The organism is Mastigocoleus testarum BC008, from assembly GCF_001456025.1.
GTDB lineage: Bacteria > Cyanobacteriota > Cyanobacteriia > Cyanobacteriales > Nostocaceae > Mastigocoleus > Mastigocoleus testarum.
Map to the genome: position 1 here is coordinate 1 of NZ_LMTZ01000098.1, position 57671 is coordinate 57671.

A 57671-nucleotide genomic window follows, 5' to 3' on the forward strand; every position below is an offset into this window, starting at 1 on the left:
TCATAAATCGGAAATTAGAGATTTGAAAAAAGATTTAGAAATTATTGTTCCAAAGGCAGCTTGAGCATTTCATTCACGGGTATTGGGTTTAAGTAAGTAGGTACAAATAAATCCAACTATGTAACAAAACGTAAATAAGTTTAAAACTCTTGCGTTAGCGGAGTATGTCCGACAGGATATATGCGTAGTTTCACTATGTTCCACATGTGCTTTGCGCACACTGCGTTAACGCAATGACGTACCTTAGTTTTTTTACGCCAACCTACTTAACTGTAAATCAATAGCGTTGGATGAGAATCACATGTAGTAATTTCAAATGTAGTAATTTCAAATAAAAATCTAAATTACAAACCTTTTGATTTACGAAATTTCCTAACAACTTCTTTCACATCTTGTAATTCTCCACCAACTAAATAATTAAGCCTACGCATTTCCTCAGCATTTATTTTTCCACTTAACTTAGCAATAGAATCTTTCAACTGGGGATATTTTTCCAAGGTATCTTTACGAAAAACTGGAGTAGCTTCGTAGGGTGGAAAATATTCCTGATCGTCTTCTAGCACCACTAAACCTAAACGAGAAATTTGTCCGTCGGTAGAAGTTCCTGCAATGATATCTACCAAACCTTGATGAATTGCCCGATATAGTAAACCATTATCCATTTGCTGTGGCGATTGGGTAAAATCTAAATTATATTTTTTTACTAAACCGGACAAACCATCTTGGCGCTCTGTAAATTCATATCCTGCCCCAAGACGCCATCGTGATGTATGTTTTGACACTTCAGATATGTTTTGCAGATTATATTTTTCTGCATCTTCTTTGCGAATAATTATGGCATAGGTATTTTCAAAACCTAAAGGTTCCATGACTTTCAAATTAAATTTTTGGTCATAATTTTCTTTAACTTGCTGATAAACTTCTTCAGGATTACTAATAACTTTTTGCTTTAAAATCGCATTATATGAAGTGCCTGTATATTCAACATAGCCATCAATATTACCAGTCACAATTGCTTGATGACAAATAAAAGTTCCACCCAAGCGCGAACGTAGGTCAACTTTTAGATTTGTTGTTGCTTCAATCTGCTGTGCTAAGAGTTCTCCTAAAATATCTTGTTCTGTAAAAGATTTCGAACCAATAACAATATCGCCACTATTTGTAGGATTATCTATGGAACAGCTAGCCATTCCTATCATTAGACAAAAACTAATAATAAAAAAACTAATGATTTTTTTCATAAATTTCTTTTATTCAATATAAATATTTAGTAAATAGGAATTTTCCCAGTGGAATTTTCCCGAATATTTTTCCCAATCTATTATAGTCAAGTTTAATAATTAATATTTGTACAGGTATGGAGGGAAGAGACTTTTACCCCAGATGCGATCAAGCTTAACAACAATCTTATACCTAAAGAAAAACAGAGTCAGTGGCTTAAACACAATACATGTAGTATTATTTATTATTTTTTTTTCTAAGTAGTATTTTTTATCTTTGCGAAGGTGATGCTGAAGGTACAATGTTGATTTCTAATTTAGAAGAACCACGCAATACTGTTAAACGTGATCGCACACCGATTTGGTCTGCTGTTAATAGTTTGTGTAATTCGTCCATGTTACTCAACGCTTGATTGTTGAATCCCACTATTACATCCCGCACTTGTAAACCTGCTTTGTGCGCGGGACTTTTAGATTCAACAAACATGACAAAAATTCCTGTATCCGTTGCTAATCCATGATAAAGAGTAATACGACGGGAAATTTTCACGTTTTGTCCACCAATACCAATATAAGCACGTTGGACTTTACCATATCTCATTAACGCCGGAATTACTTGATCTGCTGTATTAATCGGAATCGCAAAACAAATACCTTGTGCAGATATTACGATCGCAGTATTAATACCAATAACTTCTCCACGAGAAGAAACCAGAGGTCCACCAGAATTTCCAGGATTAAGCGCAGCATCAGTTTGGATAACATTTTCTAGGGATTTTCCAGAATCAATTCTAAAGGAACGCCCCAAAGCACTAATCACCCCAGTTGTTACCGTAGTTTGAAAACCGTAAGGATGACCAATTGCAATCGCTAGTTGACCAACTTGAAGAGATTGAGAATTACCCAAGCGCGCAGCAACCAAGTTGGGTGCGTGGATTCTAATCACCGCAATATCTGTATCTGGATCGTCCCCAATCATCTCACCATCATAGCTACGACCATCACACAGAGTTACCTGAATTTTACTAGCATCATGTACTACGTGACTGTTGGTGAGAATGTAACCATCTTGGGTAAAAATAAACCCAGAACCATTACTGCTTATTTCTTGAGCAAACGGTTGATAAATATGATTACGTCTATTTACAGATCTTTGAACATCGATATTTACAACTGCAGGACTAACTTTCTTTACTACACTAGTAACAACCTGGGAATACGCGTCTAATAAATGCTCATCAGTATGAAACTTTTTTTGATATTTTTCTGTTTTCTTAGAATCAAAATTATTATTGGAGAAGCGTCCCAGATTTCCGAACATATAAGAATTTCCTTGTATTTCACTGCTAATTGCTGTGGTTTACAAGCAGAGGTCCCTAAAATTCTAAAATTTATCGCGAACTAGTTCCAGTCTAAATGAGTTATGAAATTTTTTAAATAATTTCTCATATAGCACTACGGAGGTATGTTAGGACATTGGCAAAGGCTCAAACCTATAACCAGTAAACTTATGTCCTACGCACACGCAATACCTACGGTACGCTCCGCTAGGCGCTAATGACTTTTTACTTTTTACTTTTTACTTGCGCGTAGCGCTATATCACTGTTTATATTTTTCTTCTCCGGGGTAATTTTATAGTTTTTTTCAATTACATATTGTTCATTTTCTGTGATATAGGATGTAAGGAAAACTGATTTAACTTAAAACTTTGGTAATAATCTACCTGTGTTTTGCATATATCTTTGATAGTCATCACCAAATTGTTCGAGCATCATTCTTTCTTCATTATCAACTCGAAGAAGGTAAAGTAGAGCAAAAGAGATAATTCCAGAAAAACCTGCAATATAATTTGGTAATAATAAAGCTTGAGCAATACACCACAGCCAAATTGATGTATACATTGGATGGCGAATTTTTTTGTAAATTCCGTCAATAATTAATGTGTGTTGCTCGCGAATTTCCAGAGTAGGTGACCAATTTTTACCTAGGTCATGATGAGATTTCCAAAATAAGTAGAGAGATAAAAGATAAACAATAATACCAGTAATGTTTAACCAACTTATTAACGGATAATCTGCAAAACTAAGCAAAGGTGTCAAAACATAAATGAATGGTAAAATCAGCATCCCCACCGATACACAAAAAAGCAGAATGTTTTCCTGAAGCGTTTTGCGATCCCGTACTATTTGATTTTCCTTCTTTTGTTGGTGATGTGGATAGCGAATCAGAAAGAAGCCAAACTGACCTGCAACAAAAATAATCTTTAAAGTGAGTAAGCTTATATTTACCATTCTTCTTAACCTCGAGTAAAAAAGAAACAAGCTACTAATGAATGTAATTGCTGGATTATTATCACTGGACCTATAATTCCATCATAATAATATTTAATTTTTGAATATTAAGATTTTCCAAGCTACATAACATGCAAGATTTTTTTGGAAAATGCCTACAAAATTACTTATCAATTTAGGAACACAATGTTACTCACTAAGAATTATACTCAGCGAGCAAAAATTAAGACTCTGCCTCAAGTACTAGATAGAAGGAGCAGAGCCTAGAAAAATTTAACAACGAATGATGTGAGCTACATTGTAATCAAAGATTGATAGACTATTACAAAACACTTTTTCATTTATCGTCGTTAATATTCAATTGTTTTTTACTGTGTTTTAGTTGTTTCCAGAGTGCTTGTATTTGCTTGTAAGCTTTTTGGGGAGAAATTTTTCCAGAAGTTTGTAGATTGCTGATGTACCCCACTCTTTGAGAAAACTCTTGCAAATTAGCATTAAAAGCTAAATTATTGGCTGTAAATATTCCATAGTATTTACTACGTGCATAAAGAAAGTTTTCTCTATCTTGTGAATTTTTATTTGTCAATTTTTTATCCCCCTAAAAATAATTTTTATTGAAAAATTTTTTTACTAAAAATCGGTATATAGTTGATAATAAATCAAAAAAAATTGTATCAACTGAATAAAATCCAATGGGTTAAAGTAATAATGTAGAAAACTAAGATTTCCTATTGTGGGTAAATGGTAAATACACTACCTACGATGAACTCAGACTTTCACATTAAAGCAAAAATAGAACCTGTAAAGTGTATATTCCAAAATTTATCCTTCATTACTTTATAGTGTAATAAAAGAAAACTTATGCAGTAACTATTTAGATATAAAACTGATTTGCCGAGAACATCAAAAGATTAAAAAATTTTAGGGGAAGTTTGAAATCTAGACTATGACTAGACTTTTAACTTTATTTGATAATACTACAATAATGACTTATTCATTAATTAAGAATTAGAGAAAAGTTTATTTTTATTTATATCCGAGCAAAAAATATAGGGAATTTCAATGTGATAACTTGCAGGTTGTTGATAAATCAAAGTTATGTGTCCTTAAATTGAAAATTATTAAAAAAAATAAGGTCAAAACATTGACAGATAAAAATTTGTCATTTTAAAAGTTTGATATGCAATATCTTATCCTCGATATTTTTAACTGAAGATTACTTAATTTTTCAGATTGTATCAGGTAATTAACTTAGGTGTTTTGGATTTTAAAGTATTCATTTAGATTCGAACTCAACTTATATCTTTAAAATTATTACCATAGTCTCACCCCAGATAAGAGGAGTTTAGGGGGTAAATCAGTCCGAAATAAAAGTATCAGGTAATTCCCACCAAAGGTAATAAAATTTCAAACTGATTACCAGAACCAGGGGTGGAAGTTATATTAAATTTACCTCCGTGTCTTGCAGTTATAATTCGGTAACTTACCGCAATACTTGTTTCTTTATTAACGCGTTCATCCAGAGAAAATGACTCCATAATTTGCTGTTGCATTTCTTGTGACATTCCTTGACTATTATCAGTAATACGAATTGCAATCCAACGAGATTCAAGAAGCTCATCTATTGTTGCTGCTTGTGAAATGACTTCTGTAGTTACTTCAATCTGTGGTTTATCTGCTATTTTGATTTTTTCTTTGTTGTAGTCTTGTCTTATAGCCTCATCGAGCAAACTATCTACTGCTTGGCTAAAAATATTCATAAATACCTGATTCAATTCCCCGAGGAAACAGTAAACAGGAGGTAAATGACCATAATTTTTTACGATGGCAATTTCTCCATTAATTCGACTATTTATAAGTAAAATAATGCTATCCAAACAAACATGTAAATCAGTTGGTTTGGGGTAAATTTCGTCTATATGGCAGAAATTTTGTAAACTAATTACTAATTTTTTTAGCCTTTCGGCACCTGTACGAATACTACTGAGTGCTTTCGTTAAATCTTGCTCTAAAAATTCAAATTCAATCTCTTCTTTGAATTGTTTGACTTCCTCACAGACATTAACGCACTCTCGCTCGTAAGCCAATAATAATTTAATTAAATCTTGACTGTAGTTAGATACATGGGACAAATTACCCCAAATAAAGTTAACAGGATCTAGGATTTCATGAGCAACCCCATCAACTAACCGTCCGAGATGAGCCATCTTATCATTTTGGATAATTTGGGCTTGGGTACGTTCGTAACGAACCTGTGTTTCAATACCTCTAATTTGCCAAGAAGCAAGATTTAAATCTTGAACTCTGAGCATCCGATATATGTTTGGTGCACTATGTACTACCAATGGTTCTGCTAATAACTCTGGATCGCGCCTCAAAGTGAGTTGCATTGCTGATAGTATGGGTGTTTCTTCCGACAGAACTAAAATCGGCGTGCGAGCGTAGCTATAAATTACGCTTAATACCGATTGATAAAGTAAATCTTTTCCATGGGGACGGATCAGAAATTCCAGTAGTCGTTGTCGGGAAATCATCCCAAAATATTCTCCCCGCTCTACTAATATCACTCCTGGTAAAAGTGGATACTTATTAAATAATTCTGCTACTTCCAAGGTAGGACAGCTCATTTCTACAGCAAAGTTATACAGGGATAACTCTTGGAGGGTTGAATCTAAACCAAGATCGCGATCGCTACCCTCTGAAATGAATGACGATAAGATTTCTTGTTCAAACTTTTGTGCCACTGGTAACCTTAATTTGCAGACAGACAGCTATGGGTATAAAATTTACTTCCACTAAGCTAGCATCTTGAACTACCAATAGTCTCGCCTATGATAGATGTAATTATTAATACTTTAAATCATTTTGAATTTTTTCGTGCTTTCTCTTTGTTTGTCTTTATATTCCATCATTTGTTGTTATGAAGTGTTTAGTTTACAGTTTTTTAGAGGAGATGATTGCTAGAACGGGATAATCTTTCAGATTTAATATAATTATTTTTATACGGTAGTACTTATGTATGTATATATAAATAAATAGATGGCAGGAATGATTGAGTCTAAACGGGGAAATCTATTAGAGGAGGAAGTAGAAGCCTTAGTAAACACCGTTAATTGTGTTGGTGTTATGGGTAAAGGTATTGCTTTGCAATTTAAACGAGCGTATCCTGAAAATTTTCATCAATATGAGAAAGCTTGTAAGACTGGGGAAGTAAAACCAGGTAGCGTGTTTACGGTCGCTACAGATAGTATACTTAAACCCAAGTACATAATTAACTTTCCCACAAAGCGCCATTGGAAAGGTAAATCTAAAATAGAAGATATTAAAAGTGGACTTGTAGCTTTAGTTGCAGAAGTAGAGCGACTAAAAATAAAATCTATTGCAATTCCACCTCTAGGATGTGGGAATGGTGGTTTAAATTGGGCAGATGTTAAGCCCTTAATAGAATCGGCTTTTGCCTCACAAACAAATGTAAAGGTAATTCTTTTTGAACCATCTGCTTTTTGAAGCATCTGCGCATCAGGAACAGAAACGCAATATATTTGCAAGACTTGGGAGCATTTAGAAGAATAATACTAATTCTGGGCTAATTACCCCTTTTTAGAATGAGAGAGGGAAGTGTGGGAGGTGTGGGAAGTGTGGGGGGAAATCCCAAAAAATATCAAGGGGTTTTAAAAATTGGATTTGGTATAAAACTGCTTGGAGCATTAATAATAGAGGCGTTAAATAGTAAATCTCTCCCAAAATAACGCCTCTATATAATTTTGAAGTTATTCAGATTAGGTTATAGAGATATGAAATGTCGCATCCATGACAATTCAAATCAACCCTAACCTTAAGCAACTTTTGCCTCGTCTAGACTTGATAATTTTTCTGCTAATAGCTGCTCCAAGCTTTCTAGTGCTTTAGTAAAGCCTTTGATACCTTCGTCTAATTTTTCTGACGCCATGCGGTCTTCAGCGTGCATCTTATCAAAAGTAGCTTTATCCATTTCTACCTTGCTGATGTCCATCGCTGCTGCTGTTTTGGGATCGAGTTTACGAGGTAATTCAGCAATATTAGCCTGTAATTCGCCTAAGAGTTTAGGAGAAATAGTTAGTAGGTCACAACCTGCGATTTCTGTGATTTCACCAATATTGCGGAAGCTAGCTCCCATGACTTCAGTTTTGTAACCAAACTTTTTATAGTAATTGTAGATTTTTGTAACTGATAGTACTCCTGGGTCTTCTGCTGCTGGATAACTTTCTTTTCCAGTTTCTTTCTTGTACCAATCCAGAATTCGTCCAACGAAGGGAGAAATTAAAGTAGCACCTGCTTCAGCACAGGCTATAGCCTGATGGATGCCAAATAATAAGGTGAGATTACAGTGAATTCCTTCTTTTTCCAAAATTTCGGCGGCTTTAATACCTTCCCAAGTAGAGGCAATTTTGATCAGAATTCGTTCCCGAGAAATACCTTTAGATTCGTACTGAGCAATGATTTTCCGTGCAGTGTTTACGGTACCTTCAGTATCGTAAGAAAGGCGTGCATCTACTTCTGTAGACACTCTGCCAGGGATAATTTCTAGAATCTTCAAGCCAAAGGATACAGCTAGTCTTTCGAATGCTAGGTTAGCAATTTGTTTTTGGCTCGCACCTGCACCTGCGTCTTTTTTCGCTTGGATTAATGTCTGGTCAACAATCTCTTGATACTCTGGCATTTGTGCTGCAGCTGTAATCAAGGAAGGATTGGTAGTTGCATCCTGAGGTTTAAATTTCTCAATTGCTTGAATGTCTCCGGTGTCAGCAACCACAACGGTCATTTCCCGCAATTGTTCTAGTAAATTCTTAGACATATATACTCCTTAAAAATGATTTGTCTGGATTAATATCAGTTCAGTTAATGCGCGTCGCGCACCCTAGAGCTATAGCTGCGCTACCTACGGATCCGGAGCCGCTACCTGCGCATCCGCTAACAGTTAACAGTTAACAGTTTATGGGTGATGCCACGTCCTCCGTTATACAACTGGGTTTTTTCTGTTCACTACTCCCTCGTGGTAGGCATTTGCCAGATGGCTATTTACCTCTTTTGGAGGAGTGTTACTAGCACACCACTGTTTTCTGTTCCCCATTCCCTGTTGGCTAATCTCATGCTGCTACTACTGGCTCACATCTCGTGATTAGTAATTGATACATTTTCTAGATAGCAAATTACTAACCACAAATTTATTTTTGCTTAACTGGTGGAGTTAAGTTATTTTGAGCTAGCTAAAGATGTTGCTCTTCCTTAGTGCTTTAGGGCTCAACAACATATATTTATCGAAATTGATCATTCAGACGAGAACAAAAAACTTAATTCTATAAGCTTTCTGAAATGAATGCCTTTTCTTTTCCGATAAATTTTATGAGTGAATGAACCCTGTAGATAAGTAAGCCAAATTGCGTATCGCAATCTGAATAATTTGTGATGGTGGAAGCCAGACTAAATCAAGCTAACCAAGAGTAGACTATCAATCCAGGACTAGGAAGGTGGAATACCTGACCATAAGCAGTTGGCATGGAATAAAGCCAAATCTAAATGCGGGACTCCTTCTGGTTTGAGCTTGTCCAACTCCATGATAATAGACCAATTAAACTACTATGAGCTGTAACTAAAACCGCGATCCCTGGTTTTTATAGAATTCAAAACTTGAGCATTAAATAACGATATCCTTATTCCCATAGTATCTTCCAAGCATCCCTCCTATGGACAAGTACTAAGAAAAAAGGTGATCGCCGCTTAGTAGAGTCTACAGATTGTTTTTCAGTAATTTCAGCTTTATTTAATGCTTGCAAATGTCCGTTACGCACGAACTCTATTTACAAGAATTTAGAAATTATTTTCCTGCTAAAAATTTAATTTTTATTTTATATTCTGCCTTGATAACAAATATGCATTATTTGAATAAAATAATTAAATAAAATATATTTACAAAAGTTCACTCATCTTTAAATCAGAGTAACAAAAACAAACTACAATTATCGATACTAAAAAAATTGCGATCGTGTTTACAAATCTATTTAAGTTGGAACCTGTTACTGAATTTGCTCATTATCAAGGGCTTACGGGAAATAATGTTTGTAAACTAGGATTCTTTATCCTCTATTTTCACTCTCGTGCTTTAAAGGTGCAAAATTAATTTCTCATGTAATAAAAAATTTATAATAATACTATTTTGTCTACATCATTTATAACTTTCCCTAGATTCTTAAATTAATACTTATAAACCATACTGCACAGTATTCTACTTGCTGTTTTAGAGTATAAATACCTGTTTTTCACTATACAAGTATTTTTGTTCAATAGATTATGTTTTTCTTTATTAGCAACACAAAATATATTTTTATAACTTAATCATTTTTATAATTTAATGATATTTACGAATAAGTCGGTACATAAAATATTAGGAATACTTCTAAAATACAAATCCTATTGTGATACTAGTCAGTTAAAATAATATATTAACTTAATATTAAATCCGTATTTAAAACCCTTTTTTTACATTAAGGTTATGAGCCACAAGTTTCCTGAGGCTCTAACTTTTAGTAATCAATAAATAAAGGGTTTTAAAAGCCGGATAGAGTAGGATGAATAGCAGATTGGAAGTAAGTACAGCAATTTTACCAATTACCAATTACCAATTACCAATTACCAATTACCAATTACCAATTACCCAAGCAATCAATTTGTTATGGGCTGTCCGATAGTATGGACTTTAATTAAGCTTGTAGTACCTGATTTTCCAATGGGTACTCCAGAAGTTATGACTATTTTTTCCCCATCATTTGCTAAGTTCATTTCTACTATACTGCTAACAACCTTGATTAGCATTTCTTCAGCAGTGTGTACTGGTTGAATCGTTATAGCTTTTACACCCCAAGACATTGAAAGTTGATGGTAAGTAATTTTATTAGGAGTGATAGCAACAATGGGAGTTTGGGGACGATATTTAGAAATCATTCTTGCTGTATTTCCCGACGAAGTATTACAAACTATAGCTTTTGCTCCAACTTCATACGCAATTCGACATGCAGCTTCAGCAACTGATTCCGTAGCGCTCAGACTACCTGCAGGATACATTAAGTGTTGCTTGGTACCATCAGGTAAAGACTGTTCGGTACGGACGGCTATTTTATGCATCATTTCAACAGTAGCAGTAGGAAACTTACCTACAGCAGTTTCTCCGGAAAGCATAATTGCATCTGTACCGTCCAAGATAGAGTTAGCAACATCTGTAACCTCTGCTCTCGTAGGGTCGGGAGCGCTAATCATAGACTCCAGCATTTGAGTTGCAGTGATGACAGGTTTTCCAGCAAGATTACAACGGCGAATAATGTCTTTCTGAATTAGGGGTACTTGGTCGATAGGCATTTCTACGCCCAAGTCTCCACGAGCTACCATAATTCCATCGGCAACTTCCAGAATACTGTCAAAGTTCTCAACAGCCTCACGTCGTTCGATTTTAGCTACGATACGGGTTTCGACTCCTGCTGCTTCAATCATTCTTTTCGCTGGTTCCAAGTCAACAGCAGAACGAACAAAGGAAACTGCGATCCAATCGACGTTATGTTGAATCCCAAAGCGTAAATCTTGTAAGTCTTTTTCAGTGATTGAACTAATTGGTAGACGGGTTTCGGGTAAGTTCACCCCTTTGCGTGAGGATATTTGTCCGCCAATTTTTACTATTGCTCGAATTTTATCCGCATCGCGATCGCTAACTATCAGTTTTATCCGACCATCGTTAATCATAATCGGTTCGTCGCGTCGTACCATTGCGAATAAAGTTGGCATTGGTAAAGGTAAGTCGTCAATAGTTTTACCTTCTTCTTGCAAAACAAAAGTAACTTCCTGTCCGGGTTCTACTGTCAGTCCTTCCTCAGGTAAAATTCCCAAGCGAATTTTGGGTCCGCATAGGTCTTGCATTAATGCAAGAGGACTTTGGGGAGGAGTAGTTAGTTTTCTCAAATCGTGAATAGTTTGACTGTGGAACTCATAAGTACCATGGGAAAAATTGAGTCTAGCAATATTCATACCAGCGTCTACCAGTAACTGTAAACGTTCGGGTGTGGATGTTGCAGGTCCAACAGTACAAATTATTTTGGTTCTACGCATGAGATTTAATAATCAATTTAGGAGTTTTCAGAACAGTTATACTTTCTCTTGCAATAATCCAACCATCAGGAAATTGAATCTCCAAAATCTATTTTTCTATTCAACTTGAAAAACTGAAAATGGAACATTCACTCAGAGTCAAGGCTACAGGAGATGTAACCTTAAACATGACTTAATCGAATGTTAGTATTGGCAAGAGCAAGGCTATTTCATTCTAAAAACAAAAAAATAAAACTTTATCCTTGACTTACTTGCAAGGAAGTGTAGTCTAAGCGCAGAGTGCTTTTCAAGTACTTCTTATAAATTTAAATGATTATCATTATTGAAGCTTAAGATAATCATTCATATTTGGATTTTATATATTTTAGTTTTATAGATTTGGATTTTAACCTAGAATCTAAAGTCTGTGACTTTTTCAAGAATTTTCTTGTAAATCCTTTATATAAGTTTTTATTATCCAATAATAGCCTCAAACTTTTGGAAATAAAGCTAAAAATATGGGTTTTATATGCGTCTAAAACCCATATTTTGATGTTTTTTTATGTAAACTTCTAAAAAAATTTGTTTTACTAATAATTGAAATCGCAAAAATAATGAACTGCAGCGACATTTTGAGTGGATTTTTAATAAAGTTTACCCTGTTTTAACTTGTGAAGAATGAGACAAGCAAAATTCAAATTATTCTGTGAAGATGCACAATGCAATTGATGTTCGAGTTGATTAATTTCTTCCCATTCTTCAACCCAACCTATATCAATCCATTTCATAACTAGTTTTGGATTTTCATTCCCAGTTGTGACCCATTTACAAACTTGCATTGTCGAATAATCCTTGTCAAATAGTAAAGACAAAAATAAGTTTTTCATGGAAATCTTAATTTTGTCATTTAATTTTCTATTATTTTCTTAGACACTACATGAGCGTTAATACTGAATTTTTAAAAAGTATTTTCAAATTAATAATCATATTTGATTGAGTCTAAATACAGCTTCTTTTTCAGTGTAATTACTTAATTTTAAATCATTATTTTAAAATTGGTATAACAGGTCAAGCACAATACTATTCATATAATTTACCTCAAATCTTTTTCAACGAGACTTAGACAAAAAGCCTTAAAGCTAGTCATGACAAGGGATTAACTTCAAAGCCCTAAAAATCGCTCAAACCTAGATATATTAAGAAAACAACCAATTCGACGTAAAACTATTGATTTATAAAGCTTTGAGGCTATTTTTTGAGCAAAAAAATGTCTAAGTCCCGTTAATAAACTTAAAATTAATTTGAGGTACTTATCGAAAATAATTTTTATCATTCTTATTGTTCACTTAAATTAACCTGAATTAACCTGAATTACCTCAAAGAAACGAAAGTATAAAATTAACAAATTAAACTAAAATTTTAAGCAAGAAAATAAAATATAATTTTGATTTAAGGTTGCCAGTAATTTCTGTCATAATAAAGAATAATGAAATTGAAAAAAAATATATTTATCTTTGCAATAGCATTTTTGGTCATATTATTCCTGAATTTACTTCCTAATATTAGCTATAGTTCTGATTTAAAAAGTATTAATCGGTCTCAAGGCTATAAATCACCAATAAAAACATCACCTGACACTCAATACATCGGAAATAATACCCAGTCTAATTTGCAATTAGATCGCGATGTTATTGAAAATGTAAGAATAGATAATTATGAAAATAAATATCTAATCAATTCTGACTATACATATACCCGACTAGTAACTCAAAGAGTAACTTTTCTGACAAAGCAGGGTATTGAAAATTGGCGAAGAGATTTTGTTGATTATTCCCCTGATACTCAGTCTGCAGAATTAATCGAGGCTTATGTAGTTCAACCAAATGGAGAAAAAATTCGAGTCACTGACGAAAATATTTTCAATCGTTCCAGTGCAACACATGTACCTGGCTTTAATAATAATTTAAGAATTTCAGTAGTATTTCCCAGATTAGTAATAGGTTCTCAGGCTTTAGTAAAATGGAAAATGATACAGAAAAAGCCTTCAACTGTTGGGTTAAGTTATATCGAAAGTCCCACATTCTCACAACCAACTGTAAAACAATCAATAGAAATTAAATTACCAAAATCTCTAAAACTAAACTGGAAAAAAAGAGGAAAATATACTGTCACAGATACTTATGATGGAGACAATAGAATAATCAAAGCTGTAATTACTAACCAACAGGGTCGTAAAGTAGAAAATCTAATGGTTAGTGTTTGGGATTTTGATTCTATATTTATGTTTTCTAACTTAGATAGTTGGGAAGAGATTGGTAGAAATATTTGGGATAAATGGCGTGTTCGAGTCGTGATAACGCCAGAAATTAAAAAACTTGCATTTCAAATTACTAAAGATAAAGAAGGTATTGAAGCTGCAAAATCTATTTATAACTGGGTAGCACAAAATATCAAATATTTGGGTGTCTATCTTAATGAATCATCGGGTTATGTACCCCATACTGCTACAGCTATTCTCCATAACGGTTATGGAGACTGTAAAGATTATGTACTTTTAATGCACACTTTACTTAAAGCTGTAAATATCAAGTCTTCCCCTGCGATGATTAACTCAGACAATATATATAAAGCTTTACCATTACCGACACCTTGGCAGTTCAATCATGTAATTATTTATCTACCCGATTATAATATTTTTGCAGATCCAACAAATATTTATTCGTCTTTTAGGGATTTAGATAATTATCTTAGTAATAAATTTGTTGTTTTACTTACAGAAAAAGGTTTAACTAAATATACACCAAAGTCTTCACCTCAAAAAAATCGTTATGAGATGAAGGCTTTAATTAAAATTAACAAAGATGCGACAATTGATGGTCAAAGCGAATTAAAATTTTTTGGTAATTTAAGTAGCGAACCTAGACAATATTTTGCATCTGATACACCAAAACAGTTAGCCGAAAAAATCCTAGCAAATACCCGCGAAGCTGGTACTGGAATTATAGAAACAAGCAATTTAAATAATTTAGATTTACCCGTAACAGTTAAAGGAAAATGGATTAGTCCTCATGCTGTTGAAATAGAAGATAAAATATATTTCAGTACACCTGTTGGTATTAGTAAAATTAGTCCTGCATGGTTGAGAACGTACATAACATTTGGTAAGCGTCACTACCCATTCGTAGCATGGGTTGGAAATTACAACTGGGAATATAAAATTAATATTCCTAGTGGGTATAAAATTGTCCGCAAACCAAAAGATAGAAATTTCTCAAATACAACTGGTTCTTATAAAAGTATTTATGAACAAGGGGATGGATATATTTTGGTTAAGCGTAATTTAGTTATTAACAAAAATGTTTATCGTGCTGAAGAATATCCTGATTTTCAAGAATTAATTTATAAACCTATTCATGATACACGTAGCGTGATAGTTCTAGAAAAGTTACCAGTTTAAAAAAAAAGAAGCAGTGATTCAGACTCAGTGATCGGCTAGTTTGAATCAATCAATACCTACTTGAGTATTAATACTTATAGTATAAAACCTCTGGGCATACAGGTTTAGACTATGTGTATTCGGCTTTCTTATAGCGTTTCGTTTATCATACTTCTCCTTTCCTTACTGTAAATTACGCTTCAGTTCTCGGATATCTATATCCCAAAGTAGAAATAATCGTTTATATATTCCTGATACCTCAATTTTACTTAGTTAGTAGTATATATAGATACAATATTTTTTAGCTAATTCAGTAGTTAGCTGATTGCAGCTTCCTGTAACTTCAGTAATAAAAAAAGGAATAGTATGATATCCAAAACTCTTCAAAAAGCAAGAACATCATTATTAAAGTTCGTCAGTATTACCAGCATTATTCTACTTTTTCTAGTAACAACAATATTATTACCAACTGAATCGGTATTTGCTCAAGAAACTAATAAAACTGTAATTATTGAGCTACCGAATTTTAACTGGAAACCTATAGATGGAGTACCCAAAGGACCAGAAGTCACCGTACTAAACGGTAACCCAAGTGAAGGAGCTTCCGAAATGATGATTAAATTACCTGCGGGATATGCTTTTCCTCGCCATTACCATAGTAATCGTGAAGTTCTCCTACTGAGCAAGGGCGATTTAACATATATCTTTGATAACGGTAATAAGCTAAATTTAAGGACAAACTCGTATATTAATGTTCCAAGACACACTACACATTCACTTACATGTCATCAAGAAGCTTGTTTGATTTATGTAAAATTTGACCAACCATTCGATATGATTTTAAATCCTTTACCAAGCAGCGATCGCTAATAGTGACAGTTACGGATAAATATTTTTCATTTTTGTTATATTTTTCCGTAAGGAATCTAACTCTATATCAATAATTTTGCATCTTTATATTTTTGTGGTTTGATCAACCTTAAAATTCTGAATTTTTAATTCCGAATATGAGTCAAACCACATTTTCTCGACTAGCACCTTTCATCCAAGAATATATCTACAACCACAACTGGACAGAGTTACGACCAGTTCAAATTGCAGCATGCGAAGTAATTTTTAATACAAATTCCCATTTATTAATTTCTGCTGGTACAGCTGCGGGAAAAACCGAAGCAGCTTTTTTACCCATTATCACTAAATTATACGAACAACCAACCAAAAGTATTGGAGCAATTTACATCGGTCCGATTAAAGCATTAATTAACGATCAATTTGAACGCCTCAATGATTTACTAAGGGAAGCAGATATTCCAGTTTATCACTGGCATGGGGATGTTTCCCAAAGTCGAAAAAAACAAGTTTTCAAACATCCTCAAGGTATTCTACAAATTACTCCAGAATCTTTAGAGAGTTTATTAATTAACAAGCATCGCGATATTATGCGTCTGTTTGGCGATTTACAGTTTGTAGTTATTGATGAAATTCACGCTTTTATGGGAACAGAACGCGGTTGTCAGATTCTTTGTCAGCTATCACGTTTAGCAAATTTAACTAAAACTCAACCTCGTCGCATTGGTTTGTCAGCAACTTTGGGTGACTATTCCATGGCTGAAAATTGGTTGGGTTCTGGAACAGAAAGACCCACAATTACTCCTGAAATTATCGCTGCTAAACGTCACATTAAATTGGCTTTAGAACATTTTGATCTATCTCAGGATATTGATGATTCAGGTATTACAGCTTACAGCAAATATATTTATCAGACTAGTTATCAAAACAGTAAATCACCAAAATGTTTAATATTTGCAAATAATAAGTCTCAAGCAGAATCTACGATCGCATCTCTGAGAAAGATTGCTGCAGATCGAGGAGAACTAGATATTTTCCACGTCCATCACGGTAGTATCTCTGCTAACTTACGCCAAGCTGCGGAAGATGCAATGCGCAAACGTGATCGACCTGCTGTTACTGCTGCAACATTAACTTTAGAGGTTGGTGTGGATATCGGTCATTTACAAAGAGTTATCCAACTCGAATCACCAATGTCCGTAGCCAGCTTTTTACAGCGCTTGGGTCGTACCGGGAGACGTGGAGAACCTGCAGACATGCGGTTTATATGTGCAGAAGATGAAGTTTCTCCAGATGCACCTTTACCCACTCAGATTCCTTGGCAATTATTACAGGCAATCGCTATTATCCAACTTTATATCGAAGAAAAATGGATCGAACCAATTCAACCGCTTAAATATCCCTTAAGTCTGCTTTATCATCAAACAATGAGTACTTTAGCAGCAATGGGAGAAATTTCACCAGGGGTATTAGCCAAACGAGTTTTAAGTTTGTCGCCTTTTAGGAATATTTCTCCAGAAGATTTGAAATTATTGCTGCGTTACTTAATTGATATTGACCATATTCACCGAACTGAAGCAGGTACATTAATTATTGGTTTAGCAGGGGAAAAAATTGTTCGTAAATATCAGTTTTACGCGGTGTTCCCTGAGACTAAAGAATATATTGTTAAACACGAATCGCAATCAATTGGCAGTATTGTTATGATACCAACAGTCGGAAGTCAATTTGGTTTAGCTGGAAGAAGTTGGCAAGTTTTAGATGTAGACTTTCGGAAAAAAACTATTGCTGTCAAGCCAGCAGAAGGAGAGGCTAGTATTTATTGGCGCGGTGGTAGTGGTAATATTCATAGCAAAGTTTTACAGAGAATGCGTCAAGTTTTACTTGAAGATACAGAGTATAGTTACTTACAAAAAAATGCTGTCAAACGTTTGCAAAAAGTTCGCCAATTAGCAAAAGAATATCAGTTAGATAAATGTAATATAGTCCGATTAAAAAAAGGTAAATGCTGTATATTTCCTTGGATGGGAACAGTAGCCTATAGAACTTTAGAAAGATTAATTAATTCCTTTTGTCGAGAATCACTAGAAATTAAAAGTATTGGCGGGACTAATCCTTATTTTATAACCTTAAAATTACCCAAGGGAAAATTTGACAACATTTATCCAGAAATAGTCTCATTGTGCAAACAGAGGATTGTTCCAGAACATTTAGTCAGTGAGGCTGAAGCCCCAGAAATGGAAAAGTATGACCGCTTTATTCCCTATCCTTTATTACGGAAAGCCTTTGTTGCAGATTATTTAGATCTGGATGAGGTGAGGGAATTAGTTGCTTTGTGGGAAAAATGATAATTTCAATCTTAATTACTACTCTGAATTTGTCTATAATTGCTACTTGATTTTGTAATTCAAAAGCAATCCCCAATTCAAAGAAATAATTTAAACTTACAATAATAATTTCACAATCATTCTTGTAAGTTTAAAAACTTCGGTAAATATTCAAACTTGATAAGCTGAAAATACTATCATGATTAGTTATTTTCTTATATGCACTGGCTACTAACTGGGAAATTGTCTGTAGAAAAACTGACAGTTAATATTCCGGGATTACCAGCATCTTTACAAGGCACTCGTTTAGTGCAGATGTCAGATTTTCACTACGATGGTTTGCGCCTTTCAGAAAAATTATTAGCAACTGCGATCGCAACTTGTAATCGAATTCAACCGGATTTAATTGTACTTACAGGTGATTATGTAACTGACGATCCCGCACCTATTAATCAGTTAGTACTGAGACTCAAATATTTACAAAGCAGATTGGGAATTTATGCTGTTCTAGGTAATCATGACATTCACTATAGTCACTCTCGAACAGAAATTACCAATGCTTTAACTCGTGTAGGAATACAAGTTCTTTGGAACGAAATTGCTTACCCTCTAGGAAAACAGCTACCACTAGTTGGGCTAGCTGATTATTGGTCAGGTGATTTCAAACCTGCAGCAGTTATGAACCAGCTAGATATAAAAACACCTCGTATTGTTCTATCCCACAATCCCGATACAGCAGAAATATTGCAACGAAAAAAGTGGCGAGTAGACTTGCAACTTTCGGGTCATACCCACGGCGGTCATATTGTAATTCCTCATCTCGGCTCAGCTGCAACAATATACCAAAATATTCTTAAGCAACTACCTCGAAATCTACAATATAGGATGCCATTTACCAAAAGCGAAATCTTCAATGTAGTCAAAAATTGGCAATGGTCAAAAGGATTTCATAATGTAGGTTCAAATAAACTTTATGTAAATCGTGGTTTGGGTACTTATTTCCCAGGACGCTTTTGCTGTCGACCAGAAATAACCCTGATTACTTTAGCTAGTTATTAGTCATTGATTATCAGTATTTGTTCCTCAAACTCTAAAATCTAAAAGAAAAATAATTTGGAGTCCCCGATTGTGGGTAACTCGGCATAATAACACTGCACATTAATTATTTGAATCTGTTCCCTATTCTCTGTTCCCTTTAATAAACGTTCTGCTTACCGCATTCTAAATGTAGCAATTAAAAAAAAACCGATATTAAAAACTCTCTTAAACAGCGATTAAAAATTTTTTAAATAAATTTAATTAAATTTTAATAATGAACTTTGTTAAGTTGATAGTGCTGGTACAAAGAGAGATGTCAGCGTAATGCACTGGTTGTTATCAGGACCGTTAAAGGTAGAAAAAATAACAGTCAAAATTGCAGGCTTGCCAAAATCATTGCAAGATACCCGGTTAGTACATTTAACCGATCTGCACTATGACGGATTGCGCCTTTCTGAAGCTATGCTTGCACAGGCGATCGACATTAGTAACGATGTTAAACCAGATTTAGTACTTTTAACTGGCGATTATGTAACAGACGATCCATCACCGATTCATCAACTAGTGCGCAGATTGAAGTATTTAGAAGCTCGATCTGGAGTCTACGCAGTACTTGGAAATCATGATATTTATTATCAACGTTCCCGAACTGAGATTACCAATGCTTTCTCCAGTATTGATATTAATGTCCTTTGGAATCAAATTGCTTATCCACTCGGAAAAGAATTAGCGCTTGTGGGGCTTGCTGATTATTGGTCTCGGGAATTTAAACCTGCACCAGTAATGAATCAGCTAAATGATTCTATACCGCGTATTGTGCTATCCCATAATCCAGATACTGCTAAAGTCTTGGAAAAATGGCGGGTTGATTTACAACTTTCCGGTCATACCCATGGCGGTCAATTTGTGATCCCCGGAAAGGGACCAGCAATAATTTACTATAAAAAATTCAGTCACTTACTTCCCAAAAAAATACGATGTTGGTTACCCTTCTTACGACCTGAATGTGCAAAAGTAGTGAGATATTGGGAGTGGTCGGAAGGTTTTCATAAAGTGGGTAAAAATCAACTGTATGTAAATCGTGGTTTGGGGACTTTTCCCCCCGGAAGACTATTTTGTCCGCCCGAACTGACAATAATTACTCTTGTTGCTAGTTAGGGGTAATGGGTAATAGGTAATGGGTAATAGGTCAAAGTTAATAAATTCTGAATAGAAAGCAACGATCGCAAATAAATTCAATTACCATATGCCGTTTGCCGTGGTAGGTTGTGTTATCACCAATTACCAATTACCATATGCCGCTTGCGGCGGCACGCAGTGCTTATGGCTCTTAGCGGAAGCGTGACGCCAGTCATACGCCACGCTTCCGCTAACACCAATTACCAATTACCAATCCCCAAAACAATTTAACCGCCTGTAGCTATGACGGAAAGGTGTCAGTAGCATAGGCGGTTGCCAACCATTAAACCGATTCAGATATAGTAAAACTTTAATTGAAATCAAAAACTAGTATGGACAGTATTGCGATTTATCTACAACCAATATGAAGCATCCTTTGTATTCCAGCTAGGCAGACATTTTTGGCTGTGCGTTCTATAACCTCCAAATTAACTCGACAGACTAAAGGCGAAAACACATTAACTGGATGCAATAATGGAGTAGATATTTCCAAATCATCAGAGCGGGAGGACACTAGCTCTAATTCCTTCGTTTGGATAACTTATGAAAGAGATTTCTTTGTTGTGTCCATATGATTAAATTAGCACCACTTTATTGTAAACTCAGCAACTGTTTACTAAAGTTGATACTCATTTATTTCGCGTAATATTTGTCTCGATTGTCTAATTCAAGACTAGAGTAAGTATTCGCAAATACATTTATTTTTGTTAATTGTTTTTTATAGGGAATAAGCTGCTACGCATTTAACTTATATATTCATTTCTCATTGGTTAATGGCTACAAATCTTGTCCCTTCTTCCTTCTTCCCTCTTCCTTCTTCCTTCTTCCCTCTTCCTTCTTCCTTGCTGTTGTGCATTTAAAATGCACAACAGCTTATGGAGAAAACCCCGCAGGGTAGGAACGCTGACCAAGACAGGGAAGGGGGAAAAGGGAACAGGTTCAAAGAGTTGCTCAAAAAGTTGATGTGTAGCAGTGTTTTTTGAAATTGGTATAACTCAGAGATAGCGGCTAAACGTCTTTTATAGTTATTTACTTTTTATAGTTATTTACTCAGTCGCTAATAAAGAAATTGTCCATAAGGTTGCACACCAAAATTTTGAGTATCATAATATACTCTGTGCTGCTACCCAATATGATTCTATGGGATTAATTACTCGTTATTTCCATCAATTTGGACTTTTGAATTTTATTCGCTTTGTATCGCTTGAATTAATCTCTAAAATTTTTGATTCTCACAATATATATAGTTATTCCCAAACTGGAGAAGACAGAATTATTACTTCCTACTTATGGAAAAATGAGGGGTTTTATATTGATGTTGGTTGCAATCATCCCATTCACTATTCCAATACTTTTATTTTATACAGGAGAGGTTGGACTGGTATAAATATTGATGCTAATGAGACATTGATTAGCAAGTACAAAAGGTTGAGGAAGCGAGATACTAATATTTGTGCAGTTGTATCTGACCAAGAGAAAGAAGTTGTGTTCACAGAATTCGATGATTCTTTTGTTTCCTCAATTAATGCTGAGCATGTTGAAAACTGGAAAAATCATCGCCAAGTTAGCAACCAACATGTTGTGACAAGTATTTCTCTAAATACTATTTTGGAGAAGTGTAATGCTCCCAAAGTCATTGATTTGCTGTCGATTGATGTTGAGGGACATGATTTTGAGGTTCTTTCTTCATTAGATTTGAATATTTATCGTCCCAGATTAATCGTTGTTGAAATACATAAATTTGATATTAATAATCCTTCTACAAGTAAGATCTACGAACATTTAACCAAGCATAACTACAAAATGGTTAGCTATGCGGTTATGAATGGTTATTTTTTAGATGCTTTAGCTGAAAAGTGATTTTTGTTGATTGAGTACTATGAGTTATTCTTATAATTAATCTTAGAGTTTTGATTCTGCCACATCAAAAAGGTGTTTCTACGTTTAAATGTATTTTTTGTTTGATTTGAGGATGATTGAAGTAAAGTTCTCTCGCGTGCAAATGTAATCGGTCTACTTCTGCGTTACACCCGTACAGGCGATCGCCTAAGATTGAAATACCCAAACCCTGTGGATCTGCAGCGTGAACTCTTAATTGATGGGTTCGTCCTGTCAAAGGAATAAACTCAACCCGAGTACGCTTGTTTTCTATTTTTACTAATTTGAATTTGGTTAAACTGGGTTTACCATATTGCTGATTAATTTCCTGATAGGGGCGATTGTCAGGATTTCCCCATAGTGGTAATTCAATTATCCCTTCCTCAGTAGTAATAACACCTGCAAGTACAGCTTCGTAAACCTTGTATACATGTCGTTCTTGAAACTGTTTACTAATTTGACGATAGGTTTCCAAATCTTTTGCTAGAAGTAGAATACCAGAGGTATCCATATCTAAACGATGTACTGCTGTGAGATTTTCAGCAGTTGGTAATAAATTATTTAAACGACTCAACACACTATCTTGATTATGAAGATATCGTCCGGGAACTGATAGTAAGCTAGGAGGTTTATTAACAGCAATCAACCATTCATCTTCATAAATAATTGACAAATCAAGCATATCTTGTGGAGACGCGTTAACAAAGCATTCCCCCAGAGAAACATGATTTTGGTAAGATTGTGTTTCTACATCGTTTCTAGATTGCAAACCCGACAACAAAAACCCCATCAATGGTTGACAGCGTTCCACACAAGCACCATAGAATTTACCTGAAGTTTTTTTACCTAGAATTTTTTGACCTAGAATTTTCTCCCCACTAATGGAAGAATCTACTCCAGAAGACTTTCCCCACCAAAATTCAGCCATTGCTAAAGGTTTCAAGCTATGTGTCGCTGCATAGTGGAGTAATTTAGGAGCGCAACAGTCCCCGGTTCCTGTAGGTAAGCCAGATGGCATTAATTCTTGTAATGTTTTTGACTTTCCTAGAAAATTTATCAGGTTATAAGCAGCATGCATTTTTGCTTGAAGTTGACGAGATAATTCCTTACGTTGTTGTTTTAATTCCCGTATCTTTGCATTTGCTGCATCAATGATTGCTTTAAGGGGTTTTAATGCTCGATCGCGTTGGCGTTTGAGTTGTCTTCGTTCGATCCCATCTTGACGACTTGCTTCATCAAGTTCTTGGAGTTTTGTATTAAGTTCTTCACCTGTGAGTGTTTCAGAGATTTCCTGACGTTTTCTGTGACGTTCTTGTTTGCAGTTGCGATGGCGATCGCTCATTTTTTGTAACTGTTGTTCAAATCCCTCGGATATTTGTTTGTATTGGCTTCGTTCGGGAAGTTCTTTGAGCTTAATTATTTCTTGTTTAATAGCTTCTAATTTAACTAAGGTAAACTTTTCATCTAATGCAACTTCTTCACGTCCCGGAATTGGTGGAACCCAACCTTCAACTACACCCCAACCATTGAGCAACCCTGAGAAAGCTTTAAGTATCCTTTGTTCACCAGAAGGTAATTCAACTAGTAATATCCCGTACATTTTACCTTCGTGGGAATATACTTCATCTTTGTCCAGATGTTGCATTAAACCAATCGCGATCGCTTCTGCTTGTGGAGTGCGGGGAAGCTTTAATAGTTCGCCAGTTTGCGGGCAATGTCCTTCATAGTAATATTTGGGGGGTGAATTATTAGTTGTAAATTCCTTGGTTTGGAAATTGGAACCCGTAAAATCTGATAATAGGTGAAGAGTTACCATAAATAATTAACTGAATATCATATTATTTACTTATTACTCATCACTTATTACTCATTACTCATCACTTATCACTCATTACTCATTACTCATTACTTACCAGCTTTACACCCCTCGTCACTTGCTGTATCCAGCCAATGTACTTGGTTTTTACGGAATTAAATCCAGCCGTTCGCATCCAATCATCAACACTCCCACTAGCATATACTTTTGAGTAAGGTTCTCTAAAAAGTTCAATTAACCAATCAGTATGGCGAAGAATTTTTTGATTCCCATCCAAAACGATCGCTTCCCCTCCTGGTTTAAGCAAGCGGAAGCATTCTTGCAAAATTAATTGGGAAATATTGGGTGGTGTTTCATGTAGTAGAAACGAAACCGTCACTAAATCGAAAGTATTGGATTCCAAACCGGTAGATTCGGCTAAACCATGAAGGAAATTTATATCTAATTTTGCTTTTCGTGCTTTGTGTTCTGCTAAAACCAGCATATGAGTAGATAAATCTAACCCAACCGTGGTTGCTTGTAGATAAGCCTGTTTTAGCATTAAGGTAGTTGAAGCGGTACCACAACCAAGGTCGAGAATCTGTTTTGGTTCCGATTCAATTGCAGCAAGTAACTGTTTGCGTACCCAAGTCTCGTTTGGTGGTGAAGCGAATGCTGTAACTAAATCGTAAGTAATTGCTGCAATCGGGTTCAAATAGCCATTCTCAATTCCATGAAAATTTTGACTGCTGTAATATTGTGGATAGCTTAGCTCTGGATCGTGAAAACGAATCCCTTCTTTTTCCCAATTTGTACTTTCATAAATTCGCAGTTTTTCTTTACCGATGAGAAGGCGGATAATTGATTCAAAAGAAAGCTGCAAGATTTGATTATGAATTCCTGTCACAGCAATCTCTATTTATAACTACTCACTAAATAGGATATAACATTTATGGATTTATATTTATGGATCTAATCATCTAAAATATTACTATCGGTAAAGTATATCCGCTATATATTAAAAAATAGTAAAAGTTAAGATTTTTTCAATTAAACCATGAAAAAAAATATTGTTACCTCGATTAAATTTATCTCTACAATATTGATTACATGTGCTATTGGATTAGAGTTATGGAATATTTATGCCATATATACTCAAGCTCAAATTCCAAATTTTCTACATCCAGTTTTTTGGATTGAACGTGTTGCTGTTATAAGTCATCTCATTGAAGCAATTATAGCCACTTATTTTGCACCTTCACGTAATAAAACGCCGATTAAATATGGTATTTATACTTTTTTCGTTGGTACTGTTGGGCTATTAGAACTTTTTGACAAAACAAATAATCTCCTTGAAGATAGATAGTTTGAAGCTCTAACTGTGTGTAGTCATTAATGTTGAGGATAAAAATATTCTCAAAAATATAATCTATCTCACTGTTAGTATCTCTTAGAGTCAAAGTTATCTGCACCCTGATAAATTTTATATATCTTTAATTAGAATTTCCAAAAAATCGAAAAAATTAATTAGTGGATTGTAGATACAACAAAAAAATAGTGAGTGTAGGAGCAATTTACAGATTTGTGACCAATTATTTAAAAAATTATTTTGAGTAGTTATTTCAAACAATTAATTCGAACACTATTAATTGTGTATCACTACCCTTTTATGTCCCTGCATAAGATGGTAACTATCATCCCCAAGTTTATAAAACTTTAATGCCAAAGTCTAAGCTCTTAGGGGATACAATATTGTATTAGGGGACTAAAAACTTAAGCTTTTAGATTCTAAGCTTTTAGATTCTAAGCCTTTAAACTAAAACTTAAGTATCAATAATTATTCTCCTCTATAAACTCCAAAGCTTACGTGAATCACTCATGAAAGACTTGGAACAGAGAAAAAACTGGTTTTCTCCGGTCGCTGCAGCTTATAACAAAGCTAGACCAAGTTATCCCGTGCAGATTGTTCGTCGTGTAGTAGAGCTAGCTCGACTTTCTTCTGACTCAATTATTCTTGAAGTCGGCTGTGGTCCAGGGACTGCAACTATTACATTTGCTCAACTAGGTTTCTCAATGCAATGCATAGAGCCGAGTCAAGATTTTTACGAGATAGCCCTACGCAATTGTCAACAATATCCAAAAATAGAAATTAACTGTACTTCCTTTGAAGAATGGGAGTTAGAGACTAACAGGTTTGATGCGGTAATGGCTGCAAGTGCTTTTCATTGGATATCACCTGACGTTGCTTATTCTAAAGCCGCTGATGCTCTCAAAGATAACGGTTTCTTGATTTTATTGTGGAATATGACACCTCAAATTCCATATGAAATATATCAAGTACTCAATGAAGTTTATGGAACTCAGGCTCCTCCATTAACGCGATATGAAACCAGAGAAACTCAAGAAAAAATTCTTTGGGGCTTTGGACGGAATATTCTCAAATCTGGACGATTTAAAGGGTTAATGTCTGAAAACATACTTTGCAAAATAAGTTACCAGGTTGAGGTTTACCTTGAACTTCTAAGCACTTTTTCACCATATCGAAATTTACCGCGTTCCCACAGAGATTCTTTGTTCGCAGGTTTAAGACAGGTAATTCAAAATCATTTTGGAGATTATATCCAAATCTCATATTTGAGTGCTTTTCATGTTGCTCAAAAAATCTAGTTATTTAGGGAATAGGGAACAGGGAACGCGAACAGGAGGGGATAAGAGAAAGATAATATAAACCGAAGTCATCCTTCTCGAAGCTCTCCCGAGTTTAACCACCTCCGAACCTTCCCTGAGTAAAACCCCTCCCCTCCTAATATCCCCCGAGTTCAACCCCCTCCTGACCTCCCCCAAGGGAGGAACTTTAGTTGACCTATGGTAAATAGTTGTAAAGAAATGTAAAGTATTTACATATGGATTTTTAATGTGCGGCGAAAACAGTGGGATTTCAAAGAGCGTTACCTTTCGGTAAAAAGTTAAAGTTTTCACAAATTCAGCTTATTTTGGCAGATAGTTTGACGATATTTTGGGGTGATTGGTTGGATTTACGGGTGCGAATTCCCCAAATTGCGTCATCGGGTTTAATTTCACCACTGATATATATCATTGCTTTCGGTTTGGGTTTAGGTACTTCAATTAGACCTGGTTCAGTAATTAGCAGCGACTATGACAGCTATTTAGAATTTATCCTACCGGGAATGATAGCTCTTTCCTCAATGACAATTAGCTTTGCTGGAACGACTTTTTCTATTTGTGGCGATCGCCTGTTTACAAAATCCTTTGAAGAATTATTGTTAGTACCGATAAATCCCCTATCTTTGCATTTGGGAAAAATGTCCGCAGGAATTGTGCGTGGGTTGTTGACTTCTGGATCTGTGATTATCTTAGCTTTGTTATTCACCCAGAACTTAGGTTTCCTAAATCCTTTGTTTTTATTGATTTTGCTTCTTAACTGCGCGGTGTTTGCTGGTTTGGGAGTAATTACTGGTTTAACGGTGAAATCGCTGGAATCTGTGGGACTTTACAACAATTTTGTAATAATTCCCATGTCTTTCTTAGGTGCAACCTTTTTCGATCCCGCTACATTACCAGTAGGATTAAAGTTTTTAGTCTATTTATTACCCTTGACTTACGCTAGTACTGCTTTACGTGCTGCGGTTTATTCACCTTTATCGGATTTTCCTTGGTACAGCATACCGATTTTACTTGCGATCGCAGCAGGATTATCTGTGTGGGGAGCATATAAGTTTTCTAATCAGCAAGATTAGCTCGTAGCGCTATATTTCCTCCTAGCTAGGTTAATTCTTATTGACCAGCATTAAAAATTTGCTCCACAGTTAAATACAACTCAGGGAAATTAGGAGATATGATTCGCTCGCAACCCCGAAACTGAGTAACTTGTATCATAAAATTTATGAATTTGTGACTTTGGGTACTACCAAATTCTACTTAAATCCAAGATAAAACCAGGTAAAACATCATCCCCGTTTAATGTTGCAGGATTACTTAATTCTTTAATTACATTATTGGAACTGTAAACATAAACTTTGCGATCAATGCGATCAATTAACCAACCCAACCGAGTACCATTTTCAATGTACTCTTCCATCTTGGTTTTTAATATCTTTAAAGCATCAGTTTCCGAACGTAATTCCACCACAAATTCTGGACAAATCGGAGCAAATTTTTTACGTTTTTCTGGGGGAATAGCTTCCCAATCAACTTTTTTAATCCAAGCAGCATCGGGAGAACGTACAGCACCCGACGGTAACGTAAAACCACCACTAGAACCAAACCCCACACCAGTACCGTCTTGCTTTGTCCACAACCATAATTGTCCAATTAAATCAAAATTGCGCTCTTCAGTTTCTGAACCTGTTGGGGTCATAATAATAATTTCTCCATTTGCTTGACGTTCGATGCGAAGATCCTTATTTAGTTGACAAAAGTCAAACAATTGGTCATCTGTCATTCTAATAACAGGAGCAAATTTCAACACCATTGGAGTTGTTTCTGTGGCGATCGGGAATTGTGTAGTCATTTCCAAACTCGCTGATTAATTTTCTTGCTTTAATTTTAAATTAGCTACCTTCGGAGATTTCTTTTTAGTGATAAAAAAGCGATTGAGGCTTCCATCTCCTCCATCGCAATTTGCAATTTACGCACGATCTCAGCAGCGATCACATCTGGTTCCAGTAAATTTTCTCCTTTCTCCTAACTGCAAACTTTCATCTCGCAACCAAGTAATATCAAGATTTTCTCCCCCGTTTGGCGATTTATTCTCAACTAAAACACCTTCAGTATCCCGAATATCCCATATCTACGCAGTTACTTCTCAGTTTCATTGCATACTCGCAAAAATTATGCGCAATCAAGTCAAGTTTTGAAATGGTCAGTGTTAAGAAAATATTTTCATCACGAGTGGTGACACTAAATAACAGGCTAAAATCTGCGTAGTGCTCGTTTTAAGTATAAAGAAATAATCTATGTCTGAAATTACTCGCGTATCGTCAACACAAATTCAGTTACCATCACTACCAGAAAATGTTTTACCAGCGATCAATGAATTTACTAAATCTTTAGGAATTCCGAGAAATGTATTAGCAAGTGATGAAGATATTGAATATGCTTGGAGAGATTTACCTCGTGAATTGCGGGATATACCTAATATAAATTCACATGGCGAACTACTTGCCAATGTGTGTTGCGGTAAGTGTAGGACTTTTTGATAGTGCAATCAACTATACTTGGAATGCTTCAATATTGAAGTTGAGAGAAAAAGTAAAAAATTTTGGTTTACCAATTGTTGCTCAAATTCTTCAAAAAGATTTTGAATTAATGTTTAGCAAGACAGTCACCAAACTAATGCGAATTGATTAAACAAGTATTGGTGTTATCCACAAAATATCTTTTCGCTACTAAAAACACAATAAGGACGCACCGAAGTACGTCCCTAAAAGTATTATTTTATTCCTTACAAAAACCCGTGCAAATCGCATGCGTAACGATTGCACTGTATCAAACGAAACCTTAGCTAGCCAATAAAGTCTTTTCTAAAGGCTGCCAACGGAAATAGCGATCGCCACCTCTTTCCACCACAACTTTTACCCGTGGTTCGATTTTAGGTAAATTTGTCAGGTATTCGATTTCTTGATTATCAAGAACAAACCCTTCAATAATCCACAAAACTAACCCCTTAGACTTAGGCGGTAAATTTTCTAAGTGATAGTTAACAAGTGGGGGTAGATAGTAGCGTTCGCCAACAGCAGCGCCACTACCAGTACTTTTTTTACCCAAATGAGGCGGTCTAACACCGTGAATACCAGTCAAGTAAGCAGCAACGTCACCCAAACCTCTGGCGGTAAGATTCAGAGTGGTGTAGCCAGCAGCCCGTAATCTGCGGCGATAGCGACCTTCAAATCCTCCTTCGAGAGGAGCATAAACTCCCGCAGCGCCATGTTTTTCCAAACAGCGAATCAATCCTCTACCGGTGGTTAGTAGTGCCATAAATTAGTTTCTTGTCCTATACCACTCAAACATATCTATTATTTAACTTTAATTTCTAGATAAAGCTATATGTTTTGAGAAATGAAGAGAATAGGAAATGGGTAACAACGGACTCCCCACACTAATTAATCAGCGCGATCAAGCATATCCACTCCGCAGGATGGAAAACAGTCGCAAGACACGGAAAAGTAAACAGGGAAAAATGAGATAAAGACCGGTTATGGGAATCATTATGTTTCATTGTTACCCTATACCAATCACTCATTAATCAATTACTTATCCCCAATCCCCAATTCCCAATCCCCAGTCGCCATATGCCGCTTGCGGCGGCACGCAGTGCTATCCCCAATCCCAATCTCTCGACAAAAGCAAACAAATGTTTTATATTTTGAGATTGTGACCACAAAAAAAATTGGTTCGCATTCATATAGCTATACAACGTGATTTAAAACATCACGGTGCTCTGGCAAAAATGATAAAAGATAAAATAGTTTCGCTCGATTTTAAGAAGAGCTGATATAATTAGGAGTCCTTGGGCTTCGACCAGTAGATTTGGCTCACATACAAAACTCAGGGCGACCCAAGAGATGAATAACCGAACTGTGCCGTATACTCTTAAAATCTGAAATTACCTCTCGATTATATATATTTTATGTGTGATTTGAGGGTTCTTCGGTAAAGTAGAGACTGCTAAGTAGAGTCACCGTGTAGCATTGAGTTAGTCTCTGCGAACGGATACTGAGCGGAAATAACTGCTTAAGTCCCAATTGACTTATGAGTGCCATAGTAATATCTTGATTTCTGACCTTTAAAGGTTTAAAAACTAAAAGTTCAAAACTGAAAGTTCAAAACTGAGAGTTTAAGACTGAGGGTTCAAGACTAAAGGTTCAAAGCTAAAGGTTCAGAACTAAGAGTTGCTGCACGAAAAGCCAAAAGGTAATTCCTTACACCGATTGATTAAATCATCCCTGCAGGGAAGAAGATTTAAGCTGCTCTGGTGCAGAATTTAGGTGTAAGTTGCGGATTGACGTTCATACGTTACGAATACTCGATAGTCATCGCGTCTAGCAATTTGCAAAACCGCTTTGATATAATACGCGCCAGTTTATTTGAAGATCGAAGTCGGTCAGTCAAAAAAGTAGAAAGGAGAGCCAGTTACTGTGTCTGTAGGCATTCTCGGCACCAAACTGGGCATGACCCAAATTTTTGATGAGGCGGGAACAGCTATCCCTGTTACCGTTATTCAGGCGGGACCATGTACAGTTACACAGATAAAAACTAAAGATACTGATGGTTATTCAGCCATTCAGGTCGGCTATGACGAAGTAAAGGAAAAAGCATTAAATAAACCCTTACTCGGTCATTTAGCGAAATCATCAGCATCCCCATTGCGTCATCTCAATGAATATCGTCACGAAGGTGTCAGCGATTATTCATTAGGGCAAAAGATTAGTGCTGATATTTTTAGTGCAGGTCAATTAGTAGACGTAAGCGGCAAAAGTATCGGTCGCGGTTTTGCTGGTAACCAAAAACGGCATAACTTTGGTCGAGGACCAATGTCCCACGGTTCAAAAAACCACAGAGCGCCAGGTTCGATTGGTGCAGGTACTACTCCCGGTCGTGTATATCCCGGTAAAAAGATGGCAGGACGCTTGGGAGGCAAGCGTGTTACTATTCGCAAACTTACTGTGGTGCGGGTAGATACAGAACGTAACCTGTTATTAATCAAAGGAGCTGTTCCTGGTAAAGCTGGTTCCTTGCTAGATATTACGCCTGCTAAGTGGGTTAAGTCATAGGACAGATACAAGGGACAAAGGACAAGGGACAAAAACATGTTTGAGTGTGAAGTAAAAAATTGGCAAGGAGAACAGGTCGGACAAAAAAGTTTTGACCTACGTGTTGCCAAAGAAGAATCGGCGGCTCACGTCGTGCACCGCGCCTTAGTCAGACAAATGAACAACGCCCGTCAGGGTAATGCTCATACAAAAACCCGCTCAGAAGTGAGAGGTGGTGGTCGTAAACCCTGGAGACAAAAGGGTACAGGTCGCGCCCGTGCGGGTTCAACTCGTTCGCCCCTATTGCGTGGTGGTGGTGTTATCTTCGGACCCAGAAACGCCAGAGTTTTTAACTTGAAAATGAACCGCAAAGAACGTCGTTTGGCATTGCGAACAGCTTTCGCCTCTCGAATTGACGATCTAATTGTGGTAGAAGAATTTGCGTCTCAGTTATCGCGTCCAAAAACAAAAGAGTTAATGGGCGCGATGTCACGTTGGGGTGCAACAGCAGAAGAGAAAGTTTTATTAATTTTGTCTGAGCCCAGCGAAAACGTATATTTGTCGGCTCGTAATGTTGAAAAGTTGAAGTTAATTGCAGCTAATCAACTAAACGTTTATGACTTGTTGCACGCCGACAAAATAGTTGTAAGTGCCCCAGCATTAGAAAAGATTCAGGAGGTCTACAATGGTTAGAACTCAGACACGTGACCTTCCAGATCTGGTACGTCGCCCACTTATTACCGAAAAGGCGACCATGTTGATGGAACAAAATAAATACACATTTGAAGTCACTCCCAAAGCAACCAAGCCGGAAATTAAGGCAGCAATTGAGAGTTTATTTGATGTGAAAATTGTCAAAATCAATACCCATAAGCCAGCACGCAAGAAAAAGCGGGTGGGTAGATTTATTGGTTACAAGCCCCAGTATAAAAAAGCTATTGTTACATTGGCTCCAGGGGATGAGGAAAAGATTAGACAAGTTCTCTTCCCAGATGTGTAATTAGTTGCGGGTTTTGAATGACGTTAGGGTAATTCATCGCCCAATACTCAAAACTCATTCGTGGCGCAGCCGCGCGTCTTCCAAACTCAAAACTCAAAAACTAAAATTCCAACTTAGCAAATTATGGGTACTCGTTCTTATCGTCCTTATACCCCCAGTACTCGTCAGGTGACAGTTTCCGACTTTTCGGAAATTACCAAAACAGAACCAGAAAAGTCTCTGACGACCTATGTTCATCGTCGTAAAGGTCGCAATAATCGCGGTGTAATTACCAGCCGTCGTCGGGGTGGCGGTCACAAGCGTTTATATCGAATTATTGACTTTAAGCGGGATAAAAGAAATATTCCTGCTACTGTCATTGCGATCGAATACGATCCCAACCGTAATGCCAGACTTGCATTATTAGAATATCAAGATGGCGAAAAGCGTTATATTCTTCAACCTAGTGGGATGAAAGTTGGAACAACCGTAATGGCTGGTCCTGACTCGCCAATTGAAGATGGAAATGCTTTACCTCTATCTAAAATTCCCTTGGGTACCAGCATTCACAACGTTGAATTGATTGCCGGTAAAGGCGGACAAATCGTACGTGCAGCAGGTGCTAACGCCCAATTAATGGCAAAAGAAGGTAATTACGTCAGTATCAAGTTACCTTCCGGAGAGGTCCGCATGATTCGGCGCGAATGCTACGCCACCATCGGACAGGTAGGTAATTCAGAATTTAGAAACCTCAGTGCGGGTAAAGCTGGACGGAACCGTTGGAAAGGTCGTCGTCCTAAGGTCAGAGGTAGCGTAATGAACCCAGTCGATCACCCACATGGTGGTGGTGAAGGTCGCGCACCTGTGGGTAGATCCGGTCCAATGACACCTTGGGGTAAACCAGCTTTAGGTAAGAAGACCCGGAAGCCGAAGAAAGCTAGTAGCAAATTAATTGTTCGTCGCCGTCGTAGGTCTTCCAAACGCGGTCGTGGTGGTCGTGATTCTTAAGTAATGAGTAATGATTCTTAAGTAATAAGTAATAAGTGATGAGTAAGAAGTAATGAGTAATGAGTTATTTCTCATAAAAATTTTACTCAAAATCTAAAACTCAAAATCTGAAACTTGAAATCTAAAACTCAAAATCTACCCACAACTGACAACTTAAAAATTCCTATCTATTGAAATTATGGGTCGTTCTCTTAAAAAAGGTCCGTTTGTCGCCGATCACTTACTAAAAAAAATTGAAAAGCTCAACGAAAATAACGAAAAACAGGTAATTAAAACCTGGTCTAGAGCTTCAACAATATTGCCGGATATGGTGGGACATACTATCGCCGTTCACAACGGACGCCAGCACGTGCCAATTTTTATCAGCGACCAAATGGTCGGACATAAATTGGGTGAATTTGCTCCTACCCGTACCTTTAGAGGTCATACCAAAGATAGAAGATCGGGCAGATAGTTAATGAGTGTATAACTGTCCTTTGTGATTTGTACGCAGCAAATGACGAATGACAGCAAAGGAGAAAATCATGGCAGTTGATACTCAAGAAATCAAAGCAAAAGCGCGATTCATCAGAATGTCCCCTTTGAAAGTACGTCGCGTACTGGATCAAATCAGAGGACGTTCCTATCGTGAAGCGCTAATTATTTTAGAATTTATGCCCTATCGCGCTTGCGAACCGATCTTAAAGGTCCTTAGAAGTGCAGCAGCAAATGCCGAGCATAATGCTGGCTTAGATAGAGCAAAATTAATAATTACTCAAGCTTTCGCCGATCAAGGTCCTGTGCTCAAGCGCTTTCAGCCACGTGCACAAGGTCGGGCTTATCAAATTCGTAAGCCTACATGCCATATCACAATAGCAGTGGCTGCAGACGAAAGCATCGAATAGTACCCTAATCAGGAATGTTTTAGAGGAAGATTTTGTGGGACATAAAATTCATCCAGTAGGATTTCGCTTGGGAGTAACCCAAGAACACCAATCTAGATGGTTTGCCGAACCGGAGCGTTATCCAGAGCTTTTACAAGAAGACCACAAACTCCGTCAGTACATTGACAGCAAACTCGGCAGATACACTCAAAATAACGCCGGAATTTCGGAAGTTAAGATTGAGCGTAAAGCAGATCAAATCGATCTTGAAATACGTACTGCTCGTCCTGGGGTAGTTGTCGGTCGTGGCGGACAAGGTATTGATGCCTTGCGTAATGGACTACGAGAATTGTTGGGAGGATCCCGACAAATTCGCATTAACGTTGTTGAAGTCCAGCGAGTAGATGCCGAGGCTTCATTAATTGGCGAATATATTGCCCAACAATTAGAGCGACGGGTATCTTTCCGTAGAGTAGTACGCCAAGCAATCCAAAGAGCTCAAAGAGCTGGGGTTCAAGGTATCAAAATCCAGGTTAGCGGTCGTTTAAACGGTGCAGAAATTGCCCGAACTGAATGGACTCGTGAAGGTAGAGTACCTTTACATACTTTAAGAGCTAACATTGATTACTCTTACTGTACAGCTAAAACCATCTACGGGATTTTGGGTATTAAAGTTTGGATCTTCAAAGGAGAAGTAATTCCCGGACAAGAAGAAGCTCCAGCCTCACAACCCCCTCGCGATCGCGAACCCGGTCGTCGTCGCGGACAACGTCGCCGCCAACAGTTTGAAGACCGCTCTAATGAAGAATAATCATTAGTTATTGGTCATTGGTTATTGGTCATTGTTCACCTCTCGTTAGTTTTAAGTAACAGGTTATTGAAAAAACATGAGACTAAAGCAAATGAGATAAAAGTCCGAAATTCAGGACAAAAGATAAGTGACAAAAGACAAATAACAAAACAAAAGTGACAGAAGACAAATTATGCTAAGTCCAAGAAGAACTAAATTCCGCAAACAACATCGCGGACGTATGAAGGGTTTGGCGAAAGGTGGGACCACGATTAACTTTGGTGATTTTGCCCTTCAAGCTCAAGAGCCATCCTGGATTACTTCTCGTCAAATCGAAGCTTCCCGACGTGCAATGACCCGTTACGTTCGCCGGGGTGGGAAAATCTGGATTAGAGTATTCCCCGATAAGCCAGTTACCATGCGTCCAGCAGAAACTCGTATGGGTTCCGGTAAAGGTTCTCCAGAATTTTGGGTTGCTGTAGTAAAGCCAGGACGAATTTTATTTGAAATTGCTGGGGTACCAGAAGATACTGCTCGCGAAGCAATGCGTCTTGCATCTCACAAATTACCCATTAAAACTAAGTTTATTACTCGTCCTCAAGAAACTTAAGGAGTAGCTTGATATGCCCCTACCAAAAATCTCCGAAGCAAGGGAACTGAGCGACGAACAACTGAACTCGGAAATTAGTGCGGTTAAAAGGCAGCTTTTCCAATTACGCTTGCAAAAAAGTACCCGCCAGTTAGAAAAACCTCACGAATTCAGACACGCCCGCCATCGCCTTGCTCAGTTACTCACAGTAGAGTCAGAGCGCAAACGTGCAGCCGAGCAAAATACTAGCGAATCAGAGTAAGTACGAATATGGCAGTAAAAGAAAGAGTAGGCATGGTGGTCAGCGATAAGATGCAAAAAACGGTAGTTGTTGCCGTTGAAAACCGCGCTCCCCACCCTAAATACGGAAAAATCGTTGTTCAAACCCGGCGCTATAAAGCTCACGATGAGGACAACCAATGTAAAGTCGGCGATCGCGTCCGAATTCAAGAAACCAGACCTTTGAGTAAAACAAAGCGCTGGCAAGTCAAAGAAGTTTTGAGCAAATAGTAAACCAAGGCTAATAAATAAAATTTTTTATATAAATTTTTTTGTTAGTACTTGTTGTTGTTAGTTCTTGATTTTTGTTCGCAACCTAACAACATTTTTAGGGAGAAGAAATTGTGATTCAAGCCCAATCTTACCTTAATGTCGCAGATAACAGCGGTGCCCGTAAACTAATGTGTATTCGGGTTTTGGGAGCTGGTAATAGTCGTTATGGTTTCATCGGCGACCGAATTATCGCTGTTGTTAAAGATGCTCAACCTAACATGGCAATTAAAAAATCAGATGTGGTTGAAGCAGTAATTGTCCGCACCCGTCACAACATTCGTCGCGACAGCGGTATGAGTATCCGTTTTGACGATAATGCGGCAGTAATTATCAATAAAGAAGGAAACCCCAGAGGAACCCGCGTATTTGGTCCTGTAGCACGGGAATTACGCGAAAAAAACTTTACTAAAATCGTTTCTCTGGCTCCGGAGGTACTCTAATGTCAGTAAAGAAACAAAAGCCCAAGTTTTACAAAATGCATGTTAAGACTGGGGATACCGTACAAGTCATTTCCGGTAAGGATAAAGGTAAAGTAGGGGAAGTAACACAAGCATTTCCCAAGGATAGCAAAATCATTGTTCAAGGGGTAAATATTAAAACCAAACATATTAAACCCCAACAAGAAGGTGAATCAGGAAGCATTGCCACCCAAGAGTATCCGATTCACAGTTCCAACGTTATGCTTTATTCCACCAAGCAGAACGTTACTTCTCGCGTTTGCTATACCTTTACACCGGAAGGTAAAAAAGTCAGAATGCTTAAAAAGACTGGCGAAATTATCGATAAATAAATAGTGGATAGTGGGTAGTCAATTATGAATCCAATTACTAAATATTAAATTCATAATTTATATTCATAATTCATTGTTTAGCTGCGTTAAGCCCAGTTTAAGTAATCTAAAACTTCTCTGACCAAGCCCAGGGATAAGATAAAGAAAAGTTATGCCAATAGCACTCAAGAAAAAGTACGAAGAAAATATAGTCCCCAAACTGATTAAGCAGTTCGAATATACGAACATTCATCAGGCACCTAAAGTAATTAAAGTTACTATTAACCGGGGTTTAGGAGAAGCTTCTCAAAACGCCAAAGCGTTAGAAGCATCGTTAAGTGAAATTGCAGTCATTACCGGTCAAAAACCCGTAGTTACCAGAGCGAAAAAAGCGATCGCGGGTTTTAAAATTCGTCAGGGAATGCCTGTCGGTGTAATGGTTACCCTTCGAGGCGACCGCATGTACTCTTTTTTGGAGCGTTTAATAAACTTAGCTCTACCCAGAATCCGCGACTTTCGGGGTATCAGTCCCAAAAGCTTTGATGGTCGTGGAAACTATACCCTTGGTGTAAGGGAGCAGCTAATTTTTCCAGAAGTAGAGTACGACAGTATCGACCAAATCCGTGGAATGGACATTTCTATCATTACCACAGCTAAAAATGACGAAGAAGGTCGTGCCTTACTAAAAGAAATGGGAATGCCCTTTAGGGATAATTAAGTTCACAAGAAAGAGGAAACGATGGCGGCAAACGATACAATCGCAGATATGCTTACGCGCATCCGCAACGCCAATTTGGCGAGGCATCAAACTACAAATGTGCCTGCCACAAAAATGACTCGTAGCATCGCTCAAGTGTTGCAACAAGAAGGTTATATTGGCGAATTTGAGGAAGCGGGAGAAGGTGTAAAGCGCAACTTAGTGATTTCTCTTAAATATAAGGGTAAAAATCGTCAGCCTATAATTACAACCTTAAAACGAGTTAGCAAACCAGGTTTGCGAGTTTATTCCAATAAGAAAGATTTACCAAGGGTACTTGGTGGTATTGGCATAGCCATTATTTCAACATCTTCCGGCATTATGACTGACCGAGAAGCGAGACGTCAAAATGTTGGTGGTGAAGTACTTTGCTACGTTTGGTAATCACTGGTAATTTGTCATTAGCCATTGTTCATTAGTCATTAATTTGTGTTTTTTCTCATAACTAATTGAGAAACTTCATAAGCAAGATAGACAAAAGGTGAAAGACGAAAGACAGTCATACAAAGAACAAAGGACAAAATAATATGTCTCGAATTGGTAAACAACCAATTACCGTTCCTGCCAAAGTGCAGATAACTCTCGACGGTACAAAAATTGCCGTTAAAGGACCAAAAGGAGAATTGTCCCGCGAACTTTCCAGCAACGTAAGTGTAGAGCAAGATGGCGATACACTATGGGTGAAACGTCAAGATGACTCCCGTCTATCTCGCCAGATGCATGGTTTGAGTAGAACCTTAGTTGCCAATATGGTTCAGGGAGTTTCTAAAGGTTTTGAGCGACGCTTAGAAATCCAAGGGGTTGGTTACCGGGCACAGGTACAGGGACGTAATTTGGTTTTGAATATCGGTTACTCTCACCAAGTCCAGATAGAGCCCCCCCAAGGTGTTCAATTTGCTGTTGAAGCGAACACAAAAGTAGTCGTCAGCGGTTACGACAAAGAAGTTGTGGGTAATACAGCTGCGAAAATTCGTGCAGTCCGTCCTCCTGAACCTTACAAAGGAAAAGGAATTCGCTACGCGAATGAAGTAGTCAGACGTAAAGCTGGTAAAGCCGGTAAAGGTGGTAAGAAGTAAACTATGAAACTTACTCGTCAAGAATCAAAACAACGTCGTCACAGACGTATCCGGGGCAAAGTCAATGGTTCTCCAGAGCGCCCTCGTTTAGCAGTCTTTCGCTCCAACCAGCATATTTATGCTCAAGTGATTGATGATACTAAGCAACATACACTGGCTGCAGCCTCTACTGTAGAAGCAGAAGTCAAGTCAAAATCATCCTCTGGAGATACCTGCGCGGCTTCCTCCGAAGTAGGTAAATTAGTTGCTAAGCGCGCTCAAGAAAAAGGCATCAGCAAAGTAGTTTTTGACCGTGGTGGTAATATTTATCACGGTAGGATTAAAGCACTTGCCGATGCAGCAAGAGAAGCAGGTTTAGATTTTTAGGTTTAGATTTTCAAGATTTAGATTTTCAAGATTTAGATTTTCAAGATTTGGATTTTCAAGATTTTAGATTTTCAAATTTGTTATTGCTGATTATTCATTAGTCATTGCTCATAAGCAGTTGTGGATTTTCACCCTAGCGCTCAGAGAATAGCAGTAACATAAGATCTAAGTATTAAGAGTCAACCTTAGTCATAAATCGTAGCTCATAAGAGTGTGGCGTTAGCCATAGACTGTTAGTTTAGAGTGCGCCTTATAGCGTAAGCGTACTGTAAGTATTGCGCATTAACTGATAACCAAAAAACACAGTATTTATATGGCAAATAATCGTCGTAAAACAAGTCGCGCCAAAAAAGAAGAAACTAACTGGCAAGAACGTGTTATTCAAATCCGACGTGTTAGCAAGGTAGTAAAAGGCGGTAAAAAACTCAGCTTCCGTGCCATTGTTGTCGTTGGTAACGAACGCGGTCAAGTTGGAGTTGGAGTTGGTAAAGCTGCAGACGTAATTGGCGCGGTAAAAAAGGGTGTAGCTGATGGTAAAAAGCATTTAGTTGATGTACCCCTTACTAAGTCTAACTCGATTCCCCATCCCACCAATGGTGTTGGTGGCGGAGCAAAAGTTATCATGCGTCCCGCTGCACCTGGTACAGGCGTAATCGCCGGGGGAGCAGTTCGTACAGTCCTGGAATTAGCTGGAGTTAAAAATATCTTAGCTAAGCAATTGGGTTCAAATAACCCTTTAAATAATGCCAGAGCTGCAGTAAATGCTCTTTCTGGTCTACGTACATTTATGGAAGTAGCGGAAGATCGCGGTGTCCCAATCGAGAATCTCTACGCGCAGTAATAATACTGAAAAACGTAATATTGTCTGTATTTAAGCCGACACAAAAATATCATAGAGAATTATGAGACTAAACGATGCCAGACCCCAAAAAGGGTCCAAAAAACGTCCCCGTCGTCTTGGTCGTGGCATAGCTGCTGGTCAAGGTGCCAGTTGTGGTTTGGGAATGCGGGGTCAAAATGCCCGTTCTGGTAGTGGAACTAGACCTGGATTTGAAGGTGGACAACAGCCCCTGTACCGCCGCATACCAAAATTAAAGGGTTTTCCCTTAGTGAATCGCAAAATTTACACTACGATTAATGTAGAGAAGCTAAGTTCCCTTCCTGCGAATACAGAGGTATCTCTTGCTTCTTTACAAGAAGCAGGAATTGTTACTGCTGTTAAAGGACCCCTGAAAATTCTGGGGAATGGGGAATTAAGTACTCCGCTCAATGTTAAGGCGGTGGCTTTTACTACAAGCGCTCGTAACAAAATTGAGGCTGCAGGTGGGAGTTGCGAAGTTATAGACGCAAAGAAAAACCAGGCAAACTAGTCTTCGTTTACTCTCACCAGCGCCTGGTTCACACTTCAAGGTAGCCATTTTATGATCGGTCGAGATAAAGCCCCAACGGCTCAAGAAACCTTTATGCAGATGGCACAAGCAGCTGGGCTTAGAGGTCGGCTGCTTGTCACTCTTGGTATTTTAATGTTGATTCGTTTGGGTATTTATTTACCCATTCCAGGCATTGACCGAGGTGCCATCGCTGCTGCTGTATCTAGCGGTAATAATCAGATATTCGGCTTGCTAGATATCTTTACCGGTGGTGGACTTTCCGCTGTGGGAGTCTTCTCCTTAGGTATTTTGCCTTATATTAATGCCTCAATTATCATTCAATTACTAACAGCTGCAATCCCTGCTTTAGAAAATTTACAAAAAAACGAAGGCGAAGCTGGGCGGCGAAAAATTTCCCAAATTACCCGCTATGTGGCTTTGGGTGGAGCAATTTTTCAAAGTACCAGTATTTCTGCATTTTTCCTGAATAGGTTTGCTTTAACTCCAGAACAAGGCGGACATGGGGCGGGAATATTCTTTATTGCTCAAACCGCACTAGCACTGACAGCAGGTTCGATGTTTGTCATGTGGGCTTCGGAACTCATTACAGAAAGGGGAATTGGTAATGGTGCTTCCTTGTTGATTTTCACCAACATTGTTGCCTCTCTGCCAAGATCCCTAGGGGATACAATTGACTTCGTGCAGAACAGTAACCGAGAAACAGTGGGTCGCGTGATCGTACTGTTACTTCTATTTTTGTTCACTACCGTTGGAATTGTATTTGTCCAAGAGGGGATGCGTCGGATTCCAATTATCTCTGCTCGTCGTCAAGTCGGTAGACGCGTATTTGCTGAGCAAAGAAGCTTTCTTCCCTTGAGACTGAACCAAGGTGGCGTAATGCCAATTATTTTTGCTACCGCTATTTTGAGTTTACCCATAGTAGTAGGACAATTCATTAGAAATGCGGATTATTCTCGGATTGTCAATACTTACTTAAACCCTTCAGGTAGTGGTTCTTGGGTCTACGCGCTAGTTTATTTTGTTTCCATTGTTTTCTTTAGTTACTTCTATTCTTCGTTGATTGTCAACCCGGTAGATGTGGCTCAAAACTTGAAAAAAATGGGTTCTAGTATTCCTGGCATTCGCCCTGGTAAAGCAACTAGTGAATATATTGAGCGTGTTTTAAATAGACTAACTCTTTTAGGTGCTGTTTTCTTGGGATTTATTGCAATTATTCCCACAGCAGTAGAAAGGGCTCTCAATGTACCTACCTTTAGAGGTCTAGGTGCAACTTCTTTACTGATATTAGTTGGCGTAGCTATCGATACATCTAAGCAAATTCAGACTTATGTTATATCCCAGCGCTACGAAGGAATGGTGAAACAATAGTGACGAGAATAATCTTCTTGGGACCACCTGGGGCTGGAAAAGGTACGCAAGCTAAGGCACTAGCAAAACATTGGAATATTCCTCATATCTCTACAGGTGACATTCTGCGTCAGGCATTAAGCGAACAAACTCCTTTGGGTATTGAAGCTCAAACTTATATGGATAAAGGAGAATTGGTTCCAGATCGCCTAGTAGAAGCAATGGTAGAAGAGCGGTTAAACCAAAGTGACACCAAGTCTGGCTGGATACTTGACGGCTTTCCGCGTACCGTTGTGCAAGCAGCTTTTTTAGAGAAATTACTGCAAAACCTCAGTCAGGGGGGAGAGAGAGTAGTCAATTTGGACGTACCTGATGAAGTTGTTATTGAACGCTTACTTCAAAGAGGACGTAAAGACGATACAGAAGATGTAATTCGTCGCCGTCTGCAAATTTATCGTTCGGAAACTTCACCGTTGATTGACTATTATTGCACTAGAAACCAGCTTGTGGTGGTAAATGGTAACCAGTCTCTTGAAGATGTCACAACTGAACTGGAAGAAGCGATAGCTTCTGCTGACTAATAGTTTGGGAGGTTGGGGTAGTTTCAGTGTCTTTAACCTACACCGACACCTTCTACTCCTGACCTCTATTTTTTTCTGGGGTGCATTTAACTTTTGAATAAGATATATTAATAAACTGTTGATATATTATCAAAAATATGTTTAGCTGCCGCTGGTAGCTGTAGTCGAAAAATCTAAATATAAATCTCTTTCACTGAGTTGAGGAATAAGTAAGTTGTCCAAACAAGACTTAATTGAAATGGAAGGCACAGTAACCGAATCACTACCCAATGCCATGTTTCGTGTGGATTTGGATAACGGATTTAATGTGCTAGCCCACATTTCCGGAAAAATTCGCCGGAACTATATCAAAATCTTACCTGGCGATCGCGTCAAAGTAGAGTTAACGCCCTATGACTTAAGCAAAGGTAGAATCACTTACCGCTTGCGTAAAAAGTAGCTTCATGTTCTATATTTTACCATAAAGCCATTTTTTAGTGGTAATGTTCAGAAAATTAACTGAATAAAATTTCAATAAATGTTATAATTTAATATTTGGATTTGGAGTCTAAAAAATCGGCAAATGAAAGTAAGAGCCTCAGTTAAGAAGATCTGTGAAAAGTGCACAGTAATTCGTCGTCGCGGTCGAGTCATGGTAATTTGTCCCAACCCCAAACACAAACAACGTCAGGGATAAAAGTTTGGAGGTAAGTGGGAATAAGTTATTTATTTTCCCTGAAAATACTGGCCAGCACAATACAAAAATTACCCAAGTTACATACACACTAACTGTCTAGGAAAACTATTAGGGAGACTGCCCAATGGCACGTATTGCCGGAGTAGACCTACCACGCGACAAGCGTATAGAAATTGGTCTGACTTATATTTTTGGAATCGGTTTACAAAGCTCGAAGAAAATTTTAGCAGCTACAGGGGTAAATCCAGACACCCGTGTTAAAGAGTTAAATGATCGCGATGTTGCAGCCTTACGCGCCGAAGTAGAAAGCAACTATCAGGTTGAAGGTGACTTAAGGCGTTGGGAAGCGATGAATATCAAACGCTTAGCCGATATTGGAACCTACAGAGGACGTCGCCACAGAATGGGTTTACCAGTAAGGGGACAGAGGACTCGTACTAATGCCAGAACCCGTCGCGGTCGGAGACAAACAGTAGCAGGCAAGAAAAAAGCACCAGGTAAATAGAAATTACCAAAACTTGTCTACCTGGCAAGTTACTTTACCTTTATTCATATAAACTAATATGGCTAAACCAACACACAAAAAAGGCGGCAGTAAAAAGCAAAAGCGCAACGTACCCAATGGGATGGCCTACATCCAGTCTACTTTCAACAATAGCATTGTCACCATTACCGATCAAAACGGAGATGTGATCTCTTGGGCTAGTGCAGGTTCAAGTGGCTTTAAAGGGGCAAAAAAAGGTACTCCCTTTGCCGCTCAAACTGCAGCAGAAAGTGCAGCGCGTCGTGCGATGGACCAAGGGATGCGTCAAATCGAAGTAATGGTTAGCGGTCCAGGAGCAGGTAGAGAAACTGCAATCCGAGCTCTGCAAGGTGCAGGATTAGAAATTACGTTAATCAGAGATATTACACCTATCCCTCATAATGGTTGTCGTCCACCGAAGCGCCGTCGAGTTTAGATATAGTGTATGGGGTGAATTATGAAAGTTTAATTTTGAATCAAATAATTTGAATCAAATTCAACCTAATCCAAAATTAATTTCATCCAAGATTAAATTTATCTAAATTAGATTCTGTAAAGAATTTATCGCGCTCAATGTGCAACATCAAGTGTGGGAGCTAGGACGAAGCGAACCTCCCTAGGAAACAGAATATTATTTATTTCTCTTTGTCATAGTGGGGTTTTTATCCTAAACAAAGTTTGGTGTCGCCGTATATCTGTATGTTGCAGGTATTTGTATGATTTACCAACAAATAAACTATCCGGCTATTGTCAAGCAATGTCGGCGACAAAGCTTTAGAAAGTGGAATATTTGCCGTTTGCATTTGCCTTTTCGGTTCTCCTCACTCACATAGTGACTGTCCGTTTAACTTTGACGTAACAGCCACAAAAGTAGTTTAGCGAAGCTTCATAACTTCTCATAGATTCAGCTTAAAAGCTTTTTGCCAAGAAGTTTTCTATCTTCAAAGAACGAAAAATAAATTAAGTGCCTGCTATTTGTATACGAGCATCTTAACTTACTTAATCTGAAGGCGATCACAGTAAGTTGAATCAACGATAAACAAATAGAGTGCAAACATTTGACAGCAGGTATCTAAAACCCTGCTAGCAGAACCTTTAAACGAGGGAGGCTACTCCGTGGCGCAGTTTCAAATTGAATGTGTAGAATCTATTTCTGAAGAAATTCGGAATAATTATAGTAAATTTGTCTTAGAACCTCTGGAGCGAGGTCAGGGAATAACTGTCGGTAATGCTCTCAGACGAATTTTACTTTCTAACCTTGAAGGAACAGCTGTAACAGCTGTTCGTATCGCGGGCGTAACCCACGAATTTGCCACCGTACCTGGAGTCAGGGAAGATGTGCTCGAAATCCTCATGAATATGAAGGAAATAATTCTCAAGAGCTATTCTCCCCAACCTCAGATTGGTAGATTAGTTGTCAATGGTCCGACAACAGTTACATCAGCACACTTCGATCTACCAGGTGAAGTAGATACAATCGACCCCACCCAATATGTTGCAACCTTAGCAGAGGGAGCAAAATTGGAGATGGAATTTAGGATTGAAAATGGTAAAGGTTATCGCAGTGTAGAACGGGGTCGCGAAGAAGCGACATCCCTAGACTTTATGCAAATTGACTCGGTATTTATGCCGGTCAAAAAAGTTAACTATAGTGTGGAAGAAGCCCGTGGAGAAAGCGGGATACCAAAAGACAGATTACTGTTAGAAATCTGGACAAATGGTAGTCTGACTCCCCAAGAAGCATTATCCTCTGCCGCCGGTCTACTAGTAGATTTGTTTAATCCATTGAAAGATATTTCCTTGGAACCAACAGATACTACCTCCGATATTCCAGACGATCCTACCGCTCAAATTCCAATAGAAGAATTGCAGCTTTCTGTTAGGGCTTATAACTGTCTGAAGCGGGCACAGGTTAACTCAGTAGCAGACTTGCTTGATTATACTCAAGAAGACCTATTGGAAATTAAGAACTTTGGTCAGAAGTCAGCTGAAGAAGTTGTGGAAGCCCTGCAAAGACGTTTGGGAATTACTTTACCTCCAGAAAGAAGTTCTAAACATACCTGAAATTGGCTTGTAGCTAATTGCGAGTAGATAACGAAAACTATTAGCTATTGGCAATTAGCATCGAGCAAGTCAAATATTCATTTTTATCCCATATCACAATCCATCAGTTTATTGTTATGCGTCACCGTTGTCGGGTTAAAAAACTCAGCAAGCCAGCTGACCAACGTCGCGCTCTATTGCGAGCCCTTGCGACTGAAGTTATTCGTCATGGACGGATTACCACTACCTTACCCCGAGCCAAGGTAGTTAGATCGGAAGTAGATAAAATGATCACCTTAGCAAAAGATGGTTCTCTTGCAGCACGTCGTAAAGCTTTAGGTTATTTGTACGACAAAGAACTAGTTCAAGCACTATTTGAACAAGCTCCTGATCGATATTCTGGGCGTAGTGGTGGTTACACTCGTATCTTGCATACTATACCCCGTCGTGGGGATAATGCCGAAATGGCAATTCTTGAGCTAGTTTAAGTTGCTGCATTGGACGTTGTTGAAGTCAGGAGTCGCAGATGTAGAATGTTACATCTGTACGGGAGTCATAATTGTATAGATGTAGCATGCTAGGTCTGTACGAGAGTCGAGAATCGGAATTCAAGATATTAAAAAAAGATTCTTGAATCGTGAATTATGACTTACGCTTTATGTGAATTAGAAGCTGAAATAAAGTAAATTCGTGATAATAATCACAAACTTGATTTAAGCCAGTTCTTGAAACCCTTGATATTACAAGGCTGAATTTAATTCACATTAGCCGTGACTTGCAATCAACAACAAACGACGTAATGACTGAGAAAATCCATGGTTGATTAGATGTCAGAATGCCAAAACTCACAACTGAGTCAGAGAGTTGCCTTGGTAATTCAATACCTGGGCACTCATTTTCACGGTTGGCAAAGGCAACCTCATCACATCAGCATCCAGGAAGAGATTGAAAAAGCCATATCAACAATTGTTGGGGAATCTGTAACCCTTCATGGTGCGGGTAGAACTGACTCTGGGGTACATGCAGCAGCAATGGTGGCTCATTTTAACGTTAACAGTAGAATCCCCGGTCACCGATGGGCAAACGTTCTGAATAGTTATTTACCTCAAGATATATTAGTTCGAGCCTCGGCGAATGTAGACCAAGACTGGCATGCTCGCTTTAGCGCAACCTACAGGAGATATCGTTATACTCTGTATACCCAAGCTCGCCCAAATTTATTTGCACGACCCTTGAGCTGGCACTATTATCACTATCCCCTTGATGAGAATTTAATCCAAGCGGCTTTAGATACTCTGGTGGGATATCACGACTTGGGTGCTTTCCAAAGAGCTGGTTCAAAAAGAGCTCACTCTTGGGTTAATGTTCAAGCCGTACAATGTTATCGAAACGATCCATTCGTTCATATAGAGATCCAAGCCGATGGGTTTTTATATGGTATGGTGCGACTGTTGGTCGGTATGCTTGTAGAGGTAGGTTCCGGTGAAAGAAGCCTAGCTAATTTTACTGATATATGGAAAAATCAGCGTCGTCAAGAAGTTAGGTACGCAGCTCCAGCCCAAGGTTTATGTTTGCTTAGAGTAGGCTACGAAAATTTTCCCTTTCCTCCAGAAATTTGGTTTGATACCCAACCTAAATTTCTTTTACCAACTTATATATCTGAAGAAATAACTGTTTAGTAGAAGTATTCTTGATTGAAGGAACTGAAATTTTCGATATCCTTAAATTTTGGATAATCCTAAAAGTTTCAAAACTTAGTAAAGTTTAGATTTATAAGTAATTCAAGCAATAAGTAAAGTTTTCCAAGAAATCCTTGGACATAAAATTCAAATTATTAAATTGTAGACCTAACGATCATAATGTTATTCATGAACGATTAAGTTCGAGTAGTAACTATTAACCGCAAAACAGCAAAATCCATGACTCAGACTAAAACATATCTTCCTCCTCAAGACATAGAACGTGAATGGTACGTAATAGATGCTGCAGAGCAACGTCTAGGTCGGCTAGCAACTGAAATTGCGACAATCCTTCGGGGCAAAAACAAACCTCAGTTTACTCCACATATGGATACCGGGGATTTTGTGATCGTAATTAATGCTGAAAAAGTTTTAGTTACCGGTAAAAAGCCAAGTCAAAAACTGTATCGCCGTCATTCAGGTCGTCCTGGTGGGATGAAAACTGAAACTTTTGCTCACCTCCAAGGGCGTTTACCTGAGAGAATTATCGAGCATGCAGTAAAAGGAATGTTACCTAAAAACAAAATGGGACGGCATTTATTTACCAAACTCAATGTTTATGCTGGACCTACTCACCCCCATGCGGCGCAAAAACCAAAAGAGTTAAAAATTAACACTATTCCAGGAGCAAATAAATAATGCAAGCAGTAGATAAAAAAGATGATGGTCGTGCTGTTTACTGGGGAACAGGACGTCGTAAATCCGCAGTAGCTAGAGTACGTTTAGTTCCTGGTGAAGGAAAATTAATCGTTAATGGTAAGCCTGGAGACTTGTATTTCCAATTCAATGCTAGTTATTTGGGAATCATTAAAGCTCCCCTAGAAACTCTTGGTCTAGAAAACGAGTATGACATTTTAGTCAAAGCTGAAGGCGGTGGTTTAACCGGACAGTCTGATGCAGTACGTTTAGGAGTTGCACGGGCTTTATGTCAGTTAGATCCAGAAAACCGTTCTCCTTTAAAAACAGAAGGTTATCTTACCCGCGACCCACGTTCTAAAGAGCGGAAAAAGTACGGTTTGCACAAAGCACGGAAAGCTCCTCAGTACTCCAAACGTTAGTATAGATGGATTTTTGGATTTTGGGTTTTTGATTTTGGGTGCTTGTTTCGCGAACAATGAACCGAAATCGTAAAATCTTAAATCTAAAATTTACATCACCAAAAAGTCTGAAAGTTATAATTTATATAGATTAATTGCAAGCAAAGCAATGGCAAGACCTGATATTCATCCCGAGTGGTACCCCGAAGCCAAAGTATATTGTAACGGCGAAGTTGTAATGACTGTCGGTTCCACTAAGCCAGAATTACACGTAGATGTTTGGTCTGGAAACCACCCTTTCTACACCGGAACACAAAAGATTATCGATACTGAAGGTCGAGTAGAACGCTTCCGTCGTAAATACGGTATGTTACAAGGAAGACGCTCCGGCAAAAAAGAAGAAGAACAAAAATAGCTGGTTGGCACAAATAAGCTTTCTGGACGGCTCAGTCTTCTGAGTCCGTTTTATAGTTTTTTGCCAACTTGTTATTTTTTAGGAGCGAAAGTACTCGTCATGGCTGAAAAATATTTACTGGAGAAACTCAAATCAGTAGAAGAAACTTTTAATGAATTAACTCGTCGCCTTGCAGATCCGGATACAGCAAGGAATCCTGATGAATTTCAAAAAGTAGCAAAATCTCGTTCTGGGCTAGAAGAAGTCGTCAATACCTACGAAATCTGGAAAAATTCTCAAGAAGAGTTAACAGGTGCTCGGGAGGTTTTGAAAGAAACCCAAGGGGATCCAGAAATGCAAGAAATGGCGGCTCTGGAAGTAAAAGAACTCGAACAAAAGCTAGAAGACTTAGAAGAGCGTCTGAAAATATTGCTACTTCCCCGCGATCCCAACGATGATAAAAATATCATGTTGGAAATTCGTGCCGGAACTGGTGGTGAAGAAGCTAGCATCTGGGCAGCCGATTTAGTACGGATGTACGAGCGTTATTCTGGCAGCCAAGGTTGGAAAGTCAAATTAGTTAGTGAATCTGTCGCTGAAATGGGCGGTTTTAAAGAAGCTGTTCTGGAGATTCAAGGCGATAGTGTTTACAGCAAATTAAAATTTGAGGCGGGAGTACATCGAGTACAACGGGTACCAGTTACTGAAGCTGGCGGAAGGGTTCATACTTCCACTGCAACAGTAGCAGTAATGCCGGAAGTTGACGATGTAGAAATTCATATCGATCCCAAAGATTATGAAATGTCTACGGCTCGTTCTGGTGGTGCTGGCGGACAAAACGTTAACAAAGTGGAAACGGCGGTTGACTTATTCCATAAACCAACTGGTATTCGAATTTTTTGTACGGAAGAACGTAGCCAATTACAAAACAAAGAAAGAGCGCTACAAATCCTTCGTGCAAAATTGTATGAGATGAAATTAAGGGAACAACAAGAAGCGGTTACTTCTATGCGTCGTTCCCAGGTTGGTACCGGTTCTCGTTCGGAAAAAATTCGCACTTACAACTATAAAGACAATCGTGTTACTGACCACCGTTTAAGTCAAAATTATTCCTTGAATTCAGCCTTAGAAGGTGATTTAGAACCTGTTATTCAAGATTGTATATCCCAAGATCAACAAGAACGTTTAGCAGAATTGGCTGCTTCCACAGCAGCAGGAAATTAACTTTAATTGGGGATAGGGAGCGGTTAGGACAAATTTATAGTAAATAATTTGTAATTTCCTATTGATATCCCCCTTTTAATTAAATATTTTCTTTCATAAACTAAAATTTTATCTAGAGGTAATTGGTAATTGGTAATTGGTAATTGGTAATTGTTAATTATTCATTAACCTCTATTTAATTCCAAAATATACTCCTTTCTGCTAATTTATCATTTGTTTGAGCATAAAGTCTTAAAAAGTACAATTACTCTACAAAATTAGTTGTATTTTTTGCTTGTCTTTTAATTTCAAAAAATTTTTGGGTACTTCAAGGAATTTTTTATAGGGAAAAGGTAGTTAAATTTTGTTAAGATTGGACACGATAAACCATCTTTTCACCTTTGTAACCATCCCTTACCTTGGAGATACTTAATGCTGAGACTAGAACATATCAGTAAAATTTATCCAACTGGCGAAGTTCTCAAGGATGTTAATTGGGAAGTTAAAGTTGGCGATCGCATTGGTTTGGTTGGCGTAAATGGTGCGGGTAAATCAACACAGTTAAAGATTATTACTGGAGAGATTGAACCCACCCAGGGAGAAATAATTCGTCCTTCCAGCTTGCATATTGCTTATCTCAATCAAGAATTTGAAGTTGACCCCAGTCGTACAGTCAAAGAAGAATTATGGCGAGCTTTTGGTGAAGCGAACACAGTTAATGAATCTTTGGCGACTGTACACCGAGATATGGAAACAGCAGATCCTTCTGAACTGGATAAACTACTCAAGCAGATGGATCGCTTGCAAAGACAATTTGAAGCACTGGACGGTTATGCTCTAGAAGCGCGTATAGATAAGATACTACCAGAAATTGGCTTTGAAAGTGGAGATGGGGAGCGTCTCGTAAGCGCATTTAGTGGTGGTTGGCAGATGCGCATGAGTTTGGGCAAGATCATGTTGCAAAAGCCAGATGTATTACTATTAGACGAACCGACGAACCATTTAGACTTAGAAACCATTGAGTGGTTAGAAAACTATCTTAAAGGTTTAACTACGCCAATGGTGATAGTATCCCACGACCGGGAATTTTTGGATCGCCTTTGCACTCAAATTGTGGAAACAGAACGAGGTGTCTCCACCACATATTTGGGTAACTACTCCCGTTACCTAGAACAGAAATTTGAAAACCAAGCAGCACAACAAAGTGCATTTGAACGTCAACAGAAAGAATTAGAGAAGCAACAGGCTTTTGTAGAAAAATTTCGGGCTAGTGCAACCCGCAGTACCCAAGCAAAAAGCCGAGAAAAACAACTAGATAAAATTGAACGTATTGAAGCCCCAACAAGTAATCTCAAAACTCTCCAATTTCGTTTCCCAGATGCTCCCCGTAGTGGCAGGGAAGTAATTAAAATTACTGAACTGACCCATGAATATGATGACAAGATTTTATTCTTGGGAGGCAACTTACTTATAGAAAGGGGCGATCGCATTGCAATTTTAGGTCCTAATGGTGCCGGTAAATCAACCCTTCTACGGATGATAGCGGGTATAGAAAAACCTACAGATGGTTCTGTCAAATTGGGCGAGCATAACGTGATCCCCGGTTACTTCGAACAAAATCAAGCTGAAGCTTTAGATTTAAACAAAACTGTCATGGAAACGATCCATGATGAAGTTCCTGATTGGAAAAATGAAGAAGTCCGGACTCTTTTGGGAAGATTTTTGTTTACTGGCGATACAGTTTTTAAAGCAGTTTCAGCCCTCAGTGGAGGTGAAAAAGCCCGTTTAGCACTAGCAAAAATGCTCTTGTGCCCAGTAAACTTATTGATGCTTGATGAGCCTACTAACCACCTAGATATTCCCGCCAAAGAAATGCTCGAATCAGCCATCCAAAATTATGATGGCACAGTAATTGTTGTTTCCCACGACCGTTATTTTATATCCCAGGTCGCTAATAAAATTGTGGAAATTCGTGACGGGGAATTCCGTGTTTATTTGGGAGATTATAACTATTACTTAGAGAAAATTGCCGAGGAAAAAGAGCAAGCAAGATTAGCAGCAATTGCAGCCCAAAAAGCAGCTAAAAAAGCAGCTAAAGCAGCTAAAGCAGCGGCGAAAAAGAAATAAACTGCTTTATTGTCAAGTAGTAAAATGTATCAAGATGGCTATTGTTTTATACGAAATTAAGATTGATAATGGAGGCTAAGTAAAATTACTAAAATTTAAGAAGTGTCTAAAAAAACAGCATTTTGTAAGCAAAAAAGATAATAGGCAGAAATTCACTTGCGGTTGCTAACAGCAGTGGTATCATTCGGGTATTACAAAAAGTAAAGGGCGATATATTATGACCAAGGCACCTGTTGCTCCCGTGGTGCTAGTCATTTTAGACGGATGGGGCTACTGCGAGGAGACAGAAGGAAACGCTATTGCTAAAGCTCAAACGCCGATAATTGAAAGTTTGTGGACTACTTATCCTCACACCCTGATCCGTACATCAGGAAAAGCTGTAGGATTACCAGAAGGTCAAATGGGTAACTCAGAAGTTGGTCATTTGAACATCGGTGCGGGAAGAGTAGTTCCGCAAGAGTTAGTACGCATTTCTGATGCGGTGGAAGATGGTTCCATTAACAAAAACCCGGCGCTGGAGAAAATTTGCCAAGAAGTGCTCAGTCGCGATGGTAAATTACATTTAATTGGGCTTTGCTCTGAAGGTGGCGTCCACTCGCATTTAAGTCATTTATTCGGACTGCTTGACCTAGCAAAAATCCAAGGAATTTCAGAAGTTTGCATCCATGCAATAACAGATGGTCGCGATACTAAACCTACAGAAGGTTTAAATTCCATCGGTTTAATCCAAAATTACACAGATCGTATTGGTGTTGGGCGTATTGTGACCATCAGTGGTCGCTATTATGCCATGGACAGAGACAAACGTTGGGATCGGGTTCAAAAAGCTTATGAAGTAATGACAGTTGATGGTCCAGGAAATGGTATGTCGGCTGTAGAAGCTTTAAAAGCATCTTACGAAGAAGATGTAACCGATGAATTTGTTATTCCAACCAGAATTGCACCGGGTGGGATTGAAGCAGGAGATGGGATAATCTTTTTTAATTTCCGTCCCGATCGCGCCAGACAAATAACCCACGCGTTTGTCAACGAAAAATTTGACGGTTTTCCTAGAGAGCAAATTAAACCATTATCTTTTGTCAGTTTTACCCAGTACGATCCGGAGTTATCAGTTGGAGTTGCTTTTGAGCCCCAAAATCTGACCAATATCCTAGGAGAAGTACTTGCAAACAATAATCTCAAGCAGTTTCGCACTGCAGAAACAGAGAAATATGCCCATGTGACCTACTTTTTCAATGGTGGACTAGAAGAACCATTTGCAGGTGAAGAGCGAGAATTGATCGAAAGCCCAATGGTTGCAACCTATGATTCTGCACCAACAATGTCAGCACAAGCAGTTACTGATGTACTAATTTCAGCAATTGAAAAATGTGTTTACTCGTTGGTGGTTGTTAATTATGCAAATCCAGATATGGTAGGGCATACTGGTCAAATCCCAGCAACAATCACAGCAATAGAAGAAGTAGACAGTTGCTTAGGGAGATTACTAGAAAGTGTCAGTAAAGTTGGTGGGACGACGATAATTACTGCTGACCATGGAAATGCAGAGCGTATGCTGGATACTGAAGGAAATCCTTGGACAGCCCATACAACGAATCCAGTTCCTTTTATTTTGATAGAAGGAGAAAAGGTGAGAATCCCCGGACATGGTACAAATGTGATTTTGCGAAATGATGGCAAATTAGCAGATATTGCGCCAACGATTTTGGAAATCTTACAACTACAACAACCAGCAGAAATGACAGGGACTTCTCTGTTGAGAACGGCTGAGTACGAAGTGCAAATGTCTCGTGCTCCTTTGCAAGTCGGGTTGTAAAATATATATCAGTTAAAAGTTAAGAGTTAAGAGTTAAGGGTTAAATAACTTCCTACTCCTAACTTTTCTGGCTAAAAAGTTATTATCAATGAGACTGATATCATGACAGTTACTACTATCCTGCAAGGTATTTGGGCATTTTCCGCTGTGGCTTTAATTGTTTTGGTGTTGTTACACAGCCCGAAGGGAGACGGTATTGGAGCAATCGGTGGACAAGCTCAATTGTTCAGCAGCACCAAAAGTGCAGAAAACACATTAAATCGAGTTACTTGGGCGTTAGTAGTAATTTTTCTCGGTTTAACTGTAGTTTTGAGTGCAGGGTGGTTGAATTAATTAGAACAGGGGAAATAGGGAGATTGGAAAATGGGAAAATTAACCAAATACCTTCCACCTAAAACCCCTCGAATTAAAGCTTATCGAAGTAAAACCTCTAGAAATAAAAATACTCTGAAAAAATCAAGGTGCGATTTATTTTCAAGTTTATTTCTAAAGAGTTTATTTTTTAAAAGTTTACTTTTAGTTTTAAATCTAATTCTTATAGTTGGCTTATTTGCTCTAATTAATTTGCGATCGCCAGCATTTAGTGAAACTAATTTAGGTGTAACCTATTCCGGTGAAACTAATTTAGCTAGTTTAGATATAGAAATTCAAAACTCCTCGAATTTTTTCGCAGAAGCTAACAAAGATTTAGTTACCAAACGACTAACAGATAAGGAACTCGATCACCAATATATAACTCGAAAACAATCTTTACCTGCTTTAAAAGCTCATCTTTTACCTTCTACTTTGAGAGAATGGCAAGATACTAATAATAGTGGGGATTATTTTTCTGAAATTAAGCCAACTCCCGTTGGTTATTTAGTTTGGTCTCAATTTCCAGTTAAAATCTATATTACTACATTAAATAAACTGCCACAAAAACAAGCACAAACTTGGGTTGAAACTGTTTCCCAGGTTGTTAATGAGTGGCAAAATTATTTACCTTTACAAATAGTGTATAAAGCAGATATTGCCGATATTATTATCGAACGCAAAGCCCCGCCACTTCAATTTGACCGCAAGCGCAAAATATCTCGGGCGCGATCGGCACAAACTACCTACGAGTTTTACACCAAGAATAACACTTTATATCATCGCTTCACTATTCTGTTGAGTCCCAGTCAAACAGGAAAGTATTTACTTGCAGCTACTCGTCACGAAATCGGTCACGCGTTAGGTATTTGGGGTCACAGTCCAGTGAAGAGTGATGCGCTTTACTTTTCTCAGGTCCGCAATCCACCGCCAATTTCTCCTCGAGATGTTAATACTTTGAAGCGGATTTACAAGCAACCTACAAGTTTAGGATGGTCTTTACCGTAACTGGAGAATTTGTTTGCGGAGCAAATTAGGATTTGTAGCGTCGCGCACTGACGACAGATTATGACAAATCCTGTTTGTTTATCTTTAATTAACACTCCCCTGACTCTTTAAATTGTGCTGTCGCTTGGTTTATCCAATAAGTCAGGAGATTCTTGAACGCAGCAAGCAGCAAGCTGTTTGTTGACGCAGCTACGCTGAACACCGTAGGTGCGTACTAACGATTCATCGTCGCCACTTGCTTAATCAGACCTTAGCTAAAAAAAGGTCAAATTCTTTTTGTTGTTCACGTTCGCTGTAAGCACCTCGAAACAAATTTATGTCATAACCCTTTGGGTTGACGGTAGTTACTCAAATTGACTGATAAACTGGTATTTCAATTACAAATTCTGTACCCTGTCCTGGTGTTGAGTAAAAATGCAACTTTCCACTATGTTTATCTACAATTATTTGATAACTAATTGACAATCCTAAACCTGTACCTTTACCTACTTCTTTTGTAGTAAAAAACGGGTCAAATAGTTTTGATTTAATATCTTCTGGGATCCCGGGAGCATTATCCGCAATACGAATTACTATCCATTTATTACCAGTAACCTCAGTAGAAATATTTATATGGCTGGGATTAGCTTTAATTTCTTCGGGTGTGCGTTGCAAGTTATATTCATCTAAAGCATCAATAGCATTAACCAAAATATTCATGAATACTTGATTGAGTTGACTAGGATAACAATCAACCAAAGGCAAATCAGCATATTCTTTAATTACCTGAATTTTTGGTTGATTTAATTGTGCTTTCAAGCGATTTTGTAAAATCATCAGAGTACTATCTATACCCTCATGAATATCAACTTGTTTAAATTCAGCTTCATCGAGGCGGGAAAAATTACGTAAGGATAGAACAATTTGACGAATTCGAACTGTTCCAGATTTAATTGAATTAAGCAACTTGATAAAATCATCTCTGATATAATCAGGTTCAATTGCCTGAATCTCATTTTCAATGTCTTCATGAGGTTCAGGATAATGTTTTTGATAAAGTTCAATTAAATTCAGCAAATCAGACGCATATCTGACAGCAGGAGCTATATTGGCATGAACAAAGTTGACAGGGTTGTTGATCTCATGAGCAACCCCTGCAACAAGTTGTCCTAAACTAGACATCTTCTCAGACTGAACTAAATGAGCTTGACTGATATGGAGTTCTTTTAAGGTTTTTTCTAAGACGACAGCTTTTTGTTCTACAGACGCCTCTAAAAGCTTGCGTCGAATCCCTAGAGATATTTCAGTTGCCACAACTTTTAGTGAAGTAAGCCTATCAACCGACAGAGGGGCTCGGGCAAACATAGCAACGACACCCAGTAGTTCATCTCCTATCATCAACGGATATCCGGCAAACGCTACCATCTCCTGCTTTCTTGCCCATTCAGGATTACTAATGCGTGGATCATTGAGAACATCATTGGTCAAGTGAGGGGCTCTTTCTTGAGCAATTAAGCCAATTTTGAACTTTCCAACGGGAACATATTGGTGGTCACCGTTGAGGTGGGTGTAGATTCCAGCACTTGCTTTCAATTCGAGGATATTCGACTCGGAGTTGAGTATCCAAATTCGCGCAAAGGCTGCTTCTAGATGGTCAACGATGACCTGACAAAATTGCTGGAGCATTGCAGATAATTTGTCATTGCGGGCAGCAATATGACTAACAGTCGATTGAAAGGCTAAGAGGTGATTTTTTTCTTTCTCTTCTGTGTAGAGTCGGGCGTTTTCCAGAGAAATCGCAGCTTGGCTACA

The 57671-nt window shown here is 38.0% G+C and carries 61 protein-coding genes (1 of these 61 running past the window's edge); 47 read left to right on the top strand and 14 right to left on the bottom strand.

Translation table 11 applies throughout. The annotated features are described in order from the left end of the window. Window positions 1-344: 344 nt before the first annotated feature. The 5 genes from BC008_RS21855 to BC008_RS21875 form a co-directional block, all read right to left on the bottom strand. On the bottom strand, window positions 345-1241 hold the full coding sequence (locus tag BC008_RS21855; RefSeq protein ID WP_027846076.1) for a glycine betaine ABC transporter substrate-binding protein: 897 nt from the start codon (window positions 1239-1241) through the stop codon (window positions 345-347). 250 nt (window positions 1242-1491) lie between these two features. Continuing rightward, entirely contained in the window at window positions 1492-2541 is a 1050-nt protein-coding gene (locus BC008_RS21860) for a S1C family serine protease (protein WP_027846077.1), read from the bottom strand. 380 nt (window positions 2542-2921) lie between these two features. Next, complete coding sequence (locus BC008_RS21865) at window positions 2922-3512, bottom strand: protein-S-isoprenylcysteine O-methyltransferase (RefSeq protein ID WP_082650594.1); 591 nt, start codon at window positions 3510-3512, stop codon at window positions 2922-2924. A 337-nt stretch (window positions 3513-3849) separates the two neighbouring features. Then, window positions 3850-4098, bottom strand: coding sequence for a DUF7219 family protein (locus BC008_RS21870; RefSeq protein WP_027846079.1), 249 nt, complete (start codon window positions 4096-4098; stop codon window positions 3850-3852). 790 nt (window positions 4099-4888) lie between these two features. Further along, window positions 4889-6256: a sensor histidine kinase gene (locus BC008_RS21875; protein WP_027846080.1), complete on the bottom strand. Its 1368-nt coding sequence runs from the start codon at window positions 6254-6256 to the stop codon at window positions 4889-4891. Between the two features lie 304 nt (window positions 6257-6560). Here BC008_RS21875 and darG point away from each other — a divergent pair, with 304 nt between their 5' ends. After that, a complete protein-coding gene (darG, locus tag BC008_RS21880; RefSeq protein WP_082650596.1) occupies window positions 6561-7019 on the top strand; it encodes a type II toxin-antitoxin system antitoxin DNA ADP-ribosyl glycohydrolase DarG in 459 nt (152 codons plus the stop codon). Window positions 7020-7117: 98 nt separating this feature from the next. After that, window positions 7118-7261, top strand: coding sequence for a hypothetical protein (locus BC008_RS49625; RefSeq protein ID WP_161938140.1), 144 nt, complete (start codon window positions 7118-7120; stop codon window positions 7259-7261). A gap of 86 nt (window positions 7262-7347) precedes the next feature. On the opposite strand, the gene BC008_RS21885 is transcribed toward BC008_RS49625, so the two are convergent. The 3 genes from BC008_RS21885 to BC008_RS21895 form a co-directional block, all read right to left on the bottom strand. Further along, window positions 7348-8346: a transaldolase gene (locus BC008_RS21885; protein WP_027846808.1), complete on the bottom strand. Its 999-nt coding sequence runs from the start codon at window positions 8344-8346 to the stop codon at window positions 7348-7350. Between the two features lie 1865 nt (window positions 8347-10211). After that, complete coding sequence (pyk, locus tag BC008_RS21890; RefSeq protein WP_027846881.1) at window positions 10212-11642, bottom strand: pyruvate kinase; 1431 nt, start codon at window positions 11640-11642, stop codon at window positions 10212-10214. 623 nt (window positions 11643-12265) lie between these two features. Beyond that, window positions 12266-12460 carry a hypothetical protein gene (locus BC008_RS21895; protein ID WP_153009638.1) on the bottom strand — a complete coding sequence of 65 codons (195 nt, stop codon included), beginning with the start codon at window positions 12458-12460 and terminating at the stop codon, window positions 12266-12268. A gap of 647 nt (window positions 12461-13107) precedes the next feature. Between BC008_RS21895 and BC008_RS21900 the strand changes: the two genes are divergently transcribed. The 5 genes from BC008_RS21900 to BC008_RS21920 all read left to right on the top strand — a co-directional run bounded on the left by BC008_RS21900 (window position 13108) and on the right by BC008_RS21920 (window position 20429). Then, window positions 13108-15078: a DUF3857 domain-containing protein gene (locus BC008_RS21900; RefSeq protein ID WP_027845793.1), complete on the top strand. Its 1971-nt coding sequence runs from the start codon at window positions 13108-13110 to the stop codon at window positions 15076-15078. A 345-nt stretch (window positions 15079-15423) separates the two neighbouring features. Continuing rightward, a complete protein-coding gene (locus BC008_RS21905; RefSeq protein ID WP_058183827.1) occupies window positions 15424-15927 on the top strand; it encodes a cupin domain-containing protein in 504 nt (167 codons plus the stop codon). 137 nt (window positions 15928-16064) lie between these two features. After that, window positions 16065-18254 carry a DEAD/DEAH box helicase gene (locus BC008_RS21910; protein WP_027845792.1) on the top strand — a complete coding sequence of 730 codons (2190 nt, stop codon included), beginning with the start codon at window positions 16065-16067 and terminating at the stop codon, window positions 18252-18254. A 198-nt stretch (window positions 18255-18452) separates the two neighbouring features. Next, window positions 18453-19292, top strand: a complete 840-nt coding sequence (locus tag BC008_RS21915; protein WP_027845791.1) for a metallophosphoesterase — start codon at window positions 18453-18455, stop codon at window positions 19290-19292. 303 nt (window positions 19293-19595) lie between these two features. Beyond that, window positions 19596-20429: a metallophosphoesterase gene (locus tag BC008_RS21920; RefSeq protein ID WP_027845790.1), complete on the top strand. Its 834-nt coding sequence runs from the start codon at window positions 19596-19598 to the stop codon at window positions 20427-20429. 370 nt (window positions 20430-20799) lie between these two features. Here the strand turns inward: BC008_RS21920 and BC008_RS49630 are convergent, their stop codons facing one another. Beyond that, on the bottom strand, window positions 20800-20964 hold the full coding sequence (locus BC008_RS49630) for a hypothetical protein (protein ID WP_161938141.1): 165 nt from the start codon (window positions 20962-20964) through the stop codon (window positions 20800-20802). 626 nt (window positions 20965-21590) lie between these two features. Between BC008_RS49630 and BC008_RS21925 the strand changes: the two genes are divergently transcribed. Beyond that, window positions 21591-22310 (top strand): FkbM family methyltransferase, encoded by a 720-nt coding sequence (locus BC008_RS21925; RefSeq protein ID WP_027844130.1) that lies wholly within the window; start codon window positions 21591-21593, stop codon window positions 22308-22310. Between the two features lie 64 nt (window positions 22311-22374). On the opposite strand, the gene BC008_RS21930 is transcribed toward BC008_RS21925, so the two are convergent. Further along, window positions 22375-24144: an RluA family pseudouridine synthase gene (locus BC008_RS21930; protein WP_027844129.1), complete on the bottom strand. Its 1770-nt coding sequence runs from the start codon at window positions 24142-24144 to the stop codon at window positions 22375-22377. A gap of 82 nt (window positions 24145-24226) precedes the next feature. Next, a complete protein-coding gene (locus BC008_RS21935) occupies window positions 24227-25030 on the bottom strand; it encodes a class I SAM-dependent methyltransferase (protein WP_235595906.1) in 804 nt (267 codons plus the stop codon). Between the two features lie 150 nt (window positions 25031-25180). Between BC008_RS21935 and BC008_RS21940 the strand changes: the two genes are divergently transcribed. The 3 genes from BC008_RS21940 (at window position 25181) to BC008_RS21950 (ending at window position 27881) form a co-directional block, all read left to right on the top strand. Further along, window positions 25181-25489: a hypothetical protein gene (locus tag BC008_RS21940; RefSeq protein ID WP_058183828.1), complete on the top strand. Its 309-nt coding sequence runs from the start codon at window positions 25181-25183 to the stop codon at window positions 25487-25489. Window positions 25490-26001: 512 nt separating this feature from the next. After that, window positions 26002-26790 carry a class I SAM-dependent methyltransferase gene (locus BC008_RS21945; RefSeq protein ID WP_027844126.1) on the top strand — a complete coding sequence of 263 codons (789 nt, stop codon included), beginning with the start codon at window positions 26002-26004 and terminating at the stop codon, window positions 26788-26790. 263 nt (window positions 26791-27053) lie between these two features. Further along, window positions 27054-27881, top strand: coding sequence for an ABC transporter permease (locus BC008_RS21950; RefSeq protein WP_027844125.1), 828 nt, complete (start codon window positions 27054-27056; stop codon window positions 27879-27881). A 167-nt stretch (window positions 27882-28048) separates the two neighbouring features. Here the strand turns inward: BC008_RS21950 and BC008_RS21955 are convergent, their stop codons facing one another. Then, window positions 28049-28654 carry a Uma2 family endonuclease gene (locus tag BC008_RS21955; protein ID WP_027844124.1) on the bottom strand — a complete coding sequence of 202 codons (606 nt, stop codon included), beginning with the start codon at window positions 28652-28654 and terminating at the stop codon, window positions 28049-28051. A 445-nt stretch (window positions 28655-29099) separates the two neighbouring features. Between BC008_RS21955 and BC008_RS50665 the strand changes: the two genes are divergently transcribed. Further along, complete coding sequence (locus tag BC008_RS50665) at window positions 29100-29342, top strand: hypothetical protein (RefSeq protein WP_058183829.1); 243 nt, start codon at window positions 29100-29102, stop codon at window positions 29340-29342. 301 nt (window positions 29343-29643) lie between these two features. Here the strand turns inward: BC008_RS50665 and ndhN are convergent, their stop codons facing one another. Next, window positions 29644-30120: an NAD(P)H-quinone oxidoreductase subunit N gene (ndhN, locus tag BC008_RS21970; RefSeq protein ID WP_027844122.1), complete on the bottom strand. Its 477-nt coding sequence runs from the start codon at window positions 30118-30120 to the stop codon at window positions 29644-29646. A gap of 1160 nt (window positions 30121-31280) precedes the next feature. Between ndhN and rplC the strand changes: the two genes are divergently transcribed. From rplC to BC008_RS50670, 35 genes are all read left to right on the top strand, one after another. After that, on the top strand, window positions 31281-31916 hold the full coding sequence (rplC, locus tag BC008_RS21975; RefSeq protein WP_027844121.1) for a 50S ribosomal protein L3: 636 nt from the start codon (window positions 31281-31283) through the stop codon (window positions 31914-31916). Between the two features lie 36 nt (window positions 31917-31952). After that, complete coding sequence (gene rplD / locus BC008_RS21980; protein WP_027844120.1) at window positions 31953-32588, top strand: 50S ribosomal protein L4; 636 nt, start codon at window positions 31953-31955, stop codon at window positions 32586-32588. After that, entirely contained in the window at window positions 32581-32895 is a 315-nt protein-coding gene (locus BC008_RS21985; protein ID WP_027844119.1) for a 50S ribosomal protein L23, read from the top strand. Before rplD ends, BC008_RS21985 begins: the two co-directional genes overlap by 8 nt. A 123-nt stretch (window positions 32896-33018) precedes the next feature. Next, window positions 33019-33882 (top strand): 50S ribosomal protein L2, encoded by an 864-nt coding sequence (gene rplB / locus BC008_RS21990; RefSeq protein WP_027844118.1) that lies wholly within the window; start codon window positions 33019-33021, stop codon window positions 33880-33882. A gap of 178 nt (window positions 33883-34060) precedes the next feature. After that, window positions 34061-34336 (top strand): 30S ribosomal protein S19, encoded by a 276-nt coding sequence (gene rpsS / locus BC008_RS21995; RefSeq protein WP_027844117.1) that lies wholly within the window; start codon window positions 34061-34063, stop codon window positions 34334-34336. A 70-nt stretch (window positions 34337-34406) separates the two neighbouring features. Beyond that, on the top strand, window positions 34407-34766 hold the full coding sequence (rplV, locus tag BC008_RS22000) for a 50S ribosomal protein L22 (RefSeq protein WP_027844116.1): 360 nt from the start codon (window positions 34407-34409) through the stop codon (window positions 34764-34766). Window positions 34767-34800: 34 nt separating this feature from the next. Beyond that, window positions 34801-35556, top strand: coding sequence for a 30S ribosomal protein S3 (rpsC, locus tag BC008_RS22005; RefSeq protein WP_027844115.1), 756 nt, complete (start codon window positions 34801-34803; stop codon window positions 35554-35556). 172 nt (window positions 35557-35728) lie between these two features. Then, complete coding sequence (gene rplP, locus BC008_RS22010) at window positions 35729-36145, top strand: 50S ribosomal protein L16 (RefSeq protein ID WP_027844114.1); 417 nt, start codon at window positions 35729-35731, stop codon at window positions 36143-36145. 13 nt (window positions 36146-36158) lie between these two features. Continuing rightward, the gene (gene rpmC, locus BC008_RS22015; RefSeq protein ID WP_027844113.1) at window positions 36159-36386 is read left to right on the top strand and encodes a 50S ribosomal protein L29; all 228 of its coding nucleotides are present in this window, start codon (window positions 36159-36161) and stop codon (window positions 36384-36386) included. An 8-nt stretch (window positions 36387-36394) separates the two neighbouring features. After that, window positions 36395-36634, top strand: coding sequence for a 30S ribosomal protein S17 (rpsQ, locus tag BC008_RS22020; RefSeq protein ID WP_027844112.1), 240 nt, complete (start codon window positions 36395-36397; stop codon window positions 36632-36634). A 113-nt stretch (window positions 36635-36747) separates the two neighbouring features. After that, the gene (rplN, locus tag BC008_RS22025; RefSeq protein ID WP_027844111.1) at window positions 36748-37116 is read left to right on the top strand and encodes a 50S ribosomal protein L14; all 369 of its coding nucleotides are present in this window, start codon (window positions 36748-36750) and stop codon (window positions 37114-37116) included. After that, on the top strand, window positions 37116-37466 hold the full coding sequence (gene rplX, locus BC008_RS22030) for a 50S ribosomal protein L24 (RefSeq protein WP_027844110.1): 351 nt from the start codon (window positions 37116-37118) through the stop codon (window positions 37464-37466). The genes rplN and rplX overlap by 1 nt, the downstream gene beginning before the upstream one ends. A 151-nt stretch (window positions 37467-37617) precedes the next feature. Then, window positions 37618-38163 carry a 50S ribosomal protein L5 gene (gene rplE, locus BC008_RS22035; protein ID WP_027844109.1) on the top strand — a complete coding sequence of 182 codons (546 nt, stop codon included), beginning with the start codon at window positions 37618-37620 and terminating at the stop codon, window positions 38161-38163. A gap of 21 nt (window positions 38164-38184) precedes the next feature. Then, complete coding sequence (gene rpsH / locus BC008_RS22040; protein ID WP_027844108.1) at window positions 38185-38586, top strand: 30S ribosomal protein S8; 402 nt, start codon at window positions 38185-38187, stop codon at window positions 38584-38586. Between the two features lie 143 nt (window positions 38587-38729). Further along, window positions 38730-39278 carry a 50S ribosomal protein L6 gene (gene rplF / locus BC008_RS22045; protein WP_027844107.1) on the top strand — a complete coding sequence of 183 codons (549 nt, stop codon included), beginning with the start codon at window positions 38730-38732 and terminating at the stop codon, window positions 39276-39278. 3 nt (window positions 39279-39281) lie between these two features. After that, entirely contained in the window at window positions 39282-39644 is a 363-nt protein-coding gene (rplR, locus tag BC008_RS22050) for a 50S ribosomal protein L18 (protein WP_027844106.1), read from the top strand. Window positions 39645-39957: 313 nt separating this feature from the next. Further along, entirely contained in the window at window positions 39958-40485 is a 528-nt protein-coding gene (rpsE, locus tag BC008_RS22055) for a 30S ribosomal protein S5 (protein WP_027843049.1), read from the top strand. A 61-nt stretch (window positions 40486-40546) separates the two neighbouring features. Further along, window positions 40547-41014 carry a 50S ribosomal protein L15 gene (gene rplO / locus BC008_RS22060; protein ID WP_027843048.1) on the top strand — a complete coding sequence of 156 codons (468 nt, stop codon included), beginning with the start codon at window positions 40547-40549 and terminating at the stop codon, window positions 41012-41014. Between the two features lie 51 nt (window positions 41015-41065). Then, window positions 41066-42403, top strand: coding sequence for a preprotein translocase subunit SecY (gene secY / locus BC008_RS22065; protein ID WP_027843047.1), 1338 nt, complete (start codon window positions 41066-41068; stop codon window positions 42401-42403). After that, complete coding sequence (locus BC008_RS22070) at window positions 42403-42963, top strand: adenylate kinase (protein ID WP_027843046.1); 561 nt, start codon at window positions 42403-42405, stop codon at window positions 42961-42963. The genes secY and BC008_RS22070 overlap by 1 nt, the downstream gene beginning before the upstream one ends. A 214-nt stretch (window positions 42964-43177) precedes the next feature. Then, a complete protein-coding gene (gene infA / locus BC008_RS22075; RefSeq protein WP_006196724.1) occupies window positions 43178-43402 on the top strand; it encodes a translation initiation factor IF-1 in 225 nt (74 codons plus the stop codon). Between the two features lie 123 nt (window positions 43403-43525). Beyond that, window positions 43526-43639 (top strand): 50S ribosomal protein L36, encoded by a 114-nt coding sequence (gene rpmJ, locus BC008_RS46655; protein WP_072207745.1) that lies wholly within the window; start codon window positions 43526-43528, stop codon window positions 43637-43639. A 124-nt stretch (window positions 43640-43763) separates the two neighbouring features. Beyond that, the gene (gene rpsM / locus BC008_RS22080; protein WP_027843045.1) at window positions 43764-44144 is read left to right on the top strand and encodes a 30S ribosomal protein S13; all 381 of its coding nucleotides are present in this window, start codon (window positions 43764-43766) and stop codon (window positions 44142-44144) included. Between the two features lie 58 nt (window positions 44145-44202). Beyond that, the gene (rpsK, locus tag BC008_RS22085) at window positions 44203-44598 is read left to right on the top strand and encodes a 30S ribosomal protein S11 (RefSeq protein WP_027843044.1); all 396 of its coding nucleotides are present in this window, start codon (window positions 44203-44205) and stop codon (window positions 44596-44598) included. A 680-nt stretch (window positions 44599-45278) separates the two neighbouring features. Then, window positions 45279-46226, top strand: a complete 948-nt coding sequence (locus BC008_RS22090) for a DNA-directed RNA polymerase subunit alpha (RefSeq protein ID WP_027843043.1) — start codon at window positions 45279-45281, stop codon at window positions 46224-46226. A gap of 116 nt (window positions 46227-46342) precedes the next feature. Beyond that, window positions 46343-46693 (top strand): 50S ribosomal protein L17, encoded by a 351-nt coding sequence (gene rplQ, locus BC008_RS22095; RefSeq protein WP_027843042.1) that lies wholly within the window; start codon window positions 46343-46345, stop codon window positions 46691-46693. A 339-nt stretch (window positions 46694-47032) separates the two neighbouring features. After that, window positions 47033-47884 carry a tRNA pseudouridine(38-40) synthase TruA gene (gene truA / locus BC008_RS22100; RefSeq protein WP_027843041.1) on the top strand — a complete coding sequence of 284 codons (852 nt, stop codon included), beginning with the start codon at window positions 47033-47035 and terminating at the stop codon, window positions 47882-47884. 240 nt (window positions 47885-48124) lie between these two features. Beyond that, the gene (gene rplM, locus BC008_RS22105; RefSeq protein WP_027843040.1) at window positions 48125-48583 is read left to right on the top strand and encodes a 50S ribosomal protein L13; all 459 of its coding nucleotides are present in this window, start codon (window positions 48125-48127) and stop codon (window positions 48581-48583) included. Continuing rightward, entirely contained in the window at window positions 48583-49002 is a 420-nt protein-coding gene (gene rpsI / locus BC008_RS22110; protein ID WP_027843039.1) for a 30S ribosomal protein S9, read from the top strand. The genes rplM and rpsI overlap by 1 nt, the downstream gene beginning before the upstream one ends. A gap of 148 nt (window positions 49003-49150) precedes the next feature. Then, window positions 49151-49396, top strand: a complete 246-nt coding sequence (gene rpmE, locus BC008_RS22115) for a 50S ribosomal protein L31 (protein WP_027843038.1) — start codon at window positions 49151-49153, stop codon at window positions 49394-49396. Between the two features lie 99 nt (window positions 49397-49495). Beyond that, window positions 49496-50599 carry a peptide chain release factor 1 gene (prfA, locus tag BC008_RS22120; RefSeq protein WP_027843037.1) on the top strand — a complete coding sequence of 368 codons (1104 nt, stop codon included), beginning with the start codon at window positions 49496-49498 and terminating at the stop codon, window positions 50597-50599. A gap of 411 nt (window positions 50600-51010) precedes the next feature. Continuing rightward, window positions 51011-52705 carry a ribosomal protection-like ABC-F family protein gene (gene abc-f / locus BC008_RS22125; protein ID WP_027843036.1) on the top strand — a complete coding sequence of 565 codons (1695 nt, stop codon included), beginning with the start codon at window positions 51011-51013 and terminating at the stop codon, window positions 52703-52705. Window positions 52706-52922: 217 nt separating this feature from the next. Beyond that, window positions 52923-54521 carry a 2,3-bisphosphoglycerate-independent phosphoglycerate mutase gene (gene gpmI, locus BC008_RS22130; RefSeq protein WP_027843035.1) on the top strand — a complete coding sequence of 533 codons (1599 nt, stop codon included), beginning with the start codon at window positions 52923-52925 and terminating at the stop codon, window positions 54519-54521. Between the two features lie 102 nt (window positions 54522-54623). Continuing rightward, window positions 54624-54854: a preprotein translocase subunit SecG gene (gene secG, locus BC008_RS22135; RefSeq protein WP_027843034.1), complete on the top strand. Its 231-nt coding sequence runs from the start codon at window positions 54624-54626 to the stop codon at window positions 54852-54854. A 306-nt stretch (window positions 54855-55160) separates the two neighbouring features. After that, window positions 55161-55880, top strand: coding sequence for a peptidase (locus BC008_RS50670; protein WP_407657073.1), 720 nt, complete (start codon window positions 55161-55163; stop codon window positions 55878-55880). A 348-nt stretch (window positions 55881-56228) separates the two neighbouring features. Here BC008_RS50670 and BC008_RS22145 read toward each other — a convergent pair whose 3' ends face one another. Next, window positions 56229-57671, bottom strand: partial view of a GAF domain-containing sensor histidine kinase gene (locus BC008_RS22145; RefSeq protein WP_058183830.1) — the 3' portion only. Its footprint extends 546 nt past the window's final position; only the last 1443 of its 1989 coding nucleotides appear in the window; its start codon lies beyond the right edge, outside the window; its stop codon occupies window positions 56229-56231.

Bases quoted from the DNA above. Each gene is read 5' to 3' on its own strand.
- BC008_RS21855 (WP_027846076.1), bottom strand. From the start codon at position 1,241: ATGAAAAAAATCATTAGTTTTTTTATTATTAGTTTTTGTCTAATGATA.
- BC008_RS21860 (WP_027846077.1), bottom strand. From the start codon at position 2,541: ATGTTCGGAAATCTGGGACGCTTCTCCAATAATAATTTTGATTCTAAG.
- BC008_RS21865 (WP_082650594.1), bottom strand. From the start codon at position 3,512: ATGGTAAATATAAGCTTACTCACTTTAAAGATTATTTTTGTTGCAGGT.
- darG (WP_082650596.1), top strand. From the start codon at position 6,561: ATGATTGAGTCTAAACGGGGAAATCTATTAGAGGAGGAAGTAGAAGCC.
- BC008_RS49625 (WP_161938140.1), top strand. From the start codon at position 7,118: ATGAGAGAGGGAAGTGTGGGAGGTGTGGGAAGTGTGGGGGGAAATCCC.
- BC008_RS21885 (WP_027846808.1), bottom strand. From the start codon at position 8,346: ATGTCTAAGAATTTACTAGAACAATTGCGGGAAATGACCGTTGTGGTT.
- pyk (WP_027846881.1), bottom strand. From the start codon at position 11,642: ATGCGTAGAACCAAAATAATTTGTACTGTTGGACCTGCAACATCCACA.
- BC008_RS21895 (WP_153009638.1), bottom strand. From the start codon at position 12,460: ATGCAAGTTTGTAAATGGGTCACAACTGGGAATGAAAATCCAAAACTA.
- BC008_RS21900 (WP_027845793.1), top strand. From the start codon at position 13,108: ATGAAATTGAAAAAAAATATATTTATCTTTGCAATAGCATTTTTGGTC.
- BC008_RS21905 (WP_058183827.1), top strand. From the start codon at position 15,424: ATGATATCCAAAACTCTTCAAAAAGCAAGAACATCATTATTAAAGTTC.
- BC008_RS21910 (WP_027845792.1), top strand. From the start codon at position 16,065: ATGAGTCAAACCACATTTTCTCGACTAGCACCTTTCATCCAAGAATAT.
- BC008_RS21915 (WP_027845791.1), top strand. From the start codon at position 18,453: ATGCACTGGCTACTAACTGGGAAATTGTCTGTAGAAAAACTGACAGTT.
- BC008_RS21920 (WP_027845790.1), top strand. From the start codon at position 19,596: ATGCACTGGTTGTTATCAGGACCGTTAAAGGTAGAAAAAATAACAGTC.
- BC008_RS21925 (WP_027844130.1), top strand. From the start codon at position 21,591: ATGGGATTAATTACTCGTTATTTCCATCAATTTGGACTTTTGAATTTT.
- BC008_RS21930 (WP_027844129.1), bottom strand. From the start codon at position 24,144: ATGGTAACTCTTCACCTATTATCAGATTTTACGGGTTCCAATTTCCAA.
- BC008_RS21940 (WP_058183828.1), top strand. From the start codon at position 25,181: ATGAAAAAAAATATTGTTACCTCGATTAAATTTATCTCTACAATATTG.
- BC008_RS21945 (WP_027844126.1), top strand. From the start codon at position 26,002: ATGAAAGACTTGGAACAGAGAAAAAACTGGTTTTCTCCGGTCGCTGCA.
- BC008_RS21955 (WP_027844124.1), bottom strand. From the start codon at position 28,654: ATGACTACACAATTCCCGATCGCCACAGAAACAACTCCAATGGTGTTG.
- BC008_RS50665 (WP_058183829.1), top strand. From the start codon at position 29,100: ATGTCTGAAATTACTCGCGTATCGTCAACACAAATTCAGTTACCATCA.
- ndhN (WP_027844122.1), bottom strand. From the start codon at position 30,120: ATGGCACTACTAACCACCGGTAGAGGATTGATTCGCTGTTTGGAAAAA.
- rplD (WP_027844120.1), top strand. From the start codon at position 31,953: ATGTTTGAGTGTGAAGTAAAAAATTGGCAAGGAGAACAGGTCGGACAA.
- BC008_RS21985 (WP_027844119.1), top strand. From the start codon at position 32,581: ATGGTTAGAACTCAGACACGTGACCTTCCAGATCTGGTACGTCGCCCA.
- rplB (WP_027844118.1), top strand. From the start codon at position 33,019: ATGGGTACTCGTTCTTATCGTCCTTATACCCCCAGTACTCGTCAGGTG.
- rpsS (WP_027844117.1), top strand. From the start codon at position 34,061: ATGGGTCGTTCTCTTAAAAAAGGTCCGTTTGTCGCCGATCACTTACTA.
- rplV (WP_027844116.1), top strand. From the start codon at position 34,407: ATGGCAGTTGATACTCAAGAAATCAAAGCAAAAGCGCGATTCATCAGA.
- rplP (WP_027844114.1), top strand. From the start codon at position 35,729: ATGCTAAGTCCAAGAAGAACTAAATTCCGCAAACAACATCGCGGACGT.
- rpmC (WP_027844113.1), top strand. From the start codon at position 36,159: ATGCCCCTACCAAAAATCTCCGAAGCAAGGGAACTGAGCGACGAACAA.
- rpsQ (WP_027844112.1), top strand. From the start codon at position 36,395: ATGGCAGTAAAAGAAAGAGTAGGCATGGTGGTCAGCGATAAGATGCAA.
- rplX (WP_027844110.1), top strand. From the start codon at position 37,116: ATGTCAGTAAAGAAACAAAAGCCCAAGTTTTACAAAATGCATGTTAAG.
- rplE (WP_027844109.1), top strand. From the start codon at position 37,618: ATGCCAATAGCACTCAAGAAAAAGTACGAAGAAAATATAGTCCCCAAA.
- rpsH (WP_027844108.1), top strand. From the start codon at position 38,185: ATGGCGGCAAACGATACAATCGCAGATATGCTTACGCGCATCCGCAAC.
- rplF (WP_027844107.1), top strand. From the start codon at position 38,730: ATGTCTCGAATTGGTAAACAACCAATTACCGTTCCTGCCAAAGTGCAG.
- rplR (WP_027844106.1), top strand. From the start codon at position 39,282: ATGAAACTTACTCGTCAAGAATCAAAACAACGTCGTCACAGACGTATC.
- rpsE (WP_027843049.1), top strand. From the start codon at position 39,958: ATGGCAAATAATCGTCGTAAAACAAGTCGCGCCAAAAAAGAAGAAACT.
- rplO (WP_027843048.1), top strand. From the start codon at position 40,547: ATGAGACTAAACGATGCCAGACCCCAAAAAGGGTCCAAAAAACGTCCC.
- secY (WP_027843047.1), top strand. From the start codon at position 41,066: ATGATCGGTCGAGATAAAGCCCCAACGGCTCAAGAAACCTTTATGCAG.
- rpmJ (WP_072207745.1), top strand. From the start codon at position 43,526: ATGAAAGTAAGAGCCTCAGTTAAGAAGATCTGTGAAAAGTGCACAGTA.
- rpsM (WP_027843045.1), top strand. From the start codon at position 43,764: ATGGCACGTATTGCCGGAGTAGACCTACCACGCGACAAGCGTATAGAA.
- rpsK (WP_027843044.1), top strand. From the start codon at position 44,203: ATGGCTAAACCAACACACAAAAAAGGCGGCAGTAAAAAGCAAAAGCGC.
- rplQ (WP_027843042.1), top strand. From the start codon at position 46,343: ATGCGTCACCGTTGTCGGGTTAAAAAACTCAGCAAGCCAGCTGACCAA.
- truA (WP_027843041.1), top strand. From the start codon at position 47,033: ATGTCAGAATGCCAAAACTCACAACTGAGTCAGAGAGTTGCCTTGGTA.
- rplM (WP_027843040.1), top strand. From the start codon at position 48,125: ATGACTCAGACTAAAACATATCTTCCTCCTCAAGACATAGAACGTGAA.
- rpsI (WP_027843039.1), top strand. From the start codon at position 48,583: ATGCAAGCAGTAGATAAAAAAGATGATGGTCGTGCTGTTTACTGGGGA.
- rpmE (WP_027843038.1), top strand. From the start codon at position 49,151: ATGGCAAGACCTGATATTCATCCCGAGTGGTACCCCGAAGCCAAAGTA.
- prfA (WP_027843037.1), top strand. From the start codon at position 49,496: ATGGCTGAAAAATATTTACTGGAGAAACTCAAATCAGTAGAAGAAACT.
- abc-f (WP_027843036.1), top strand. From the start codon at position 51,011: ATGCTGAGACTAGAACATATCAGTAAAATTTATCCAACTGGCGAAGTT.
- gpmI (WP_027843035.1), top strand. From the start codon at position 52,923: ATGACCAAGGCACCTGTTGCTCCCGTGGTGCTAGTCATTTTAGACGGA.
- secG (WP_027843034.1), top strand. From the start codon at position 54,624: ATGACAGTTACTACTATCCTGCAAGGTATTTGGGCATTTTCCGCTGTG.